The sequence below is a fragment of the Vreelandella mediterranea genome (genome assembly GCF_970647075.1).
In genome coordinates, this window is sequence record NZ_OZ310198.1 from 2552245 (window position 1) to 2609193 (window position 56949).

Sequence of the window (56949 nt, forward strand, 5' to 3'; positions counted from 1 at the left end):
AGTTGATAGCTTTCGAGCTCGCGCCAATCGCGATCGAACACGGCGTCGTCCCAGTGCATGTCGAGCCGCTTGTAATAACACATCATGTTGTGCTGAATGAGCCGTGAAGCAAACGCCTTGTCACGGGTTGGCTGAAAGAGCGGCGTCATGGGATGATTCACCCTACCCCAACTGAAACGGATACACCGAGCCGATCTCGAGAAGCTGCGTGAGCTCGTCGAGGGCGGTGAGCGACTCACGAGCAAGCTGCGGGTCGGCCAGATCTTCCGCAGCCAACCGGTCGCGATAGTGGCGTTCGACCCAAGCGGTAAGATCCTCGAACAACGCGGGCGTGAGCAGCACGCGGCCATCGATCGCGTCGCGTTCGACCTCGGAAAGCACCACACGCAAGCGCAGGCAAGCGGGGCCGCCGCCGTTTTGCATGCTCTGCTTGACGTCCCTGACGATCACCTCGCTGATGGGGTTGTAGCCCGCCAGAATCAGATCCTGAAGCGGCCGCCATACCGCCTCGTTCTCCTGGCACTCGCCGGGCACGACCAGGGTCATGGTGCCATCCGGGTTGGAAAGTAGCTGCGAGTTGAACAGATACGAGCTCACCGCGTCGTCCAGGCTTACGGCCTCCTGGGGCACGCGCACCGCAATCAACGGTGTGGTCATTTTGGCGCGTAGCGCGTCGAGCGTCGCCTCTTCGTCCAGAAACGCCATCTCGTGGTAGAGCAGCACGGGCCCGTTGCCCACGGCGATCACGTCGTTGTGGAACACGCCGGCATCGATGGCGTCCGGGTGCTGCTGGGCGAACACGGTTTGCGCCTCGCCCAGGCCGTGCTGGCGAGCCACGGCCTGGCTCGCCTCCAGCGTTTGCCGCGCCGGGTAGCGGCGAGGTTCGCGCTCGCCGCCGAACGCCTTACGCCCGTAAACGAACAGGTGCACGCCGGGTTCGCCGTACTCGCCGCAAAGCCTGGTGTGATTGGCGGCGCCCTCGTCGGAAAAGGCCGGCGTGGCGGGCAGCGCCGGGTGGTGGCTAAAGTGGCGCTCATGGGCAAAAATCGAGCGAAGCACGCGCCCGGTGGTGTCGGGCTCCAGAAAGCGGTGAAAGCTCGACTGCAGGTTGGCCGGGGTAAAGTGCGCGCGGGCGTCCGGCGAATCCATACTGGGCGTGACGGTGGCGGCGTTGGCGGTCCACATGCTGGAAGCCGAACAGACGGCGCGCAAAAGCTGGGGGGCATCCCGCCCGGCGCGCGCCAGCACCTCGCCGTCGCTTCCGCTAAAGCCCAGATCGCGCAGCGCGCCGACATCCGGGCGCTGCTGGGGCGGCAGCACCCCTTGCGCGTAGCCAGCCTCCATGAGCGACTTCATCTTCAAAAGCCCCTGCAGCGCGCCCTCTTTGGGGTTGGCCACGTGACCTTCGTGGCGCTTGGAGGCCAGATTGCCCGCCGCCAGCCCGGCGTAGTTATGGGTGGGGCCGACCAGGCCATCGAAATTGACCTCGCGAACATCCGCCTGGCCGTGGCTCATAGCGTGACTCCTGGCGGCAGGGTCTCGGGCATCTCCAGCGACTCGGCCTCCATCGAGGCCACCGGGTAGGCGCAGTAGTCCGCCGCGTAAAAGGCGCTCGGGCGGTGATTACCGCTGTCGCCCACGCCACCAAAGGGCGCATCCCCGGAGGCGCCGGTGGTCTGGCGGTTCCAGTTGACGATCCCCGCGCGAATGCGCAGCAAAAAGTCGTCCCAGTCTGCTTGGTCCCCTCCGATCAAACCGGCGGAGAGCCCAAAGCGGGTGTCGTTGGCAAGCGTGATCGCCTCGTCCCAATCACCGTAGCGGTGAATTTTCAAAAGCGGGCCGAAGTGCTCCTCGTCGGGCACATCGAGCCCGGTCACGTCGATCAACGCCGGGCTCAAAAGGCTGGTGTTGTCTTCCAGGCGCTGCATTCGGTTGATCACCCGGCCCCCCAGCGCCTCGAGTTCACTTTGGGCCTCGAGCAGGCCGTTCGCGGCGGCAACGCTTACAAGCCCCGCGTAAAACGGCGCCGGGTTCTCTTCAAAAGGCCCGGCCACGTGCAGTTTCTCGATTGCCGCGGAAAGCGCCGCTACCAGCCGGTCACCGGCCTCGCCTTGGGGCACGATCAAACGCCGGGCGCAGGTGCAGCGCTGCCCGCCGGAGAGAAACGCGGATTGCAAAATGGTCAATACGGCGGCGCGCTCGTCCTGCACATCCTTGACCACCAGCGGGTTGTTGCCGCCAAGCTCTAAAGCCAGAATTTTGTCCAACTGGCCGGCAAACTGCTGGTGCAGCAGGCCACCGACCTTGGCGCTGCCGGTAAACAGCAGCCCGTCGATATGGGCGCTGCCCGCCAGCGCTTGACCAACCTCGGCCCCGCCCTGCACCAGGTTGATGACCCCGTTGGGCAGGCCCGCCTCCAACCAGCACTGCAGGGTCAGGTCCGCGGTCAGCGGGGTCTGCTCACTGGGCTTGAAGACCACGGTGTTGCCCGCCAAAAGCGCCGGTACGATATGGCCGTTGGGCAGATGACCGGGAAAGTTATAGGGGCCGAACACCGCCATCACGCCGTGGGGGCGATGGCGCAGCACGGCTTTGGCGCTGCCGACTTCCTTCTCGCGCTCGCCGGTTCGCTCGGTGTAAGCCCGGGCGGAGAGCGCGACCTTACCGACCATCGCGCCGGCTTCGGTGCGCGCCTCCCAAAGCGGCTTGCCGGTTTCTGAAGCGATCGCCACGGCGAGCTCTTCACTGCGCGATTTGAGCACCTCGGCGAAACGCTCGGTCAGCGCGCGGCGCTCCTCGAAGGGCGTGCGCGCCCAGCCACCAAAGGCCTGGCGCGCGGCCGCGACCGCCTGGCCTACCTGGCCGGCACTTGCGCCTTCGCCCTGCCAAAGCGTTTGCCCGCCGACCGGGTCTTGTTTGGTCAAGGCCGCGCCTTCACCGGCCTGCCACTGGCCGCCGATCATCTGCTGCGCTTTGGCGTTCAAAGAAGATGAGGTCATGACGTCTCCCTGGTATCGAGTAGTCTGAGCGATTCGCCGGTGCCGACGCCAAGGCGCCGGGCCTCTTCGTCGCTGAGCACGAGCGTGCCGTTGTCGTCGGGCCCCCGGCCCACCCAGGCGGCGCGAAAATCGCCCATGGCGGTGGTCGCGGCTAGCCAGCGGCTCACGCTTTGGGGCGCGGCGTTTTTAACGACCTCTACCGGGCACACTCGCGAGGTACGCACGGCACGCACATCGTCGATATACGCTTCGACGGTGGGGCCGCCGTCGAAAATATCGATATAGCCCTCCCAGCGAAGCCCCTCTTTTTTGAGCATCTCGAGCGCCGGGCGGGTGTGGTGATGCACCTGGCCGATACAGCCGCGGGCCTGTTCGGACATGAAGGTGGTGTAGATTGGAAACTTGGGCATTAGCTCGCCGATGAAGCTCTTCTGACCCAACCCCGTCAGCCGGTCGGCTTCGTTGAAGTCCATCGGGAAGAAGTGCTTGCCCAGGCTCTCCCAGAATGGGCTTTTATTGTGCTCGTCGAACACCCCGCGCATTTCCGCCAGCACTTTATCGGGAAAACGGTCGCGGAACTGGGCGATGAATAGCCACCGCGCCTTGGAAAGAAGCGCGCCGTTGCGCAGGTGCTTGTTCGCTTCGCCGCGGTACTCCGGGCGCACGAACAGCGAACACACCTCGGCGTCGCCGGTGTGATCCGAGCTCAAAAAAAGCGTGTCGATGGTGCGGTGCAAGTCGAGCTGTATCGAGGAGTGGGCGAGCGTGCCCAGCCGGTAGTGATAAAACGGCACGTCGCGGCCGATCTGACCCACGATGGCGCAGCAACCGGCAAGCTCGCCGGTGATGTCGTCTTCGAGCACGAAAAAGTAGAGCCGGTCGTCGACCGGCGTGCGCTCTTCAAAAGCGCGCGCGGCGGATTCGATTTTCTCGGCGAGAAACTCGCGGTTGTCGGGCAGTGAGGTAAAGCCCACCCCGGCCTGCTGCGCAAGCACCTGAAGCCCTTCGATATCGTCACGGACAATGGGCCGAATGCGCATTACATCTCTCCCTCGTCAAGAACATCCTGGGCGCTGGGCAGCGCAAGCGGGGCCACCAGCACCGCCCGGCCTTCTTCCACGTTGAGCCGCTTTGCGTGCTCGGGGCTGAGCATCAGCTGGCCGGTGGGCGACAGCGCATAACGCGCGACCAGGCAGCGAAAATCCTCACCCTGATTGGCGATGAGCGCGGGCTCGGCATCCGGCAGCGTATGCGCCGGGCGGATACGCACCGGATGCCACCCCGCCTGGCGAAAGGTCTCCAGACGTTCGCGCTCGGCCTTGACGATCGGCCCGGCGTCGAAAATATCGACATGGCGCGAGCGCACGAACCCTTCATTCAGAAGCTCCTGCAAAGGCGCTTCATGGGCCGGGTGCTCGCGGCCGATCGCCGCCCGCGCCTGGGGCGTCAAAAGCGGCAAGTAGAGCGGAAACTGCGGCATCACTTCAGCGATGAAGCTCTTGGAGCGCATCCCCGCGATGTGGTTGATCTCCTGGAAACTGCGCGCGAAGAAGTGGTTGCCCACGCTCTCCCAGAACGGCGAGCGCTGCTCGCCATCCAGGTAGCCGGGAAACGCCACGGCCAGAATGCGCGAGAAGCGCTCCGGGTACTGGGCGATGAACATTAGCCTGGCCCGGCGCAGCAGGCTCTCGGCGCTGGTGCCCTGATAGCGTGGGTCGAGGGAGAACGCGCAGAGTAGCGTGGCGTCGGACACCTCGTGGGAAAGCGCCAGGGTCTGCACCTCGCGGCGCACGTTCAGCTGCTGGGAGGCGTGAATCAGTGTTTCCTGACGGTAGGTGTAGTAGGCATCCGTGGCGCCAGCCTGGGCGCGTACCGTCGCCGTGCCCAGCACCCGCGCCGCGCCTTCATCGTTTGCCTCTTCCAGCACGAACATATACTGCTCGTCGCCGGGAAACTCCGCCTGACGGGCGAACGCTTCCAGCGAGCGCTCGATGCGCTCCTCCAGGCGTTCCCGATTGGCCGGCAAGTTGGTCAGTTTGGGCACGGCGTTTTCGGCCAGCGCCATCAGGGCGTCGATGTCCGCCATCGCCACCGGCCGAACGATGCGTAATCCCACTCGCTCTGACGGCATGGTTGCGTCTGCCCGGCTCATGAAGCGTGAACGAGGCGTTTTATCGCGCGCTCCAGGCGCACCATGGCCTCTTCGATATCGGCTTCGGGGATCACCAGCGACGGCGCCAAACGCAGCACGTTGGGCCCGGCGATCAGCGCCATCAAGCCCTCTTCGATGGCCAGCGGCAGAATCTCCTTCGCCCGGCCTTCGAAGTCATCGCTCATCTGCGCGCCGATCAAGAGCCCCATACCGCGAACTTCTTTAAAAACGCCATACTTTTCGTTGATCGCTTCGAGATGGCGACGAAAAAGCTGATGGCGCGTCTCGACGCCTTCGAGCACCTCGGGGGTGTCGATCACCTTAAGTGCAGCCAATGCCACCGCCGAGCCCAAGGCGTTGCCGCCGTAGGTGGAGCCGTGGGTGCCAAAGCCCAAAGAGGTGCCGATCTTGTCCGTGGTGAGCATCGCGCCGATGGGGAAACCACCGCCCAACGACTTGGCGCTGGTGAGGATATCCGGGGTCACGCCGTAGCGCTGATAGGCGTAGAGCTTGCCGCTACGGCCGACGCCGGTTTGCACCTCATCAAAGATCAACAGCGCGTTGTGCTGATCGCAAAGCGCGCGGACTCCCTCCAAAAATTCCTGCGTGGCGGGAATAATGCCGCCCTCGCCCTGCATCGGCTCGACCATTACCGCGCAGGTGTCCTCCCCCATCAGCGCGCGCACGCTTTCCAAATCGTTGAACGTGGCGTGCTGGATACCGCCGGGGATCGGGCCAAAGCCTTGGGAGTACTTGGGCTGGCCACCGACGCTGACGGTAAACAGCGTGCGCCCGTGAAAGGACTGGCTAAAGGAGATGATCTTGTCCTTGTGCTCGCCGACGTGATCCACGGCGTAGCGGCGCGCCAGTTTCAGCGCGGCTTCGTTGGCCTCGCCCCCCGAGGAGCAGAGATACACTTTCTCGGCGAAGGTGCTATCGACGAGCTTTTTAGCAAGCTGCAAAGCCGGCTCGTTAGTATAGATGTTGGAGAGGTGCCAGAGCTTTTCGCCCTGCTCCTTGAGCGCGCCCACCAGCGCCGGATGGCAGTGGCCCAGCGAGTTCACGGCGATACCACCGGCCAGGTCGATATACTCGCGCCCGTCCTGATCCCACAAGCGGCTACCCTCGCCACGCACCGGCACCACCTGCTGGGGCGAGTAGTTGGGAGTCATGTAGGTATCGAAATCCTGACGGCTTGGCGTATGGCTCATTGAGGGTCTCCAATCGGGGCGAAAGGGTTTTAGTATACGCAGCCTGGCAGGTTTCGCACTTTCACGAATGGGACGGGTAATTATGGAAAGCGGCAGTTCGGCGGCAAAGACTGATGACCACGACCTATCAAAAAAGAAGCGCTTACGCCCCAGGAAGGCAGCTTGATTTTTGATTATCAGTCGCCATAGTTGTTATGCGTTGAAGATTAGCGTGCTAACGCGACGGTCGCATTAGGCGGCCATCCAGTTGCTTTTTCAAGGAGAGCGAGATGCACATCGACTTAAGCGGTAAACGGGCGGTAGTGACGGGCTCTACCGCGGGTATCGGCTACGCGATCGCCAAAGGGCTCGCCGCGGCGGGTGCCGAGGTAGTGATTACCGGGCGCACCAAAGAGCGCGTCGACCAAGCGCTCGAATCTTTGAGTCGTGAGGTGGATAGCGCCAACGCCACCGGCGTGGCAGCAGACCTGGCAACGGCGGATGGCTGCCAAAAGCTGATAGAGCGCGTGCCCGAGGCCGATATTTTAATCAACAACGTGGGGATCTTCGAAGGCGGCGACTTTTTTGACACCGACGACGACACCTGGCAGCGCTTTTTCGATACCAACGTGATGAGCGCAGTACGCCTGTCGCGCCATTACGCCAAGGGCATGCGCGAGCGCAACTGGGGCCGGGTCGAGTTTATTTCCAGTGAATCGGCGCTGAACATTCCCACCGAGATGGTTCACTACGGCATGACTAAATCCGCCCTGCAGGCGGTCTCTCGCGGGCTTGCCAAAACCCTGAGCGGCACCAACGTTACGGTCAACGCCATCCTGCCCGGGCCCACGCGCTCTGAAGGCGTCATGCGCCTAATGGAGGCGCAGGCCAAAGAGAAAGGCATCTCGCTTGCAGAGGCCGAAACGCAGTTCATCGACGAAAACCGCCCTTCCTCCATCATCCAGCGCCTGGCAACGTCGGACGAGGTCGCCAACCTGTGCGTTTACGTAGCGTCTGAACAGGCCAGCGCCACCACCGGAGCGGCGCTTCGCGTGGAAGGCGGCATCGTGGATACCATGGCGTAGCGTTACTCGAAAAGCGTACCGGAGGAAGAAAAGGCCGCTCGACGCGGCCTTTTTGCCGAACGCTCGGTGCGCTCAAGGCACCAGTCGTTCCTCCCGAGGCGTAAGCCCGAAGTGATTACGGTAGGCGGTGGAGAAGTGCGCCCCGGAGGAGAACCCAACCGCCAGCGCGATATTCCCCACCGGCTGGTCGCTTTCCCGCAGGCGCTTGCGCGCTTCTTGCAGGCGCAAGTCCAGGTAGTAGCGGCTGGGCACCGCCTGCAGGTACTTCTTGAAAAGCCGCTCGAGTTGGCGCCGTGAAATGCCCAGATGCTCGGCAAGCTCGAGGGTCGAAAACGGCTCTTCGATATTGGCTTCCATCAGCGCGACGGCGTCTATCAGACTTTGTGGCGCGTGGCCCAGGCGGCTACGTAGCGGCACGTGCTGGGGCTCGTCGGCCATGCGCACGCGCTCGTAGGCGAAGTGCTCCGAGACTTTTCGGGCAAGCTCCTCGCCCAGGTCCCGGCGAATCAGCGTCAGGCTCATATCGAGCGCGGCGGTGCCACTGGCGCAGCTCAGCCGATGGCGGTCGATTTCAAACAGCGTCTGAGTGAAGGTGACCGCCGGGTAGGCCTGGGAGAGCGCGGCGAAGCGCTGCCAGGGGAGGGTCGCCCGGTAGCCGTCCAGCAACCCGCAGCGCGCCAGCACCTCGCTGCCGCCGGCAACCCCTCCAAGCGCCGTTTTGCTGGCAAGCGTTCTAAGCCACTCGACAAGCCTTGGAGAAAGCGGATAGGGCAATGGCGAAGGCGCGGCTATAAAGACGCTATCAAGCGCCACGGGGGCGTTTTGCAAACCGTACTCGACCTGGGTGGTGAGCGCAGCGGCGCTGCGCACGGTGCCCTCGTCAAGGCCCAATGTGACGATCTGATAACGAAGCTTACCGCTTAGCTGGTTGGCCAGCAGCAACGGCTCGACCAAACAAGAATGAGAGAGCAGCGAAAAGCCGGGCAACAGCAGCACCCCGATACGTTGGCCGGCAAACGAACGAGCAGAATGTAGCGACGCTTGCGCCATGGGGAAACGACCGGTTAAAGACAAAGGCTCATCTTAACCAACAAAGCGTTTTAAATCAGCGTGAAATAGCAGGCAAGAAAAAGGGCAAGGGGAAACCCCTTGCCCTGCTGCCTCGATGTTTTAGCCAGGCGTTACTGGTTACGGTTGGGGTGGTTGGCCACCTCGCCTACCTGCATGTCGCCATCGACCTGGCTGTAGTTATCCTCGTTATACTCTTCAGTGGCGGACTCGATCTCGTCGCTGCCGTAGGTCGTTTGCATGACGAGCTGGTCGTCCTCGACGTTGATTTCCTGAAGCGCCAGCGCCACATCGGTGGCACCGAAGCCCCAGAAGCCGCCAATGGAGACGATTGCGTAGAGATCGCCGGAGTCGTTGTGCTCGACGACGTTATCGACGCTACCGATCTCTTCACCCTCCTGGTTGACCACGGTCATGCCTTCGACCTCGCTGATCGTCAGCGACATCAAGCCACCCTGGGTATCGTTTTCAGCCAGGCTTTCATCGGATTCACGGTTATCCGGATCTTCCATGGCGTTCGGCGTGCGACCTTCGTTGTCGCCCATCTGGCCGTCGCTGGCGCTGGTTTCGTCGTCGTCCACCGCGGTGTCGTCCGCCATGGTATCTTCGGTGTTCATGTCGTTATCGGTGGGGCTGGGCTCGCTCTCCATTTGACCTGCACTATCACCCCCGGCGGCGTCATCGCTCATGGCGTCGTCGTCGGTATCCATGCCCTGGTCATCGCTCATCTGACCCTGGTTGCCGCCCGTCGTATCGGTATCTGTACCCGAATCGGTGTCCGTATCACCGCTTTGCATCTCGCCGCTATCGTCTTCGGTGCTCGTCTGGCTTTGCGCGCCTTGGGCGCCCTGGGCGCCAGCGCCGGAGGTCTGCTGCTGCTCCGTCGAGCCGCCCGCGGCTTGGTCACCTTCGCTGGCCGACTCTTCCTGGGCCAGCGCATGGATCGACATGCCTGCACAAATCGCCGCGATGGCAACCGCCAATGTAGTCCGTTTCATGGGGTGTCTCCTTAAAGTTAAGATGCTCTATTGAAGCTAGTGAGCAAACCCGCGATACGCAATAAATATTGCACCGAGCCAGTCAACGCAGAGGCTTGCCGATACGCCAGGATGAGTTCCGCGGCGTTAGCCGCCGTTGACGATCCCCAGAATGATCACCAGTGCCAGCACGACGGCCATCACAGTGATCACGATGGGCAAAAGCTTATGCAACCCCTTGGATGAGCGCTTGGCTTCGGGCTGCAGGTGGGCGGATTTTTGGGGCTCTTTTTCGGGGACACGCTGGCCCAGTACGTGTTCTTTTTTCTCGTTGGGGGTGCTGCTTTCTTCGGTATCCATACTCGCCTTCCTCGGGCGGGCGCCCCTGCCTCACCCTCTTTTCGATAAAGGGCGCCCGCCTTTCGTTAACCGCCGGGGCTTACGGTCAAAGCGATACGACGTCGAACTCGACCTCCGGGTTAACGTCGGCGTCGTAATCGACGTCGGTGCGCTCAAAGCCAAACAATTTCAAAAAGTCATGCTTGTAACCAGCATAGTCGGTAATTTCGAAAAGGTTATCGCTGGTGACTTCCGGCCAGAGATCCTGGCAGGCTTTTTGAACATCGTCGCGAAGCTCCCAGTCGTCGAGACGGAAACGGCCCATGTCGTCGAGCCCTTTGTCGTCAGAGGAATCGGCGTAGAGGCGCTCGCCAAAGAGGCGGTTCAACTGGTCGATGGTGCCTTCGTGCAGGCCCTGCTCTTTCATGATGCGATAGACCATGGCGATGTAGAGCGGCATGACCGGGATCGCCGCGCTTGCCTGGGTGACCACGGACTTGAGCACCGCCACGTTCGCCCCGCCGCCACTTTGGCTTAGCGTGTCGTCGATAGCGGCGGCGGCGCGGTCCAAATCTTCCTTGGCCTTGCCAAGCGCGCCGTGCCAGTAAATCGGCCAAGTGATCTCGGTACCGATGTAGCTAAACGCCACGCTTTTGGCCCCCTTGGCGAGCACGCCGGCTTCATCGAGGGCGTTCATCCAAAGTTCCCAGTCTTCGCCGCCCATCACGGTGATGGTGTCGTCGATCTCGGCCTGGGTGGCGGGCTCGACTTCTGCTTCGATGATGGCGTCTTTATTGGTATCGATGGCCGTGGCGCGGTAGGTCTCACCGATCGGTTTCAAACTCGAGCGCTTGAGCTCGCCGGTATCGGGCATTTTGCGCACTGGGGATGCCAGCGAGTAGACCACCAGATCCACCTCGCCCAGGTCCTGTTTGATCAGTTCGATGGCTTTTTCGCGCGCATCAGAAGAGAAAGCATCGCCGTTGATCGCCTTGCTATAAAGGCCTTCCTGCTTGGCGAACTTGTCGAAGGCGGCGCTGTTGTACCAGCCGGCGGTGCCGGGTTTCTTTTCACTGCCCGGTTTTTCGAAGAACACGCCCAGCGTATCGGCGCCATAGCCAAAGGCGGCGGTCACCCGCGCCGCCAGGCCGTAGCCGCTGGAGGCACCGATCACCAGAACCTTTTTGGGGCCTTTGCTTTTATCCAAACCGCGCGCTTTGGTCGCTTCGATCTGCTCGAGCACGTTCTGCTCGCAGCCCTTGGGATGGGTCGTCGTACAGATAAAACCGCGTACTTTGGGTTTGATAATCACGAAGGATCTCCTTATCGAAAATGGGCGTTCATCAGCGGGCAGCGCCGCCGCGTTAGCGCCTATTCTATCCGTCTCGACCGGCGCTGTCCGCCCTTGAGCTTCGCGCCCATTAGCGTCAGGATACGCAATGAATGCGACAGCCCCGATAAGGCGGCTACAAAAGAGTGATGAACGCTTGATGAATGCACAGCAGTTAGTGGATGAGCGCGGCGATTTGTGGCTGGCGCTTGCCCCGTTATGGCTCGACCGCGAACCCGGCGAGCGCGATTACGCGAACATGGTCGAGGTCATCGAGGCGCACACGATGTCGTTCAAAGAGCTCGAGTGGATGTTTCGCCTGGAGCTTGCCCCGGTGATGGCGCGCCACCAGCTCTCCATCGCCAGCGAGTGGCGTCAGTTCGACGATCGTAAGCTGATGCAGCAGCTGGTGTCGCACAACCTGCGTTTGACTGGCTGGCGGCGCAAGAGCTGGGCGCTGTTCTCGGGCTTGACCACGATGATGGTGCGCCACCGCTGGGCAGCACTGATGAACCATTTGATGGTCGCGCGCGGCCAGGTGTAGCCCAACCCCGCTAAGCCTTGGGGCTTTTGTCCAGCGCCGCTTCAAGCGCCCGGCGCAGCGGATAGCCGTGCTCCTTGGGCCCGAACCGGGCCACCACCTGGCCGTCGCGGTCGACCAGAAACTTGGTGAAGTTCCACTTGATCATCTGAGTACCCAAAAGCCCCGGCGCCTGCCCCTTTAGCTGAACGAACAGCGGATGCGCCTCCGGGCCGTTCACCTTGACCTTCTCCATCAGCGGAAAGTGCACGCCGAAGCGCTCCTCGCCCAAGCGGCAAAACGCCTCCGCGCCTTCCGGCGATTGGCGGCCGAACTGGTTGCAGGGAAAGCCGAGCACGGTAAAGCCGCGGTCGCGGTAGCGCTGGTAGAGCGCTTCAAGCTCTTTTAACTGCGGAGTAAAGCCGCACTGACTGGCGACGTTGACCACCAAAAGCACCTGTCCTTGCAGCGCGCGCAGGTTGAAGGGTTGGCCCTGATGGGTGTAACAGTCTTGCTCAAAAATCGTCATCACAAGCCCCTGCCTATATATCTAAATCACTGTGTATCATGATCGAGGCGGGAAGACCATGTAAGCCAGAACACGGCCTCTCCCTCTTAGACCAGCGGCCCGGCCACCACGCGAAGTGCCAAGGCGATCAAAAAGATACCGGTGACGCGATTGACCCAGTGCGAGTAGCGCTGAAGCCAGGGCAGTATCGAGGAGTGGGAAAGCCCTAGCGCCACCAGCAAATACCAGCCGCCGTCGATCACCATCGCCGTGATCACGACGATCGCCTTGGCGTCAAAGCCCATCTGCGGGGTAACGAACTGGCTGAGCAGCGCGACGAAAAACAAAATGAGCTTGGGATTACAAAGCGCCACCAACAGCGCTTCTTTTACCGCCTGGCGCTGGGTCGTGGCCGCAAGCGCCGGCGACAGCACCCCGGCGCTGCCCGCCCGCAGCGCTTTGATGCCAAGCCAGGCAAGGTAGGCCGCCCCAAGCCAAGTGATCCACTGAAACACCTGAGGGTGGCTTGCGATCAGCGCGCCCAGGCCCAGCACCGTGAGCAGCGCGTAAAAGCCCACGCCCAACGCGTGGGTGAGCGCCGCGGTGACGCCTCTGATACGCCCGCCTCCCAGCGTATGACGTAGCACGAGTGCCAGGCTCGGCCCGGGCGACATCGCCCCCATCACGCATATCGCCACCAGCGAAAGCCATAATGATAGCTGCATCTTTTTTTCCGAAGAATTGTCGTCGCGCGCCGACACACGTCACGCTTGCCCTTAAATAACGCTTTTAGCATGGTACCCTGTTGGGTAAAATTTTTCCCTTTTGATAAACAGTGCTCTGATGAACCTCGTTCTGATGAACAGTATTCTGATGAACAGTGCTCTGATGAATCTTGTTTTGATGGACATAGCTCGGACGAACATAGCGCCTGACGTTCAGGCGGCTTTAGGCGACGAAAGGACGTTAACATGGGTAGGGCGTTTCAAAACCGTAAAGAGTCAATGGCCAAAACGGCCGCGGCGAAGACCAAGGTATACAGCAAGTACGGGCGCGAAATTTATGTCGTCGCCAAATCCGGCGGCACCGACCCGAACAGCAACCTCGCCCTGCGGGGGTTGATGGAGCGCGCCAAGAAAGACCAGGTGCCCTCGCACGTCATCGACAAGGCGCTGGACAAAGCCAACGGCGCCGGCGGCGAGGATTTTTCCACCTCCCGTTACGAAGGCTTCGGCCCCGGCAACGCCATGGTGATCGTGGAGTGCTTGACCGATAACGCCAACCGCACCTTCGGCGACGTGCGCGGCTGCTTCACCAAAACCAAGAGCAAGATCGGCACGCCCGGAAGCGTCAGCCATATGTTCGATCACTGCGCGATCTTCGCCTTCCAGGGCCAGGACGAGGAAGCGGTGCTGGAAGCGCTGATGGAAGCCGATGTGGATGTCACCGATATCGAGCAGGAAGAGGCGCACATTACCGTCTTCGCCCCGCACACCGAATACGCCAAGGCCAAGCAGGCACTGCTCGACGCCTTTGGCGAGATCGATTTCGAAGCGGACGAGATCCAGTTTTTGCCCCAGACCACCACCCCATTAGAAGGCGACGATGCGGTGATGTTCGAGAAGTTTCTGGATATGCTCAACGACCTGGACGACGTGCAGAACGTCTTTCACAGTGCGGAGCTACCCGAGCAGAACGCCTAAAGCGCGCTTAACCGCGCGGCTTGCTCGGCGCTCCAGCCATTTCGCCGCTGGAATCCAGCGCAGCATCCGGCGGCAGCAGCGCTGATTGGACGCCGGCCTTACTCAGCACTTTTTTGCCGCGAACGGTAAGGTCGGTGATGAACAGAAACTGCTGGCGCGGGTCGACCGGGTAGGCGCGAATGCGGTAGTGAGTCCCCCAGGGCTTCTCCTCGGCCACGATGGTGATGGGTGCTTCGAACTTGAGGTAGGCGCTGGTCAGCGCCACGTCCTTCAGCGCTTGGCGCACCCAGCCGGCCTGCTCCTCCACGTAGAGATAAAAACTCGCTACGCACTGAAGCGTCGGCCCGCCGTTATTGGCGTTATAGACCGGCGTCTCCCATAGTTTGAGGTGCGGCATGGAGACCAGATCGTCGTCCGGCGTCTGGATATGCACCGTGCGCATCCCCACATGCTTGACCTCGCCGTAGGTATCCTCGATTTGCACCCAGTCTCCGGGCCGATAGGGAAGCTCTACCGCCGACACCACCCCGGCGATCAGGCTACTCACGTAGTCCTTGAGCGCAAACCCCACCGCCAGGCCGATAGCGCCGAAAAGCGTCACCATGTTGCGAAGCGAAGGGTCGATGATGATCGGTACGATCAAGACGATGGCCGCGATCAAAACCAACAGCCTGGTCAGCGGAACCAGCGCGAAGACGCGAAAACGCAGTTGGCCGTGAAGCCGGTTCGCCAGCCAGTTGAGCCCGCGCTGGCTTAAAACGATCAACAACACCATGGCCAGCAAAATCGCCAGTACGGTGAGGATCGCGGGGGTATCGATATCGTTGAATAACCTGGCGTACTGTTTGCGCTCTTCCATGGGACTCTCCTGGAACCTCTCCTAAACACTCACTTGCGTGTACGCTATAGCGCATCCACCAGATAGTTTCGCGACACCAGCAGTTCGCGCACGCTTGCATAGCTCAAGGCGGCCACCTGCCAGCGCCCCTGGTGTTCGCCCAGCACCTTTAGGCGCGTCAGCGTGAGCCGAGCGTTGAGGGTTTCGTGGTAGGAGAACGGCAGTACCGCGGCAAGTGCCGCGTCGTTCAAGCCGCCATGAATCAAAAGCGCATGAAGGACCAGAATCGCTACGTCGCCGGTATCGTTGGTCAGTTCGGCCTCGTCGAGGGCGTCGATCAGCCAAAGTTCGTTATCGTCGCCGGTGCTTGAAACAGGCTCGCGCAGTCGCTCGCGCCAGTAATACCACGCCACGCCCAAGTGGCCCCGGCAGTAGGCGGCCAGATACTGTAGCTCGCTTTTGGCACTTCGCTTGTCGCGCCGTTGGTTGGAAACCGGCTTACCGGTGCGCGTACTGTAGACCGTCAGCGCGTTTTGGCCCTCGCCCAAAAAGTACTCGGCCAATTGCTCCCCCTCCACGGCCTGAAGCGTTAGAGCCGGTACGCTATCGAGCCCCACCACGTGTTTTAAATAGGCGTAGCTCCAGCTATCGCAACCGATTACACCCCGCCCGAGCTGCCCGGCCAGGGCGCTTTCCAGCAACGCGCGCACGCCCTGTATGCCCTGGCTTGTGCGCAAAAAACAGTGCTGTAAAGCAGGGAGTACCCAGCGGGATTTGCCGTCGAACTGCGCGATCCAGCTGCCATCGCCGTCGAGCAGGGCCTCGATACTCGGCGCCGCGCAGGTATCAATAGCGTGCAGTCGTGCCCAGTGCGCGGCCACGTCGCCGTGCCCGCCAAAAGGCGGGGTAATGAAAAACACGACCGGTTCGCTGGCATACTCGGCGGTAATGACGGCGTCCAGCGCGCGGGCGGCCCGGGACCAATCGATGGGCGGCACCAAATGCGCCAGGCGCACTTGGGGGAGTTTACGAAGCTTTTCTTCCTCGATCGCCTGACGTTCGGCGGCACGCTTGCCGGTCAGCCAGGTTTTAGCGGCGCGAACGTAGCGCTGGCGTCTCGAGTGCTGGGTTTTCTGTGGGGTGGAAAACGCTTCGAGTTTGACGACCTCGCCCAGCGGGTGAGCAGCATTTTCCGAACGCTTCGCCATATAACGTCTCAAGTGACTGTATCGACCGTAAAGAGTAGCACGGCAAAAGCGCTAAAGCGGTGCTTATCGAACTTAACCAGGGCGCAACGGTCATAGTTTGGACGTAACGTAAAAGCTCACCAACGCAGCCATCACCTCAGATTCGAGCCGCAAGCCTCAGACGACGGGGTGGGCGCTGGGGGCAGTGCTAAACGGGAGGTCGCAATGAGCGTTGTTCCGGTAAACCAAAGAGAGCTTCACGACAAGCTCACCAAGTGTATTGCGGGCGAGCGTGTGCTGATCGATCACCAGGGCAGCCGCTTTAGCGCTCGGATCCAGCATGCGGGTATCAAAGGCGTGAAAGTGATTCCCGAAGCGCTGATCAATAATACCGCCGGGGACCCTGGCGATATCGAAGGCGTGGTGCACCCCTACGAGGACATTATGGAGCTCGAGGTCAAGGGCGTGGTGTATAGCCGTACCACCGAGCCGACCGCGCACAGCGCCTGATCCCCGACATCAGCCCGCTTGGCGGGGCCTTTCCCAAAAATAATCCCTGCACGCCTTGAACGGCGTGCAGGGATTTATCGTTTTGGGAGCGGGCAAGGTTAGCCCGTGCCCAAAGGCGTTAGAACGTCAGGCAGATTTTGCCGAAGTGTTTGCCAGATTCCTGATGGCGAAACGCCTCGGCGATCTCTTCAAGACCGAACTCGCGGTCGATCACCGGGCGCATGCCCGCGGTATCGATGGCGCGAATCATCTCGATCTGATCCCGACGGCTACCCACGATCAAGCCCTTGAGCGTAGCCTGCTTGGCCATCAGCTTGGCGGTGGGAATATCACCTTCACGCCCGGTCAGAATGCCGATCAGCGCCATGTGCCCGCCAATCTTGATCGCCTCGATGGACTGCGGCAGCGTCGCCGGCCCGCCGACTTCGACGATGTGGTCCACGCCTTCACCGTTGGTCAGCGCTTGGACTTCCTTGCCCCACTCCGGCGTCTCTTTATAGTTGATGGTGTGCTCCGCCCCCATTTCCCGCAGGCGTTCGAGCTTCTCGTTGGAGGAGGACGTGGCAATCACCCGGGCACCCATCATTTTGGCAAACTGCAGCGCAAAGATGGAGACGCCACCGGTGCCCAGTACCAGCACGGTGTCACCGGCCTTGATGTTGCCATCCACTACCAGCGCGCGCCAAGCGGTCAGGCCTGCCGTGGTGAGCGTAGCGGCTTCCGCGTGGCTGTAGCCTTCGGGCTGGTGGGTGAAGCTGCTGGCCGAGCCGGTTACCTCTTCCCGCGCGTAGCCATCGGCACCGTCGCCTGGGGTAGTGGCGAAGTTATCGACCCGCGCCGGGCCCTCGAGCCAAGTCGGGAAAAAGGTGGAGACCACCCGATCCCCCACGGCGAATTCCTCGACGCCTTCGCCTACGGCTTCCACCACGCCGGCACCGTCGGACATCGGGATACGCCCGTCTTCGGTCGGGATCATCCCCGCAGCCACCGCGTAGTCATGGAAGTTGAGCGAGCTTGCGTGCAGGCGCACCTTGATTTCCCCCGCTCCAGGCGCTTTCGCAGGCGCCCCGTCAACGGCCGAGAGCTTATCCAAACCGCCGGGTGCCTGTAGCTTAATCGTTTTCATGACGATCTCCTTGATCCGTGTATGGGAATGAGGTGGGGGCATCCTGGGTCAGATCAAGGCCCTCGTCCAATTCCTGAGCCAGGAACCCGCCGGACTGACGCTGCCAGAGCCTTGCGTAGATACCGCCCTTGTCGAGCAGTTCCTGGTGGGTGCCGCTTTCCACCAACCGGCCCTGGTCGACCACGATGAGGCGGTCCAGCATGGCAATGGTGGAGAGCCGGTGGGCGATCGCGATCACGGTCTTGCCCTCCATCAGCGCGTCGAGCTGCTCCTGGATCGCCGCCTCGACCTCGGAATCCAGTGCCGAGGTCGCCTCGTCGAGCACCAGAATCGGCGCGTTTTTGAGAAGCACCCGGGCAATGGCGATACGCTGGCGCTGGCCGCCGGAGAGCTTTACGCCGCGCTCGCCCACGTGGGCATCCAGACCGCGCCGACCATGCGGGTCGACCAGATCATCGATGAAGGTATCCGCGTGGGCGCGGCAAACCGCGCGCCACACGTCGTCGTCGCTGGCCTCGGGACTGCCGTAGCGAATGTTGTCTCTGAGCGAGCGGTGCAGAAGCGAGGTGTCCTGGGTCACCATGCCGATCTGGTGGCGAAGCGAGGTCTGGGTGACCTCGTCGATATTTTGGCCATCGATACGAATGCGCCCGCCCTGCAGGTCATAAAAACGCAGCAGCAGGTTGGCAAGCGTGGACTTGCCGGCCCCGGAGCGCCCGATCAGGCCGATCTTCTCGCCGGGCTTAATGGTGAGCTCGAAGCCGTCGAACACGGTCTTGTGCTCACCCTGGGCCTGGGCGTAGTGGAAGGTGAGCGCATCGAATACGATCTCGCCGTGGGGCACCTCGAGCGGCGCAGCGTCAGGGGCGTCATTGATGCTCGGCGCCTGGGCGATGGTGTTCATGCCGTCCTGCACGGTACCGATGTTCTCGAAAAGCCCGGCGACTTCCCAGAGTATCCAGTCGGACATGAAGCGAATGCGCATCACCAGCGCGATGGCGATGGCCAGCACCCCGAGTGAGATCGCCTCCAAATACCAGGCGCTGATCGCCATACCGGCAATGCCCACCAGCAACATCGTGTTTAAAAGCGTCAAGCACACGCTCATTACCGTCACCAGGCGCATCTGGCGGTGCACCGTGGTCAGAAAGCCCTCCATGGCGTCCTTGGCGTAGCGCTGCTCGCGCACGGTATCGGCAAAGAGCTTGATGGTTTGAATGTTGCTGTAGCTGTCGACCACGCGCCCGGTCATCTCGGCACGGGCATCGGCCTGGGCCATGGAGACATCGCGAAGGCGCGGCACGAAGTAGCGCATGATGCCCAGATACCCCAGAAGCCAAAGCCCCAGCGGCAGCAAGAGCCAGGGATCAGCGCGGCCCAACAAAAAAGCCGCACCGGTGAAATAGACCAGCGCGTAGACCAGCAGGTCCATCACTTTAGTGACGGTCTCGCGAATGGCCAGTGCCGTCTGCATCACCTTTTGCGAGACGCGCCCGGCAAACTCGTCCTGGTAGAACGCCAGGCTTTGGCTGAGCATATGGCGATGCGAAAGCCAGCGTCCGATCATCGGGTAATTGCCGAAGATGCTTTGGTGAGTAATCAAGGACTGCAAGAGCACCAAAAGCGGCAGCCCCAGGATGACCAGTAGGCCCACTCCGGCAAGCCACAGGCCGTTTTCCTGCCAGAACCCGGCGCGCTCGACATTACCCAGCCAGTCCACCAGCTCGCCCATGTAGCTGAAAAAGAATACCTCGGCGGCGGAGACCGCACCGGTGACCAGCGACATCACCAAAAGCAGCGGCCAGATCGGTTTTGAGAAGTGCCAGATAAACGGCAAAAGCCCCTTCGGCGGCGTCTCGAGCTTGCCTTCCGGGTACGGGTTCACACGGCTTTCAAAGGTGTGAAAAAGCGATTTCAGCGTGCGAGCGAGCATGGAAAGTCCTTATGAATAGCCCTTATGGATAGCCCTTAAAGCCCAGAATTTAAAAGTATCAAACGTGAGTCCTGGCACGGCTTTATTAGCGGCGCATTAAAAAACGCGCCCAGAAAGGCGCCACGATCATCAGCGTGATCATGCGTAAAAGATGATGAAAGGCGACGAACACCGGGTCGATATCCAGCGCCACGGCGAGAATGGCGATTTCACCTATGCCGCCCGGCGCCAGCGCCAGAAACGCCACGTCGCGCCCTACGCCCAAAAACTGATGAATCAGTTCAGCGAAGACGGCCAGTACGGCTAACGCTGCCAGCGTCGCCACGCCGGATTGCCACAGATAGCGCCCGAGCGTACGCCCCGTCAGGCCTTTGAAGCGCGAGCCGATCGCGCTACCCAGCACCCAAAGCATCACATTCATGCCCCACTCGGGAAGCGTGAGACTTGCGATATCGAACCCCGAGAGCACCGCGGCGGCCAAAAGCGGCGCCAACAGCGCTGCGCTTGGCAGGCGCAGCCAGCGCCCCAGCGGCAACAAAAGCGGGATCAACAGCAACATCCAGCCGTCGGACAGCGCAGCATCGACGCCGCCAGGGCTTTCGCCGCCGCCACTGGAGATCCAAAACAGCGGCGGCAGAAATAGAATCACTAAAATGACCCGCAGCGATTGGGCGAGCGCAATGCGCTGCGGGTCGCCGCCGGCCTTGTCGCCGAGCAGAATCATCGCGGTCATGGCCCCGGGGGCGGCGCTGAACCAGGCGCTGGTCGAATCGAACCCGCAGCGGCGGTACCAGCGCGCCGCGACCGCCGTGGAAGCCGCCACCCCCACTAACAAAAGTACCGCCGAGACCGGCCAATCTCCCACGCGGTGAGCCAATTGCGGCGTGACCTGGCTGCCCAACACCAGCCCCATCACCGCCAAAAACAGGTTACGAAGCCCCTCGGGTACCGCCACGTGAACACCGCGGGACGAGAGCAGCAGGTTCGCGGTCAGCGGCCCCAGCATCCACGCAAGCGGAAGACCGGTGAGCTGAAAAAGCACACCGCCCACCACACCGGCACCCAGCGATATCCCCAACGCGTGTGCCATGCGCCTGCTCACTCTCATCCCTTTCACTTCGCCACCCCAAGCGCTACCGCGCCCTTCGTTAACCCGCTAAACAATGAAGCAGCTTAGCATTTTGGCGGCGAAGTAAGGTTAGTGGCGCAAGGTCAGTACGGGTAGCCGTCGTCTTCCCCATCGTCGTCGCGAAGGCGTGCCTGGCGTTCGGCCTCCTCCTCTTTGGCGTCGTCAATGACGTCCAAAAGCTCGCCCACGTCGGCCAAGTGGGTGTCGAACTCGAAGTGGCCGGTCAGTTGGCTATCCGGGGTCAGCTTGCCAGCCTCATAAAGCGCCCACATCTCTTTAGCGTAGTGGGTCTCTAAAAGCGAGGGTGCAAAGCGGCCGAAATAGGCGCGCATGTTGTTCACATCGCGTTCGAGCATGGCGGCGGCGCTATTGTTGCCCGCGGCGTCCACCGCCTGGGGCAAGTCGATGATCACCGGGCCTTCGCCATCGACCAGCACGTTGAACTCGGATAAATCGCCGTGAACGAGACCGGCGCACAGCATCAGCACCACGTCGTTGATCACCTTGGCGTGATAGGCAATCGCCTGCTCTTCACTCAGCGCTACATCGCCCAGCCGCGGGGCCACATCACCGTTGGCATCGGTGATCATTTCCATCAACAGCACGCCATCGACGAAGCCGTAGGGCTGGGGAACGCGCACGCCGGCGCCTGCAAGCCGATAAAGCGCATCGACCTCGGCGGAGAGCCAGGCCTGCTCCTGCTCTTTTTGGCCATATTTGGTCTTTTTGGCCATGGCCCGGGCGCGGCGGCTGTTGCGCTCCTTGCGCCCTTCCTGGTACTGAACGGCCTGCTTGAAGCTACGCTGCTTGGCCTCCTTGAAGACCTTGGCACAGCGTTTTTCACCGCTGGATAGAACGACATACACCTGCGCTTCCTTGCCGCTCATCAACTGCATCAGCACCTCTTCCACGAGGCCGTCGTCGACCAGAGGCTGTAATCGTTTGGGTATCTTCATAACGTGCGGCGGTCACTCCTGATGGCGGATGCGTGCGTGGTGAATACGTAAGCGTTCAATACGTTCATGCTAAAGGCGGCGTACGCGAAAGGCGCGGCCCTTGAGTTTATCGCGCTCGAGCTTGCCAAGCGCTTTATTGACCACCTCGCGGTCGATCGCCACGAAAGCACTGCGTGCCTGTACTTTGATCTTGCCAACCTGGTCCCCGCGCAGCCCCCCTTCGCCGGTCAGCGCGCCAAGGATATCGCCGGGGCGCAGCTTGTCCTTCTTGCCACCGTTTAGCTGAAGCGTCGCCATGGCGGGCTCGAAAGGGGTTTGCTGGCGGGGCTTGGGCAGTGCCTCTAACGTGAACACCTCGCTTAGATACTCACCGAGGCGCTCGAGGCGGTAGTGCTCTTCCGGGGCGACCAGGGTAGCGGCAATGCCGCTCTCTCCGGCGCGGCCGGTACGCCCGACCCGGTGGACATGCACGCCCTGCTCACGGGCAATCTGGTAGTTGAACACGGCGTCGAGCTTGGCGATGTCGAGCCCGCGCGCGGCAACGTCGGTGGCCACCAGAATCGACACGCTCTGGTTGGCGAACATCACCAAAATCCGGTCACGGTCTTTCTGCTCCAGATCACCGTGCAACGCCACGGCGCTAAAGCCCGCGTCGCTTAGCTCCCCGGCGACCTGATCGGTTTCGCGCTTGGTGTTGCAAAACACCACGCTGGTGGTCGGCCGGTAGTGAAGCAGCAGATCCACCAGCCCTTTCATGCGCGCTCGTTCGCTGTTAACGGCAAAAAAGTGCTGTTCGATGGTGGTATCGTCGTGGGTCTCGGTGACCGCCACACTGACGTGATCGCGCAGCACTCCCCGGGTCATCTCGGCAAGCTCGCCGCCGGCGTGCTCATCCGGGAAGGTTGCGCTGAACAAAAGGGTCTGCCGATCGGCAGGCGTGGCGCGAATGATGGCATCGATCGACGGACGAAAGCCCATATCGAGCATACGATCGGCTTCGTCCAGCACCAGCGTGGACAGCCCATCCAGGCTTAGCGAGCCCTTGCGCAGGTGCTCTTCGATGCGCCCAGGCGTGCCCACCACGATGTGCGCGCCGTGCTCGAGGGAGGCAAGCTGCGGGCCAAAGGGGGCGCCTCCGCAAAGCGTGAGCACCTTGACGTTGGCAAGCGTGCGGGCAAGCCCGCGAATCGCCTCGGCCACCTGGTCGGCAAGTTCGCGGGTGGGGCAAAGCACCAGGCTCTGAATGTGTGAGCGCTCGAGCCGCAATTGGGCGAGCAGCGCCAGGCCGAACGCGGCGGTTTTACCCGAGCCGGTTTTGGCCTGGCCGAGCACATCGCGACCCTCGAGCATAGGCGGCAAGCTTTGCGCCTGAATCGGCGTCATCTCGTGGTACGCCAGAGACGCCAGGTTATCGATAAGAGCGGGGGGCAGTGCCAGAGAGGCAAAAGAAGTATCGGCCACGAAAAATTCCTGAAATGGGCGAAAGCGACTTGCTCATGGGCAAGGCGGCGCCGGTAATACGCTTAACGGGCACCATACCAGAAAGCGGCCTCGTTTGCCCTCGCGCTATGCGCCGAGCGCCGCAAAGCGCGCCTGACAAAGCCTGGCAAGCGTCTCGGGCGCCAGGGCGATCTCGAGCCCGCGCCGCCCGGCGCTGACGTAGATACGCGAAAAGCGCTGGGCGGAGTCGTCGATAAAGCTCGCCAGGCGTTTTTTCTGACCCAGCGGACTCACCCCACCCAGCACGTAGCCGGTCGCGCGCTCCACCGCCTCCGGGCTTGCCATGGCCGCTTTCTTGGCCCCGGCCGCCTTGGCCACCTGCTTCAAGCCCAACTGATGGGTGACCGGCACCACCGCCACTGCCAGGGTCTTGCCATCGAGCTCCACCACCAGAGTTTTGAACACCTGCGCCGGATCGACCCCCAGCTTTTCCGCGGCTTCCAGCCCGTAGGAGGCCACCCCGCTTTCGTGGCTGTACTCATGAATGTCGAAATCGATGCCCGCTTTTTCGGCGGTGTTGATCGCTGGCGTCATGGGACTCTCGTATCGTTTCAGTAGTAACCGTTTTGGCGTTTAGCACCTTCATCTGGCGGGGCGATAAAGCGCTGCTAAACTTTAGCAAAGCGTTATCACGAAGGCACACTAATACCCTCCACTCCAAAGGAGCTTGGCATGCCGGCAAAATCGAAAGCGCAGCAAAAAGCGGCGGGCGCGGCCCTTTCGGCCAAGCGCGGTGAAACGAAACCAGGTGAGCTTGTGGGTTCGTCCAAAGAGATGTACGACTCCATGAGCGAAGAAGAGCTCGAAGACTTCGCCAGCACCCAACGTAAAGGCAAACCCGAAAAAAAGCGCGATTAAACCCAAAAAGCGGCGCCCGGCATTGAAATGCCGGGCGCCGCTTTTCGACAAGCCCAAGGCCTACTGGCAGGGCACGACCTTGCGCAGCGTGTCCTTGGCCCACAGGGTCTGGCCATCCGGGGTGCGGCCCTGCTCGTTCCAGCGCTCGGTGCTTTCTAGGCAATAAGAGCCCAGGTCTTCGGTGCGCGGGTCGGGGTTGGAGGGGCGCTCGCCGCCCACGCGCATGATATCCGGGTTGCTCGACGTATAGCGGGGCGCGACGGTGGAGCTGGCGCAGCCCGCTACCAACAGGGTAGCCAGCAGCGCGGGTAGAAAGCGGCAAAGTAGCATGTCATTGAAACCCTCGAAATTCCGATGTGATTACCGGTAGGGCTAGATACCACCGCGCTCGAAAAGCGTCAATCGTTTTAGTACCGCTTAAGTCACCAGCGTGATACTGGTGACCGGGCGCAGCTGGTGGTAATGGCAGTGCCGGGTCACGCTTTCGACGATCGCCTCGGCGTCGTCGATCTGCGCCTTTTCAAGCTGAATGTCGACCATGAGAAAATTACCGACCCGCGCCAGGCGTACGTCGCGCTCTGCCACGTCGAAATCCGCGACGTGGCGCACAAGCTCCTGGCGCATACCACCGCCGGGCTCGCCGAACATCAGTTCCTTGAGCGCACCGCGCACCATCTTCACCGGCATGGGCATGAAGTAGGCGACGATCACCAGCACCATCACCGGGTCGGCAAAGCGGGCATAACTTGCCCAGGGGGTGTAGGTGAGCCCAAAGGTGAGCATGAACCCGATCAGCACCGCGCCGCTGAGCCAAGTGTCCATCTGCCACTGCTTGAGCTCGGCGGCCATCAACGAAGAATGTCGCCCCCGGGCGTAGCGGCCAAGCCGCCACCAGGTAAAAAGACACCCCGCCACGTTGGCCAGGCCAAACAGCAGCGCCAAGTCCAGGGTCACCATACGCCCGCCTCGGTAAAGGCTCCAAAGCGCCGAGACCAGCGAGAACAGGCATACCAGCGCAATCACCACGCCCTTGAGCAGCACCGCCAGCGGCTCCACGGTCAGCCGGCCAAAGGGGTAGCGCTCATCCGCGGGCTTTTGGGCATGACCCAGCGCCACCAGCGAAAGCGAGGCCAGCACCAAACTGAGCAGCGAGTAGCCGCTGTCGAATAAAATGGTGATGGAGCCGGAAGCCAATCCGATAAAGAGCCCGACAAACGCGAAGAGCGAAGCGGAGAGCGCCGAAAATCTGAGCGCACGGCGCTCGAGCGTTGAGGAAGACACTCGAAAACCATCCAATAAGGGGGGAAAGATGCGCCATAATAGGCGCCACAAGCAGTACTTACCAATCGCTCAGCGCCAATCTATTTGGCACTCAACGGGTCATCCATGCGAATCGAACAGATCCAGGCGTTTATCGAGGTCACCGAGCAGCGCTCGTTTGCTGGCGCCGCCCGCCATACCGGTATGAAGCGCAGCACGCTTAGCGCTATGGTGAGCGCGCTGGAAGACCACCTGGGCGTGGCTCTTTTCGAGCGCTCCGGCAATAGCCTTACGCTTTCGCCCATGGGGGAAAGCATTCTGCCCGACTGCTACCGCCTGATGACCAGCGCCGGGCGGATCAACAAATATTGCCAGCAGCAACGCCTGGGCGTTGAAAGTCAGCTCTGTATCGCCCGGGACGACGCCCTACCGGAAACCTTTTGGCAAAACGTGATGCACGACATCAAGGCGCGCTACCCGCTCACCGCCATTTCTGTTTACCTGGCCCCGCCCCAGGCCCACCACGCGCTGATCGCCCGCCAAACCGTGGATATCGCCTTTGGGCTCTACGCCGCGCCCAGCGTGGTTTTAAATGCGCAGAGCCTGGCGCCGGTGGACATGCGCCTGGTCGCCGCCCCGCACCACCCGCTGAGCCGCCTGCCAAGCGTTCGCCGCGATGACCTGGCCCAGTACACCCAGATCTGTTTGAGCCACGTTCAGGATGACAAGCTGGTCAGCGAAGCGCTTTTTTCCGCCAACTACTTGAGCCTGACCATGTTCGAGCTGATTCGCGACGCCGTGATTCAGGGCACCGGCTGGGCACTGCTCCCCTCGCTGCTGGTGAGCGAGGCGTTAAGCGCCGGTACGCTCAACCGCCTGCCCCACGAACTTGCGCTGGAGAGCTACCACTACCGCACGCTCGAAGGCGAGCACCAGGGGCCGGTGGCCACGGTGTTGCTTAACAAAGTGGCGCAATTTTTGGCCATCGAAGCTTAGCGTCGGTTTCGTTGAAACGCGGGAGTGGCGAAAAGTAGCGGCGCCTTCCACTCTATAAAAAAGCCACAGAGGAGATTAATGACACCCGAAAGAGTCAACACGGGCAGTGTCATTGATGCGTAAACAAGCCCTGCCAGTGTCGATGTTGCCGTCAACTCAGGAGCGACTTCCCCGATGGTCAAACTCGATAAGAAAGCCAAACGGCTCTATGTTCTCGATACCAATGTCCTGATCCACGACCCCGCCGCCCTTTACCATTTCGATGAGCACGACGTAGTCATTCCCATGACCGTTCTCGAGGAGCTCGATAAGCACAAAAACGGCATCCGCGATATCGCCCGCACCGCCCGCCAGGTCAGCCGCACACTCTCGGAGCTCACAAGCCAGGTCACGTTCCGGGAAGTTCAAAACGGCGTTCCCATCCCGCGTATTAGCGGCCAAAGCGGCTGCTTACACTTTCTCTGTTACAACGATCTCAAGCTTTTAAACGAAGTCAGCGACACCGCCGACAACCGCATTCTGGCCGAAACCTGCCGGCTGCGCGACGAACGCCCGGACGCCTCGGTCATCCTGATCACCAAGGATATCAACCTGCGCATCAAGGCCGCCGCGCTCAAGATGCCGGTGGAGGATTACCATAACGACCGCGCCTTCTCGGACAGCGACGCCATGATCGAAGGCGCCAGCATCGTCGATCATGCGGGGCTTGAAGGTGCATCGCTTTGGGAGACGCTCAATGTCGAGGTCCAGGTCGAACGCGCGGGCCACCACACCTTTTACCATCTCAAGGGCGAGATGCCCGTCGAGTGGCACACCGGCATGCTGGTCTCGGATAGCGAAAACGGCGCCGAGTTCGAGGCGGTCGTACGCGAGCTGGGGCCCAAAAGCGCCACACTCCAGCTTCTGACCAACTACCGCCACCACGCCGGCGTGTGGGGCGTACACGCCCACGATAGCCGCCAGAACTTCACTCTGAACCTGTTGATGGACCCGGAGATCGACCTGGTCACCATCGCCGGAAGCGCCGGTACCGGCAAGACCTACATGACGCTGGCCGCCGCGTTTCAGCAAACCCTGGACGCCAAGCGCTTCGAGCGCATCGTGTTCACCCGCGCGCCGATTCCCATGGGCGAGGATATCGGCTTTCTCCCCGGCACCGAGGAGGAGAAAATGTCGCCCTGGATGGGGGCGTTTCACGACAACATGGACAACCTTCTGCGTAACGACGACGGCGAGTCGAGCTGGGATAACGGCGCCACCCGCCAACTGATCGGCTCCCGGGTCCAGATTCGCTCGCCGGGCTTCATGCGCGGGCGCACCCTAAACGACACCTTCCTAATCATCGACGAGGCGCAAAACTTCACCCCCAAACAGCTCAAGTCTTTGGTCACGCGCGCCGGGCGCAATACCAAGATCGTCTGTCTGGGTAACGTGGGCCAGATCGACACGCCCTACCTCTCCACCAACACCTGCGGCATGGCCGCCGTGGTCGAGCGCTTTCGCGACTGGCCCCACGCCGGGCACATTACCTTGAAATGCGTCGAGCGCTCGCGCCTGGCCCTCGCCGCCGAAGAGCTTTTATAAGAAAAGCTTTTATAAAAGGCCCGCCGCGCTGTCTGGATAAATCTCTTAAACGTCACCTACAAAAGCGCCGCCTAACAGGCGGCGCTATGGCTATCCAGTGACGGGTACCTACTTGCTATCCTGGTTTTTCCGGTCCTCCCCCATCGGGTTGGTCACCCCCACCGTATCCGCCGCGAAGGCTTCGCGCTCGCCCAACGGGCGCGGCTGGCCCACCGTCGTATCACTCAGGGTTTGGCGCTCGAGCTCGCAATTGAGCTCGGCACCAAACAGGACGGTAAAGGCCGATAACCAAAACCACATCATCAGCGCCACCACCGCGCCCAAAGAGCCGTAAAGCTCGCTGAAAGCGCTGAAGTTACGCACGTAGAGCGAAAGCACCGCGGAGCCAATCAGCCACGCGGCGGTCGCCAGCAGCGTACCGTAGTTGATCCACTCCCAACGGGGTTTACGCCGGTAGGGGGCAAAGCGGTAAAGCAGCGCGATCAGGACACTCATCAAAATGAGCAGCGCCGGCCAGCGCAGCCACTTCAGGACCCGGTCCACGGGGGGTTCGATAGTGAGCGAATCCACCGCCATGGGCACCAGCGCAATGAACGCAAGCGACACCAGGGTCATGACGATCAGCCCAAAGGTCAGCGTGGTCAGCAGCACCGTGCGGTGTAAAAAAGGACGTTTTTCGCTCTCGCCGTACACCACGTTGAGCCCCACCACCAGCACCGCGACCCCCTTGGAGGCGATGAACATGGCGACCGCCAGCCCAATCATCGCCGCCATGAAGTTCCCCATCTCGGTGCTCTCGATCACCTGCTCGGCCTGTTGATCCATAAGCCCCGCTGCATCCGGCGGCATGAACCGGCTAATTTCATAAAGCTGCTGGGCCGCCTCGAGCGGGTCGAACAACAACCCCCACAGTGAAATCACCGCCGCGATGGTGGGGAAAAACGCCAGTAAAGCGTAGAAGGCGGCCCCCGCCGCCAGCATGGTCAGCCGGTTGCGCCGCGCGGCGCGTATCACCCGCCAGCCGACATCCATCAACCCTACTTTCGGAATATCCTCGGGGGCGCGGGCGCGCCGGCCCCGGGACGTGCTTTTTTGGTGTGATCGGCTCATCCCAGGCCCTCCCAAATCAGTAAAAGTGCCAATAGCACGGCAAAGGCCATCATCAAACCGCTGCCGTGCCGACGCATCCATCCCTCGCCTTGCAGGGTTTCAACCAACTTTGTCATAACGCGCGCCTCCAAAGCGAGCGCGCGATCGACGCTGGCGTGTTTCGCCCGTTTCGTCTTATTACTCACGCCCTTACAAAAGGCCACGCTTTTCAAGGCGACCGGGCGGTACCCCCACCACAAATCCCCGGGCGGTAGCGGCTTCAAACCAAGCACTCGGGCAAGCCAGTACCCCACCACCACGGCCAGCACACCGGCGGGCAACGGCCAGACCAGCGACCAAAGAGAAGAGAGCCCCGGTACGTGCACACTGCCCTCGGGCAGCGGCAGCCACCAGGGCACACAAAGCGCCCCGGCAATCGCCAGCGCCCAACCGCCCAGTTGGAAGGCGTCACTGCCGCCTTCGCCGCGCTGCTGCCACTGGCGCCAAAGGCATACGCTCACTAGCGCCGTGGTGCCCACCGCCGCCAGCGTCAGCAGCATGATCACCTGGCTATGGTGCATCTCCTCTAGCGCGTGCTTGACGCTGTACTTGCTGATGATGCCCGCGCCAAAGGCGCCGGTCAGCGAAAGCCCGGGCAGCGCGAGCGCCAGCCATAAAATCACCGGAGGACGTCGCGGCAGGTGTTCGCTGATGCTGGTGCCCAAAAAGAGCGCCCCCTTGGCCAGCGCGTGGTGGCCGGCAAACAGTACGACGCCTGGCAGTAACAGCGGCCAAAGCGCGGTGTTGACCAGGCCCATGGCCACAAGCGCCGTCATCATGCCCATTTGGCTGATGCTCGAGTAGGCCAGCACTGCCTTGGGATGGTGCTGGCCCACGCCATAAAGCGCCGCGCCAAAAGCCGCGGCAAAGCCGGCGGCGAGCATCACCTCGCCAAGGGTTTCGAGCTCGGCGGAAAGGCCTTCGGCGCCCAGCGGTAAAAGCACTAGCCAGCCCAAAAGACCGGCCTTGATCATGGCCCCGCTAAGCACCGCGCTCGCCGGGGCCGGGGCCGCCGGGTGGGCCAGTGGCAACCATACATGAAGCCCCACCACACCCGCCTTGACACCAAACCCCAGCCACAGCAGAAGCGCCATCCACACCCCCTGAGGCGCATCGAGAATCCCTTCGCGCACCCCGGCAAGCGTGGTCGCCTGGGACTCCCCCGCGGCCCACAGAAGCCCTGCCAAAATCAGCCCCTCGCCGAGTACCGCCAACAGGATATAGGCGCTCGCCCCACGTTTGGCGCTCGCATCCTGGTTGTGCAGTACCAACGGGTAAGCCGCAAAGGTCATCAGTGCAAAGCCGAGGTAAAAGCTTGCGATATCCTGGGAAAGGATCAAGAACGCATTGCCCAAAAACGTCAGCGGCCAGAAAAACGTAAAGCGTAACAGCCGAGTGCCCTCTGCCGCCTCGCCCTCGCGGGCCCGCGCCATGGACCGCTTGAAATAGCCGCGGGCGTGCAGCGCCGCCAGGCTCCATAAAAGCGCAGTAAACCCAAGCCAGGCGCGGCTCAGCGCGTTGAGCTCCCAATGGCCGCCCAGCATCCAGGCCGACCAGCTCCACTGGGCCTCGCCGACAAACGCAAGCGCCAGCGCAGGCCAGCTAGCACTTAGCCACCAAACGTTAAAAAAGCCGCGCTTCGCCGCAGGCACGCGCAGCGCCTGCCAGATAACGCCCGCCGCCACGGCCACGGGCCAGCCAAGCGCGAGTAGAAAGAGCGCCGTCATGGCAGATACTCCCCGACCGCGACCCGGGTCGCCCAGTCCAGCGGACTAAACGGCAGCCCTGCCAAAAGCCCGGCGCCCAGGCTCACCACCGCGGTAAACACCGCCGGCCACAACAGCCAGCCATGGGTTTCCAGCCGCCCCAGGCGCTGCTCCTGGGGCCACTCGCCCACCCCGTGGGCGGGGCCCTCACAAAACCAGAGCCGGTACACGACGGGTAAAAAGTAAATCGCGTTCAGCACACTGCTGGCCACCAGCACCGCCACGACCCAGTACATCTGGGCCTCGATCGCGCCTATGCCTAGGTACCACTTGGTGATGAACCCGGCGGTCGGCGGTAGCCCCATCATGCCAAGCGCGCCCACGGTAAACGCGATACTGGTCAGCGGCATGCGCTTGCCGGCGCCGTTCATTTCATCGATACGGTGAATACCAAGCTCCTCGGCGTAGATACCCGCGCAGAAAAACAGCGTCACCTTCATCAACCCCTGGTGAAGCAGATGCGCCAGCGCCCCGATCGTGCCGAAGGGCCCGACCAAACACACCCCTAGCACCACGTAGGACACCTGGCTGATGGTGGAAAAGGCAAGCCTGGGCTTGAGCTCTTTTTGAGTGATCGCGCGCAGCGAACCGTAGATGATCGTAAACGAGGCCAGTACCGCCAGCACCGTGGTCACGCCGAGCTCGACGCTTAGCTCGATGCCGTAAAGATCGTAGATAATACGCAGAATGCCGAACGCCCCGGCCTTGACCACGGCCACGGCGTGGAGCAGCGCGCTGACCGGCGCCGGGGCCACCATCGCCCGGGGCAGCCAACCATGCAGCGGCACGATCGCCGCTTTGACCGAAAGCCCCCCGACCAGTAGCGCGAAGATCACGGTCAAAAGCACGCGGTGGTCGTCAAGATAACGCGCAAGCCCCCGCTCGGAGGCGAAGGATTGATCGCCGGTCAGGCTATAGAGCAGCACCACGCCCAAAAGCAGCACGACCCCGGCGCTGAGCGTATAGCGCAGATACACCCGCCCCGCCGCCAACGCCTTGGCACTGCCCGCGTGGGCCACCAAGGGGTAGGTCGAAAGCGTGAGCATTTCGTAGAAAATCAGGAAGGTGAACAGATTCCCCGCCAGCGCCACGCCCAGGGTGCTGGTCACGCAGAGGCTGAAAAAGCCGAAAAAGCGCTTACGGTTGGCCGCCCCTTCCAGGTAGCCGATCGCGTAAATGGTGGTGCAGAGCCAAAGAACCGAGGAAAGCCCGGCGAACATCACGCCCAGGGCGTCGGCCCGCAGCACGAAATCGATACCGCCGATGATCTGAAAACTGAAGGTATCCTCGTACCCGGCCGACACCCGCCCCACCATCAGCGTTACCAGCGCTACTTTACAGGCCGCTGCGCTCAGGTTGATCACGGTGCGCACGGCGCGCGCCTCTTCCGGCAGCGCAAAGATCGCCGTGGCGGCAAACAGCGACACCAGCAGCGCCGCCAGCGGTAACCAGTCCATATTCATACGCCACCCCCGTGTAATAGCGAAAGCGGCAAATGCGCCAGTAGCCCTAAAGCAAGCGCGGCCAAGGCAAGCGCCAAGGCGATGGCGTCCATGCCCGGCGCCAGGGGTTGGTAGCGATGATGCGGGGCGGTTTCATCGAAGGAGTAGCGAAACACGCGAAACACGTAGGCTGCGGTTAGCAGAGTGCCGGCCAACAGTGCCGCCACGGCCACCCACTGCTTGGAAAGCACCATGGCGTGGAGCAGCAGCCACTTGGCGGTAAACCCGGCACTCGGGGGCAGGCCCATCAGCGTGATCGAGGCGATCCCAAAGACCAACAGCGACAGCGGCAGATGCCGGCTGGTCCCCGAAAGCCCTTTGAGCGAGCTTTCGCCGGTCGCCAGTATCAAATTGCCCGCGGCCAGAAACATCGCCGCCTTGGCCAGGGCGTGGCCGATCAGCTGCAGCCAGAAGCCCTGCCAGGCAAGCGCCTGGGGGATCGGTGCGACGTCCGGGCCAAGCAGCAGGGGAAAGGCGACCATTAGATACCCAAGCTGGGCCACCGTGGACGAGGCCACCAGGGTTTTCAGCGAGTCCGCCCGCCAGGCGATCAACCCGCCCCAGACGATCGCCAGTGCCCCAAGCCAGGCGATGAGTCGCGGCGCCCAGAAGGTATCGGGCAGCAGAATGCTCCAGAGCAGAATCAGGATATAAAGCGATGCCTTGATGACAAGCCCCGCGTGCAGCGCGCTGACCGGCGTCCAGGCGTTCTCGTGCACCGGGCTCAACCAGCCGTGCAACGGAAAAAGCGCGGCTTTCAGAGCAAGCCCGGCGCCAAGAAGCGACGCCGCCACCCAAGCGACCGCGCCGGGCTCGACCACCTCGGCCAGCTTCATCAGTTCGAGCTGGCCCCACTCCCCAAGAATGAGCGCCACCCCCATCAGATAAGTGAGCGACCCCACCAGGGTGAGCAGTAAATAGCGCATCCCCGCTTCCAGGGCGGCGGACTTGTTCGATAACAGCAGCATGGCCACGGCCGACAGGCCCACGACCTCCAGAGCGAAATAGAGCGTCAACAGATCCGAGGCGAACCATAAAAGCGACAACGCACTGATCTCGGCTCCCATGAGCGGCCAGAGCCAGCGCTGATTCGGTCCCGCCTCGGTCAGTCGCAAATAGCCCGGCGCGTAGAGCGCCGCCGCGGCGCCGACGCACTGAGTGACCAACAGCAAAAGCGCGCCCAGCCCGTTCAAGCGAAGCGACAGATTCACCCCCACCACCTCGGCCTGCCAGCGCAAAGTACCCGCCGCCTGGGCATCCACCATCAGCGCCACACCGGCGCCCAACACGACAAGGCTGACGACGAGCAGCGCGCCCGCCCGCTTGGGCGGAAAAACCGCCGCCAAAAGCCCCGCCAAAAGCGGCAGTAACAGCACACACAAAAGCGCCCAGTGGCTAAGCGGCAGCGGCGTAAAGGTGCTTTCCAGTAGACCGAAGCGCCAGCTCATTGCGCGCGCTCCGGGTGTTGCAGGTCTTCCTGGTCCGCTTCGCCTTCGTGGGCGCGTAGCTTTCGAATCACAAGCGCCCCCAAAAGCGAACCGAGCCAGGCGATCATCAGCGCCACGCCGACCAGCGCCTGGGCGCCTTCAACGGTACCGGCAAGCCCGGTCATCAATAAAAAAACGCTGGAGCCCAGTACATTAAAGGCAATCAGCCGGCGCAGGCGATGCCGATGCAGGGCGAAGGCGCCCATCGCCGTGCCCACGATCAGCACCGCCACCAGCATCAGCGGATGCTCCGAAGGCGCGTAGGCCATGCCGGGCATGACGAGACGAAGCACCGCCCCGACCATGAAACACCAGGCCACGGTCAGCACCGCCCGGGCGAGACGATGGCTGACCGGGCCACGAAAGGTATCGATGTGGCGGCTTGACGAGGATACGCGGCGAAAAAAGCCAAAGCGTGGCCATAAATCGCTAACGGTGAGCTCGTGAAAGGAGAAATAGCGAGGGTGATAGCCAAAGGCGCCGAGGGCGTAAAACAGGGTAGCGCCGGTTAGTAGTACGCCCAGCACGAACTCCACCAGGGCGAGCCAGGGCGCGCCCAACCACCCCCAAACGAGCACCATGAGCAGGGCAAACACGACAAAGGCGCAGGTTGCCCGCGCCACGTGGCGATCGAACAGGCAGACAAAGGCGGAAAGGCCAAGGCAAAGAGCCAGGCCCATTTCCAAAAGGTCGATAGACGCTAGCATAGGCCTTTGCGGGTACCCCTCGGCTTGAAAAAAACGACTGTGTTTGCCTTTTATTCGCTTGTCGACGCTGGGCTAACCCAAGCGCGCCTGCAGCCATTTTCCGATATCGTTGACCTGCTGCGGGCAGAGCGCGTGCGCCATGGGATATTGGCGGTAGTTAACGCTGTAGCCCTTCTCTTTCAGGCGGTCGGCGCCGGCCCGGCCCAGGGTCTCCGGTACCACCGGGTCGAAGTTGCCGTGATGTACTTCCACCGGCACCGACTGGTTCGCTGCGGCCAGTTCGATGCTCTCGCCGGTGGCCAGGTACGTCGACATGGCCAGCAACCCACCCAACGGCTGATCGAACGTGAGCGCGGCCTGGTAGGCGACCGCCCCGCCCTGGGAGAAGCCGGCTACGATGATCCGGCGGCTATCCATCCCCTGGTCGAGCTGCTCTTGAATCAGCGTCTGGATGCGCTCGGCGGAGTGCTTGAGCTGTGTTTCATCCACCCGGCGCCCCAGGTCCATCGCCAGAATATCGTACCAGGCGGGCATCACCATGCCGCCGTTCACGGTCACCGGCAAGCGCGGTGCGTGGGGCATGATGAAGCGAATATTCAGGTTTTTGGAAAGCCCCATGGCCGGGATCAGCGGCTCGAAATCGTGACCGTCAGCGCCCAGTCCGTGGATGATGAATACACAGGCATCCGCAGGCTGCCCGTTTTTGGGCTCGACGATCAACTCACCAGGCTCTGACATAGCGTGATTTCCTCGCAATAAAAGCGACACCCTAGCGCAAAGTGAGGCGCTGGGCGAGCGGTTCGGCTAGAACGGCCACACCAGCGGAATCAACGCAACGGCAATGGCGCCGGTCAGCACGTTCAAACCGCCGCCTACCTTGAGGAAATCGGTGATGCGATAGCCGCCGGGCCCATAGACCATCAGGTTGGTTTGATAGCCAATCGGCGTCAAAAAGCTGGCCGAGGCGGCAAACATGATGGTCACCACGAACGGCATGATGCTCACGCCCAGACTCTCCGCCGCCGCCGTCACGACCGGAAAGATGATCACCGCAGCGGCGTTATTGGTGACCAGCTCGGTCAAAAGCGCCACGACACAGTAAGTGCCCAGCAGCAAAAGCCAGGGGCTGCCCGCCACCATCGAAAGCACGCCCCCGGCCAGCGCGTCCGCCGCCCCCGAGCTTGTAAGCGCCGCACCCACCCCGAACGAAGCGGCAATGGTCAAAAGCACCTGGGTGTCGAGGCCGCGCTTGGCACCGCCCACCGTGCAGCAGCCGGTCAAGAGTACCAGCGCCGCGCCCAGCATCGCCGCACCCAGCATGCTCAGCACGCCCACCGCCGCCAGCAGCACTGCGCCGAGCAGAATCGCCCAGGCCAACGGAGCTTTTTCGTGCACCGGCCGGGCGGCACCGTTGAGCTCACTGATCAGCAGAAAATCCCGGGATTCCCGGTGGCGCTCGATGAACGGCGGACGCGCCTCCAAAAGCAGCACGTCGGAGGATTGCAACTGTACCTGCCCCAGATTGCCGGTCACTCGCTCACCGCCGCGGCACACCGCTAACACCGCCGCGCCGTAAAGCGTGCGAAAGCGGCCGTCGCGAATCCGCTGGCCAATAAACTGGCACTGGCTGGAAACCACCGCCTCGACCAGGCGGCGCTCCTTGAACTCTTTCTCCAAATTCGAGGCGTGCTCGCTCGAGGGAACCAGCCCACGAATCTGCTGAAGCTCGACCGCCGCATCGCTGGTACCGGCGAACACCAGCCGGTCGCCGCCTTTCAGCCGCTCGCCGGGGCCGACGACGCTGACCACGTTGCCCGCGCGCTCGATCTCGACCAGAAACAACTCCTGAAGATGTCGAAGTCCCGCCTCCTCGACGCTGCGGTCGACCAGTACGCCGCTCGGGTCCACCTCCATCTCGATAGTGAACTCCCGCGGGTTGGCAAAAACTTTGCCCATCCCTTCCCTGTTGGGTAAAAGCCTGGGTGCCACGAAAATCAGATAGGCAAGCCCCGCCACCGCGACCGGTATGCCCACCCAGGCTAGATCAAAAAGGCCCATGGAGACATCGGGGTAGCGCTCGGTCAAAAGCCCGTAGACCACCAGGTTGGTACTGGTGCCGAAAAGCGTCACCGTACCGCCCAGAATCGACGCGAAACTCAGCGGCATTAGAAGTCGCTGGGGCGAGCGCTTGATACGCCGGCTCCAGCTCATCACCGCAGGGATGTAGGTCGCCATGACCGGCGTATTGTTCAAAAACGCGCTGAGCGAGGCGACCGGCAGGACCAGCCGCACCAGCGAACGCCGCTCGGTGGCAGGCGTTCCCAGAACAAAGCGGATGATCAGATCGATCCCGCCGGTTTCCCGAATACCCGCCACCAGCACGTACATGAAGGCCACGGTAAAAAGCCCCGCGTTGGAGAAGCCACCCAGCGCCTGGCCCGGGTCGATCACGCCCAGGGTCATCAGCACCACCACCGCGCCGAGCAGGATGATATCCGGCCCCAGCCGCGAGAGCGCCATTAACGGAAACACCGTCAATACGACCCCGATTGCAATCCAAGCATCTAGTGACATGACACGCGCCTTAAACAGAAAACGCTGCCATTGTGCCGCCTGGCAAATATTCTAAAAAGTTATTTTTAGAAACACACTAATATCATAAAAGCATAAGCAAACAAGCGACCGTGCCGGCCTAACCGCGCCGCGCGCAATCGTTTTAGTCATATCCGCCGCCTCCGGCGATTTAAAACACAGCCCCGCAGCTTATGAAAAAAGTAGCGGTATCGGTAAAAAATAACGGTACCCGTAAAAAGTAACTAAGCTAATAAACGGGTGGCCGTTACCAGAACGAAAACAATGTCACCGGGTCTTGACCCCTCTTCTTACTTCGCAGCTGTTCAATGCGCTGATCGATCGTGGTGTACGGCCAGATCTATCCGTGAATACTGGGAGTACTACATGAAAACGCGTCATATCTTCGTCGTCGGTCTCAACGACTTCAATCATGAACGCCTCAAGCGGCTTCGAGGCGCCGAGCATTTTCACTTTCACGGGGTCATCGAACCCGCTGAGGTCTACGACACCGAAATATTTCCCATCGAGTCCATGGTCGAACGCGCCACTCAAACGCTCTCGGCCTTCGAGCACGACATCGACGCAATCGTCGGCTACATGGACTTTCCGGTCTCGACCATGCTGCCACTTCTATGCAGCCGCTTCGATACCCGCACGACCACTCTGGAAAGCCTTCTGAAGTGCGAGCACAAGTACTGGAGCCGGCTGTGCCAGCGCGAGGTGATCGGCAACTACATTCCCCGCTTCACCGCTTTTGATCCCTTCGATGACCAGGCGCTGACCGAGATCGGCAAGGCGGGGCTCTACTTCCCTTTTTTCGTCAAACCGATCAAGTCCTCCGGCTCGCGCCTTGGATTTCGCATCGACAGTCCCGAGGACTTCGAGTCCGCCATCGCAAAATTGCGTAGCGACATTGGGCTCATTTCAGAGCCTTTCAACTATATCCTCGAACAGGCCGAGGTCCCCGACGAGGTGCGCAAGGTCGACGGCGGCTTCTGTATGGCCGAAGAGATCATCGGCGGCTGGCAGTGCACCGTGGAGGGCTACGTATTCGAGGGGGAGGTCGTCCCCTACGGCATCGTGGATTCGCTGCGCTACCCGCGGGTACTCAGCTTTCTTTGCTACCACTACCCCTCCACCCTGCCCGATAAAATCCAGCACAAGATGCGTGAGCTGACCACGATGCTGCTCGAGCATATCGGGTTTGATAACGCCGCCTTCAACGTAGAGTTTTTCTGGGACGAGGTGCAAAACCGTATCTGGCTTTTGGAGGTCAACACGCGTATTTCCCAGTCTCATTGCGATATCTTCGAGAAAGTCGACGGCGTCAGCCATCAACAGGTCACCGTCGATTTGGCGCTGGGTCAGAAACCGAACATGCCGCATCGCGAAGGCGACTACCCGGTGGCCGGCAAGTTTTTCTACCGAGTGTTCTTCGAGGACGCCACGGTCTCCCGGGTCCCCTCCCAGCAAGAGATCGAAGCGCTTGAAGCGGACTTTCCCGGCACCCTGATCGACCTTCAAGTCGCGCCCGGCCAGCGGCTTTCGGCATTGCCCGAGCAGGACGCCTATAGCTACGCGCTGGCCTATATCTGGATGGGCGCTCAAAGCAGCCAGGCGCTGGAACAAAACTATTTGGCGCTTGCCCAGCGGCTCACCTTCGACTTCGCCGAGGTCGTCGGGTAACCCATCGCTTGCGCTTGCAAAGGAGTGTGCTGATGCAGATCGTGGATAACTTGCCCCGCCGGGTTTTCGAAGAGGAGACCTGGATCGAAATGAGCGACGGTACGCGACTGGCCGTGCGCATCTGGCGACCAGAAGATGCCGAGAGCGATCCGGTCCCGGCGATCGTCGAGTACCTGCCCTACCGTAAACGTGACCTGACCGCCCAGCGCGATGCCGGCATGCACCGCTTCTGGGCCGGCCACGGCTACGCCGGGGTGCGAGTGGACATTCGCGGTACCGGCGAGTCCGACGGCGTACTTTATGACGAGTACCTGCCCCAGGAGCTCGATGACGGCGTGGAAATTCTGGCCTGGCTCGAGCGCCAACCCTGGTGTACCGGTAAGGCCGGCATGGTGGGTATTTCCTGGGGCGGCTTCAACGGCCTGCAGATCGCCGCGCTCCAGCCGCCCCAGCTCAAGGCGATCATTACCATCTGCTCCACCGATGACCGCTACGCCGACGACGTTCACCACATGGGCGGCTGCCTACTGGTCGATAACCTCTCCTGGGCATCGACCATGTTCGACGGCAACGCCTGCCCGCCGGACCCGGCACTGGTCGGCGAGCGCTGGCGCGAGATGTGGCATGAGCGCTTGGCGGGCAGCGGGCTTTGGCTTAAGCAGTGGCTCGAGCACCAGCGCCGCGACGACTACTGGAAGCATGGGTCGGTGTGCGAGGATTTCAGCGCGATTCGCTGCCCGGTCTACGCCATCAGCGGCTGGGCGGACGGCTATTGCAACGCGGTGTTCCGGCTCATGCAGGGCCTCGACGTGCCCCGCAAAGGACTCATTGGCCCCTGGTCGCACAAGTACCCGCACCTGGGAGTCCCGGGGCCGGCCATCGGCTTTTTGCAGGATGCGCTGCGCTGGTGGGACTACTGGCTCAAGGGCATCGACAACACCATCATGGAGGAGCCCATGCTGCGCGTATGGATGCAGGAGTCGGCGCCGCCCTCCACCCGCTACGACCACCGCCCGGGCCGCTGGGTCGCCGAACCCACGTGGCCATCCACCAATATCGTGCCCCAACACTTCATGCTGACCGCCGGCCACGACCTGGTACCGGAAACCGAGGCCAACCGGGAAGCAACAAGCGACACGCCGCTTTCGCTGCGCTCCTCGCTATCGGTGGGGCTTCACGCGGGCAAGTGGTGCTCCTACAACGCCCCGCCGGATTTGCCCCACGACCAGCGCGATGAGGACGGCGGCGCGCTGGTCTTTCAAACCGCCATGCTGGCGTCGCCGCTGGAGATTTGCGGCCAGCCGGTGCTTGAGCTCGAGCTCTCCTCGGACAAGCCGGTCGCCATGGTCGCGGTGCGCCTGATCGACATTCACCCGGACGACAAGGCCACCCGGGTCTCCTACGGGCTATTGAACCTGACCCACCGTGACAGCGACGAGCACCCCGAGCCGCTGGAGCCGGGCAAACGCTACCGGGTCAAGGTAGCGCTCAAGCATATCGCCCAGCAGTTCGTCGCCGGACACGCCATTCGCGTATCGCTTTCGACCAGCTATTGGCCGATTGCCTGGCCCGCGCCGGAGCCCGCCCGGCTCACTTTTCACCCCGAGGCCTGCCGGCTGACCCTGCCCACCCGCGAGCCGCGCACCGAAGAAGAGGCGGCACTACCGGCCTTCGAGCCGCCGGTGTCCGCACCCGGGCTCGATACCACGGTGCTTGCTCCGGGTAGCGAGAGTTGGCGGGTCATCCGCGATTTGGCGACCGACGTCAACGAGCTCGAGGTGATCAACGATGAAGGGCGCTACCGATTCGACGATATCGACCTCGAAATCGGCGGCAAGGTGACCGAGCGCTACCGTTACGCCTACGGCGACTATCGCAGTATCGAGGGAATCACCGACTGGGAACGCGTTTTTCGGCGCGGTGACTGGGAGGTGCGCACCCTCACCCATACCAGGCTTACGGCCAGCGCCGACGCGTTTCGTATTCAGGCCACGCTGGACGCTTGGGAAGGCGAAACGCGAGTGTATTCGCAAAGCTGGGACGAATTCATACCGCGCGACCTTGTATGAAAAAAGCTTTATATGAAAAAGAGCTTGTATAAAAACAAAAAACCCCGCGATTGGCGGGGTTTTTTCGTTCCGTTTACCTTAACGGCAATCGGAAAACATCAACGCTGTAAAATTACAGTACTTTGATGTTGGAAGCCTGAAGGCCTTTTTTACCCTGAGTGACGTCGAAGGAAACCTTCTGGCCGTCTTGCAGAGTTTTGAAGCCGTCAGCTTGAATTTCAGAGAAATGCGCGAACAGATCGTCGCCATTGTCGTCCGGAGAAATGAAGCCGAAGCCTTTAGTGTCGTTAAACCACTTAACGGTACCAGTTGCCATGATCGAAAATCCTCGATTTAGCTTAATCTAAAGCCGGGTAATACCCGAGTTACAGTGGGTAGAACAAGAAACTTTCACCAGACTCAACGCTAAAGCGTTTCAATGCTGCTGACAACGTTCGACTTGCTAACCTACTGCTTGAAGGATGTGCCCTACCAATGCACATGTCAAATTATATTTGAAAAAAATGTCAATACGATGACGGCCCTTTCAACGCCCCTCTAAAACCCATCGTGCGGCCTTTTCAGCGATCATCAGCGTGGGTGAATTGGTGTTCCCACTGGTGATCGTCGGCATGATGCCAGCATCCGCAATACGCAGCCCGGCTACCCCGAAAACGCGCAGTCGACTGTCGACTACCGCCATTTCATCCTCCGCTTTACCCATGCGCGTGGACCCCACCGGATGAAAGATGGTAGTGCCGATATCCCCGGCCAAGCGAGTGAGCTCTTCGTCACTTTGATACTGGGCGCCGGGCTTGACCTCTTGTGGCTTGTAATGGGCAAATGCCGGCTGCGCGGCAATGTGGCGGGTGACGCGAAGTGAATCCACGGCCACCTTTTGATCCTCTGCGGTGCTCAGGTAGTTGGGGCTGATCATGGGCGCCACTTTGGGATCGCGGCTTTTCAGTCGCACCGTACCTCGGCTTGTGGGGTTCAGGTTGCAGACGCTTGCGGTAATCGCTGGAAAAGGGTGTAGCGGTTGGCCGAAGGCCTCCAAACTCAAGGGTTGCACGTGGTACTGGATATTGGGGTGGACGTAGTCGCTGGAACTTCGCGTAAAGGCACCCAGTTGCGAAGGCGCCATGCTCATCGGCCCGGTTCGCCTGGTCAAATACTCCCAACCGATGCCCATTTTGCCCCATAGCGTGCCGGCGAGGGTGTTGAGCGTTTGGGCATTGCTGACACGATACACCGAACGGATCTGGAGGTGATCCTGCAGGTTTTCGCCCACCCCGGGGAGCTCCTTAACTACCTTTATACCGACGTTTTCCAGAGGCTTTCGCGGGCCGATGCCGGAAAGCTGTAAAAGGTGCGGCGTGCCGATCGCCCCGGCGCAGAGCACCACTTCTTTATCGGCGCTCACTCGCTGCACGCGCCCACCGCGCAGTACTTCAACCCCCGTGCAGCGCAGCGCCACCTTTGCTTGATCGAGGCAGAGCGTATTGACCTGAGTCGAATACCAAAGCGTCAAATTCGGGCGCTCGAGCGCCGGGCGCAGAAACGCCTTGGCAGTGTTCCAACGCCAGCCCGCGCGCTGGTTCACATCGAAGTACGCCACCCCTTCGTTGCAGCCGCGGTTGAAATCGTCGGTGGCCGGAATACCCGCCTGCTGGGCGGCTTTGGCGAAATCATCCAGTACCGGCCATTTGAGCCGCTGCTTTTCGACCCGCCACTCCCCGTCGCGGCCATGAAATTTACGATGCTCGGTGTCGGCGCCGCCCGCCGCGTCCATGCGGTAGTGGCTTTCGTGGCGGATAAAATCCTCGAGGCACGCCTCCCAGCGCCAGGCCGGGTCGCCGGTGACACTGGCCCAGTGGTCATAGTCGCGGGCTTGCCCGCGCATGTAGATCATGCCGTTAATGCTCGAGCAGCCCCCTAAAACCTTACCCCGAGGGTAGATGAGCGAGCGTCCATTCAAGCCCTTGGCCGGTTCGGTCTTGAAAAGCCAGTCCGTGCGCGGGTTGTTGATGCAGTAAAGGTAGCCCACCGGCACGTGAATCCAGTAGTAGTTATCGCGCCCGCCCGCCTCTATCAAAAGCACCCGGTTAGCGGGGTCGGCGCTTAGCCGGTTGGCCATCAAACACCCGGCGGTGCCGGCCCCGATGACGATGTAGTCGAACGGCTGATCGATTTGGCGTGCATCCTTGTTATTGGTCTTGGCCATAACGCCTCCCGGACGTTGATTATCTGGCATCGGGCCATATAAAACGCCACTGCCCGTTTATCTTCATCAAGGCTTAAAAGCACTAAAAACGCAAACGGCACCCGAACGCAGCGAAAGGGCCGACCCGGCCGTGTCGCCCAAGTCTGGAGCCTGGGAACCCCGCCGCCTGGAACCTTCGCGCTTGGTAAATGATCAAAACGAGCTACCTTGAAGTCGTCGCTTTAAAAAACAGGTTTTGCCAAAGCAGGATTTCTCTACTAGAGTATCAGGCGAGTCAATTAGACCAGTCGGCTAGTAACTATTTAGTTCACCGTACTGGTTGCGGTGTCTTCGCCACCGCGACATCAAACAAGCGTTGATCTATAGATAGGAGATCTTATGAGCAACAGCATCACGACAGTCAACCCGGCCACCGGCAAGAACCTTGAAAGCTATCCGTTGATGGATGAAAGCCAGGCCCTCAAGGTGGTCGAGCAGACCCATGAAGCCTTTCTACAGTGGCGCCTGAAGTCGCTCGACGAGCGTGCCAAGGTGGTCAAGGCGATCGGTAAAGCACTTGCCGACAACAAGGAAGCGTTCGTTAACCTGATGGTCGACGAAATGGGCAAGCCGCCGGAAGAAGCGCGTGGGGAAATCGATCTGTGTGTCGGTATCTGCGACTACACTGCCGAGCAAGGCCCGACCAAGCTTGCCGATGAAGAACGTAAACCCGGCAACGGCGAGCGTGGCTTCGTCACCTACTCGCCGATGGGCGTAATCTACGGCATTCAGCCGTGGAACTTCCCCGCCTACCAGGCGGTTCGTTACTCCATCGCCAACATCATGGCGGGTAACGCGGTGCTGCTCAAACACGCCGAAAACGTCACCGGCAGCGGCCTGCTACTCGAGAAAATCTACCGTGAAGCCGGCCTGCCGGAAAACGTCTTCCGCACGCTGGTCATCTCCCACGATGTCTCGGACAAGATCATCGAGCACAAATACGTGCGCGGTGTGACGCTGACCGGTAGCGACGGCGCTGGCCGCAAGGTAGCCGCCAAGGCGGCCGAGAACCTCAAGAAAACCGTTCTCGAGCTTGGCTCCAACGACGCCTACCTGGTGCTGGACGACGCGGATATGGATCTGGCCGTCGACACCTGCGTCACGGGCCGGGTGTATAACGGTGGCCAGACCTGCGTGGCCGCGAAGCGCTTCGTGGTGACCGAGAAAAACTATGAGGCCTTCAAAGAGCGTTTCGTCGAGAAGATGAAGAGCCTTAAAGTGGGTGACCCGAAAGAGAGCGGCACCAACGTCGGCCCGATGGCGCGAGTCGATCTGCGCGACGGCCTGCACGACCAGGTAGAGCAAAGCGTGAGCAAAGGCGCCAAAATCCTCTGCGGCGGTGAAAAGCCCACTGGCCCCGGTGCGTTCTACCCGATCACCGTGCTGGAAAACGTCGAGCCCGGCCAGCCGGCTTATGATGACGAGCTGTTCGGCCCGGTTGCGGCGCTGATTCGTGCAAAAGACGACGAAGACGCCATGCGCATCGCCAACGACAGCCGTTACGGCTTGGGCGGCGGTATCATCTCCAAGGACACCAAGCGTGCCGCGGAGCTTGCCAGCAAGTACTTCGATACCGGCATGGTCTTCATCAACGGCTTTGGCGTGGCCACCCCGGAAATGCCCTTCGGCGGCGTGAAGGACTCCGGCTACGGCCGCGAGCACGGCGGCTTCGGCATGCACGAATTCGTCAACGCCAAGGCGGTCATCGTCGTTAGCGAGTAATACCGCAACGCCTTTGGCTGGCCAGTTTGACTGGTTAGAAACGATAAACGCCGCAAGCGCTGCTTGCGGCGTTTTTTTATGCCCTGAAGGTGTGGTTACCTGCTTTCGCGCGCCAGACGCTCGAGCCTGGAAGCCTGCTCATCGGAGATATCCATCGCGTTGGCAAGCTGGTCGAGCCATGCGCGCCCCTTGGGATCCCCATCATCGATAACGGCCACGCTAATCAAGTACATCTCACGAGCGGCCTCGGGCGAGTCCGCCTGCTCGGCAAGTGCCTCGGCATCCAGTGAAGCATTTAGCTGCTGCTCGACCCAAGCGTGCAACTCATCATCAGCGCCCAGGGCGTGCATCTTTCCGGTCATCGAGGCGCGTATCTGCTCGTCGTTTTGAACGGCGGCGCGGGCGGCCATGATCATCGCCTGCAGCAGTGCCCGGCTGCGTTGCTCCTGACGTTCGCCGCTGAGGGAGTCGACGTGGTCGTCCTTCGCACTGGCCTGGCCGCTTTCCCACTCGGTGTCCGCTTCGCCACCACGGCCGCTGCGTAACTGGGAGTTCTGCCACGCGTTCCAGGCATATACGCCTATGCCCGCCACAATGCCATATTTAATCGCCTTGCCGGTCAGCTTGCGGCCAGGCCCGGAGCCCATCAGGATTGCCATAGCGCCGCCGCCCAGCGCACTCTTCGTATCGAAACCGCTCGAACGGGATGACGGGCCCGATGCATGACGGCCCAAGCGGTGACCCGGCTGACCATCCGACCGGTGTGCTGGATCATCCAGCACACCCTTGATACCGAATTCGCCGTCCTCTTGCTGCATCAACTGCTTAAGAATAGTACTCGCGTTCATCCGTGGACTCCTTGAGCTAATGGAGTGGCAACCCGCCACCCTACAAGCAGGTTAGACGCTTTCGCCCCCTTTTACCTCAAACCGGCTTTCTTGTCGGCGGGTACTGACCTCGAGGCAAGGCGGTATTTGCGCCTTGAGTTCACTGCCGTATAAAAACGCCGCAAGTGCTGCTTACGGCGTTTTTTGCTGTTTTGTTGCAAGGCTACGCGTTAGCTCGCGCGCCGCGCCGTCGATAAAGCGTTAGCACCGCGGCCAGGATAAGCCAGGTCAACAACGCGGCGATGACGTCATCGAGCACCACGCCCAATCCGCCCGGCGCATACTCGGCCAAATGCACCGGCGCCGGCTTGAACGCATCGAAAAACCGATACACACCAAACGCCAGCGCCATACCCCAAAGCGTTCGCGCCGCCTTGAGGCCCAGCACTGCCAGCGGGAAGGCAACGATCTCATCGAGCACGATACTGCCGTGATCAAGCCCCCCGTGATAAAGGCCCGCGTAGTGGCACACGCCACCACCGATCCCCAGTAGTACCAGAACTGCCCCTACCTGCTGGCCAAGCGGGCGCGCCAGTAACGCCCAGGCAAACGCTACGCCCAGCAGCGACCCCACGGTGCCGGGTGCGACGGGAGCGTAGCCAAGCCCCAGGCCCGAGGCGAGCCACAGGTTGAGCGTTTCGAGCATCAGCCGGCCTGAACCGCCTGGCGCTCGAGTTGAGTCACCATCTCGGCGTCCAGCTCGAGCTCGGTGGCCAACTGTTCGAGCCAGGCTTTTTCCATGGGGTTTTGCTCATCACTCACCGCCAGGCTGATCAGATACATCTCCCGAGCCGCCTGGGGCGAATCTGCCTGACGGGCCAGCGCTTTGGCATCGAGTGGGGCGTTTAACTGCTGCTCGACCCAGCCGTGCAATTCGTCATCGGCCCCCAGGGTATCGATCTGCTCGCTGATCAGCGCGCGCTCCTGCTCGTCGATATGACCATCGGCCCGGGCGGCCATGATCATCGCTTGTAAAAGCTCCAGGCTTCGCCGCTCCTGTAACTCGCCGGTGAGTGCCTCCACGCGTTCGCCTTCATCATTGCTCTGCGGCGCGGGGCTACCCCCTTTGGCGGCCTGGCTACTCTGCCACGCCTTCCAAGCAAGCATGCCGACCCCTGCAATGGCGCCGTACTTAAGCGCCTTGCCGCCCAGCTTGCGTCCGCGTTTGGAGCCGACCAGCATCCCCATGGCGCCGCCGCCCAGCAGGCTCTTCATGTCGAGACCACTGCCTTTAGTGCCGGCTTCATTACCGCCGAGCTGGCGCGATAGACCATCGAGCATCCCTTTTACATCCACACCGCTGCCCTGGCCGCCCTGGGCCGTGCCGCCGGCCTGTTGCATCAATTTTTGTAAAATGGCGTTTGCGTTCATTCGCTGCTCCTTGCTTTACGACGAGACACTTTGAAAGACGACGCTAGGTGGTCACCGCTCCCTTGATCGCCGTCGTGCTGCCGTGCCGGCTGGCCTGCACCTCTATACGAACCGGCATTTGCTCTTTAAGTTCGCTGACGTGGGAAATGATGCCGATCATGCGCCCGCTCATCTGCAGATCGCACAGCACCTCGATCGCCTGATCCAGGGCGTCCTGATCGAGGCTTCCAAAACCTTCGTCGATGAACAGCGTGTCGAGCTGAATGCCGCCGGCGTAGGCCTGGACCACGTCTGAAAGCCCCAGCGCCAACGAAAGCGCCGCCATGAAGGATTCGCCGCCGGAAAGGGTCGCCACCGAGCGCTGCTTGCCGGTGTAGGTATCGGCGACATCGAGCTCCAGGCCGGACGCCTTATTGCCTTTCGAGGGGTCTTCGCGGCGCACCAGCTGGTAGCGCCCGCGGCTCATGCGTACCAGCCGCTCGGAGGCCTGAATCAGCACGTCGTCGAGCAGCACCCCCAGCACGAAGCGCTGCAGGCTGATGCGGTGGCCGGTGCGCCCGTTGGCGACGTCACTGAGCGTGCCCCAGAGCCGGTACTCCGCCTCGAGCTTTTCCTGAGCCGCATGGGCATCCGCAAGTTTTTGGCGAATGGCGGCCAGGTTGGCAAGCCGGGCATCGAGGGAGCGCCAGGCTTCGAGCCGGGTGTTCTCCTCGTGCTGGGCGGCCTCGACCGCCGCCTCGAGCTCAGCCACATTCGGCAGCGCTTGCTCGCCCAGTTGGGCGTTGGCGCTGGCCAATGCCCCTTCCAGTTCGGCCAGGCGATGCCGGTAGCTTTCGACTTGCTCGGCAAGCGCCTGGCGCTGCTGGGCGTCGAGCCTGGCGGCCTCGAAGGCCGCGGCGTCCTCGAAGGGGCTTTGGTCCAGCGCCTCGCGCCAGGCGGCGTCCGCTTTTTCAAGGGCGATCCTACACTCCGCCAGGCGTTTGTCGGCGCCGCTTAGCCGCTCTTCACAGCGGGCTTTTTGGCTTTCGTGCTCGTTAAACGCCTGCTGGGCCTTTTGGTAGGTGCTCTCGATGTGCGCAATGTCGCTGTCAAGCCCGGCCAGGCTCGCCTTGAGTGCCTGGGGGTCGCGGGCGTCCGCGGGCAGCGCCTCGCTTAGCTGCTCGTAGTGGCTTGCCAGGCGCAGCGCCTCCTCCCGGGCGGTGTCCATCTCGGCGCGGCGGGTTTTGAGCGTTTTGTCCTGAGCCGCCCACTCCTGGCGCAGCGCGTCGCGGCTTTGCTGAAGCTGGGTAATCTCGCTTTCTACCTGGCCACGCCGCGCCGCATGTTCGCCTTGCGCCCTCACGGCGTGCTCGAGTTCGGCCAGGGGCGCGCTTGCCCACTCGCCCAGGGCCTGGCTCACCTGAGCGTGCTGCTCATCGAGGTTTTGGCGTTTCTGGCGGCTCTCTTGCAGCGCGCGCTCGGCGGCGTTGCTCGCCTGGCGGGCGTTTTCAAGCGCTACCCGGGCCTGTTCCACTTGTTCTTTGGTGACCACGTCGACCTGGCCTTCGGCGGGGGCCGGGTGGTCGGGGCTGCCGCATACCGGGCACGGCGTGTCGGCTTGTAAGGTGCGCGCCAACAGCGCCGCCTGCCCCTGGTGCCAGCGCATTTCCTGCTCGGTGGCGTAGCGCTCGGCGCGCTCGGTCTCTCGCTGACAACGCTCGAGGGTTTGTTCGCCACCGCGGCGCTGCTCGTCGAGCGCCGGGGCCTGACGGTCGAGCGCCTCCAGCTCCTGGCGCTTGGCAAGAAGCTCCCGGTGGCGGACAAGCTCCGAAGGCGCCCCTGCCAAGCGCTGGTACTCGGTTTGCAGCGCCTCCAGCTGCGTACTGAGCGCCTCGCCCCGGCGCTGGGTATCTTCGAGGGCTTTCTCGTCGCGCTGAAAATTCGCCTCGGCGGTTTGTTTGTGGGCCGCCGCCGTCTGCACGCGGGCACTTAGCGCGTGAAGCGCCTGGCCTTTCTCCAGATACTCGCCCAGCTGACGGCGGCGCTCGGTCAGCTCGCCCAGGTCCTGATGACGCCGGCGGGCCGCGTCGAACGCGGCGTTGGCGGTTTCCACGTGGGTGCGTTGCTCACTCAAGGCCTCGTTGGCCTGGCGCTGCTCCGCTTGCGCGGCCTGCAGCGCCTGATGCGCCTGACGGCGGGCATCAAAAGGGGCGCGCAGCGTTTGGGCCTGGCCGTCCTGGCTTAGCTGCGCCTGGGCGCGCTCGATGGCCTCGGCCTGCTCGATGTGCGCGGCCTTGTCGTTGGCCAGGGCGTCGCGGGCGGCGAACTGGCGCTTCAACGCGGCACCCACGTCGCGGTTTTTCTCCGCCGCACGGCGTGCCCGGCCGGCGGCTTCGCGCAGGGCGTGCGCCTGTTCGAACCGGGGCGTTAGCGCGCTCGCCTCCTCCTCCAGCGCCGCCTCGCTTTCGAGCTCGCCGCCGGCCAGGATCCCGCTAATATGCTGATGGTGGCTTTTGACCCTGGCGACGATCTCTTTCGAGCGTTCCAGCAACTGCTCTTCGATGCGCTGAAAAATATGCGTTTGAAAGAGTTTTGCGAAGATCTTCTCGCGATCCCTGGACTCTGCGACCAGCAGCTCGCGAAACCGGCCCTGGGGAAGCACCATCACCTGGCGAAACTGAACGGCGTCCAGACCCAGCAGCGTCTGCACCTGGCCGGTGGCTTCGCTTACGCTTTTGGCGACCAGGCACTTATCCTCTTGGCGGTCCTCGGTCAGGCGCCAAAGCTGGGCCTCGGTGCTTTGGGTGGTGGTGCCCTCGCCGCGGGCCTTGGGGCGCTCCTGCTGGGGCACGCGACGAATGCGGTAGAGCGCGCCGCGTAGGCGAAAATCGAGGGTGACCTCGGTCAACAGCGAAGCGTCGGCCTGGTCGCAGCGCATTTGGCTCGCCGTGCGCTCGTCCCCGGTGGTCTGGCCGTATAGCGCAAAGCAGATGGCGTCGAGAATCGAGCTTTTGCCCGCCCCGGTGGGCCCGTTGATCAAAAAGAGCGGGTGGTCGCCCAGCGCGGTGAAGTCGAGGCGCTCACACCCGGCGAAGGGGCCGAACGCCTGCATGCTCAGCGCCAGCGGGGTCATGAAGCGCCCTCCGTTTTATTGAGCTCGCCAATCAATTCGCGCATGAGTGCTTGCTGATCATCACTCATTGCCTCCCCGCTGGTCTGCTCGAAAAAGTCGCTGAACATGTCAAGGGCGCTGAAATCAAGCTTTTCTCGGTCGAGCTGCTGGGCACCGTGAGCCTCGAGCATGCCGGGTTTTTCCAGGTGCAGCACGTTGGGATACAGCGCGCGCAGCTTGCTCATGGGGTCGAGAATCGCGTGACGATCAGAAAGACGCACCAGCACATAGTCGGCGCGGCGGGCGGCGTCTTCCGCCTGGGCGGCGGCCAGAAGCGCTTCGAGTTCGCCTTCCAGTACGCGCACTTCGCGCCTGGGGGTTAACGGGCGGTGCTCGAAGTTTACCTGCCCTTGCTCGTCGATATCCACCAGGGTGACGCCCTTGCGCTGGCGGGCTTCCGAGAAGCTGTATTTCAAAAGCGAGCCACTGTAGCGGATATGTTCGCCGCCGCGATACTGCGGGCCGTGCAGATGGCCAAGGGCGACGTAATCAAAGCCCTGCATCGGCTCCCAGGCCACGCTCTCCGCGCCGCCCAGGTTCAGTGGGCGCTCGGAATCCGAGGCGCTGGCGCCGTCGACGAAGCAGTGGCTCATCAAAAACGTCGGCGTACCCCCGCGGCGGGCAGCCTCGATACGTTCGAGCAAGAAGCGGTGGGCGCCGTCGAAATCCCGCACATCGACCTTGAATTGGCTGCGTACGTGGGCAGGGTCCGCGTAAGGAATGCCGAAAACATCCACCTCGACACCACCGGCGGTGAGCGTGACCGGCGCATCACACTCCCCCAGGTCGGAGAGAATATGCAGGCCCGCCTTTTTGAGATGACGGGCGCCAAAGCGCAGCCGCTCGGCGCTGTCGTGGTTGCCAGAGATCATCACCACCGGCAAGCCACGCTTTTCGCAAAGCTCGAAAAGAATGTCGTCGAGCAGGGTGACGGCGGCGGCCGGGGGAACCGAGCGGTCGAAAACATCACCAGCGACCAGCACCGCATCCACCGCGTCCCGGTCGACGATCTCGACGAGCTGGTTCAAAACGAAGCGCTGGTCTTCAAGCAGCGAGACGTTGTGAAACAAACGCCCCAGATGCCAGTCCGCGGTGTGAAGTAGTCGCATGGCAGGCTCGCCGTTGTAAAAAGTGCCCGCATCTTAGCACTTTCCCATTGGCTCGCTCCAAAATGGCACGGGCAAAATGACACGGGCAAAACGGCGCTCAGCCTACCCTGCTAGCGGCTTTTCAAGGCAAGCCAGGGCTCGACGGGGAGGTTGCGCTTATGCGCGGTACGCGCGTACGTTTGTACGATGGTCGCTCGCACCTCGCCGCCCACATTCTCGCCCACCAAAAAGGCGTCGATATCGGCGTAGGTGACGCCCAGGGCCTCTTCGTCGGCCAGCTGCGGCTTCAGGGTTTCCAGGTCCGCGGTGGGCGCTTTTTTCACCAGCGCCTCCGGCGCCCCCAGGGTTTCGCCGATCCGGCGCACCTGGTGCTTGGTCAAACCGGCCAAGGGCACCACGTCGCAGGCGCCGTCGCCATGTTTGGTAAAAAAGCCCATAACGGCCTCGGCGGCGTGGTCGGTGCCCACCACCAGCCCGCCGTGGGTGCCGGCCACCGCGTACTGGGCCAGCATGCGCTGGCGCGCCTTGATGTTGCCCAGCACGAAATCGCGCTGGTGCTCGTCCTTGAACTCGAGCCCCGCCTCTTCGAGCGACTTGAGCGCCGCGTCGCTGGCCGGCTTGACGTTCACGGTCAGCAGGTGGTCGGGTTGGATGAACTCGAGCGCCTGCTGGGCGTCCGCCTCGTCGTGCTGGTCGGCGTAGGGCAGGCGCATGGCGTAGAACCGCGCGTCGAGATACTTCTTACGCGCTTTTTCGACCGCCATTTGGGCCAACCGCCCGGCCACGGTGGAGTCCACCCCGCCGCTGATGCCCAGCACCAGGGTATGCTGGCCGGCATCGCGCATCGCATGGTAGAGAAAATCCACCCGCCGCTCGATCTCTTTCGCCTCGTCGATAAAGGGGTTGACCCCCAGCGCCTTACGAATTCGGGCCTGCTTATTGGTGTCCTGCTTCATCCTGGTCTCCTTCGAGTCTAAGCGCTGAACGATAAATTCCTTCACAGCGTAGTGGATCGCGCACATTAGCCAAATGGGGTTACTTTAGCGCTCATTGGGGGTGAGCGAATAGCGTCGGTTCAATGACGAAAGGCGTTCGGGCAGGTCCATGGCATAAAAAAAGCCCCACACGAAGTGGGGCTTTAATAGGCGTACTTTTAGCGCTCGGTTGCCAAGCGGCTAGTTACGAAACGCGTCCGGGTAGGTGGTCAAATCGATGCCCCAAAGAACCGGCAGCAGGAAGTAGGTTGCCGCCACGATCAACAAAAGCGCGATGATGTTGAGCCAGAAACCGTTGCGCACCATTTCGACGATGGTGATCTTGCCAGTGGCGAAGATGATTGCGTTGGGCGGTGTACCGACCGGCAGCATGAAGGCGCAGTTCGCCGCCATTGCCGCGGGCACCATCAGCACGAACGGGTGTACGTTCAATGCCAGCGCCAACGAGGCCAGCACGGGCAGGATCATCGTCGCGGTGGCGGTGTTGGAGGTAATCTCGGTGAGATAGAGCACCATTGCCGTGGAGAGCAGAATGACCAGCAGGAAGTTGGCCCCTTCCAGCACGCTCATTTGATCGCCCATCCAGGCCGCCAACCCGGAGGAGTTGAAGCCGGCGGCAATGGCCAGACCACCGCCGAATAGCAGCAGAATGCCCCAGGGCACATCTCTGGCGATATCCCAATCCAGCAGGCAGCCCCCCTTGTTGGGCGAGGGGATCAAAAATAGCGCAACCGCTGCGGCAATGGCGATCATGGTATCGCTGATACCGGGGATGTTGATGATCTGGCCTTGCCAAAGAAACGAGCGGGTAATCCAGAAAAACGCGGCCATCAGAAAGACCGCCAGTACCGCCTTCTCTTCGAAGCTGGTACGGCCCAGCGCATCCATCTCTTTTTTGATCAGCGCTTTGCCGCCGGGCAGATGCCCAAGATTCATCGGGTAGATAAACCGGGTCAGCATCAGCCAGCCGATCACCAGCAGAACCACGACCACCGGGAAAGCAAACATCAGCCAGCCGGCGAAGGAGACTTCGTAGCCGAACAGCTCGCTGACCACCGCCGCCAAAATGATGTTGGGGGGCGTGCCGATCAGCGTGCCCAGGCCACCGATCGTGCCGCCGTAACCCACGCCAAAAATCAGCGCCTTGCTGAACTTTTCGATCTCGACGCTGTGATCGCCCTCGGTTTTGTTGAGCTCCTGGGTGACCTGGTAAACGATCGCGGTACCGATCGGTAGCATCATCATGACCGAGGCGGTGTTGGAAACCCACATGGACAAAAAGCCGGTCGCGGCCATGAAGCCGAACACGATGCTATTGATGCTGGTGCCCAGAATCGAAATGATCGTCAGGGCAATGCGCTTGTGCAGATCCCACTTCTCCATGGCCAGGGCGATCATGAAACCGCCCAGGAAAAGGAACACGATCGGATTGCCGTAGGCGGCAGTGACCGCTCCCCCATCGAGGGCGCCGGTAATCGGCAGCAGTATGATCGGCAACAGCGACGTCGCCGGAATCGGGATCGCTTCGGTCACCCACCAAACCGCGACCCAAAGCGTCGTTGCCAACACCATGCGGGCTTCGAAGCTCAGGTCCTCGGGCTGGAAGAACATGATCGTCAAGGCGAACAGCAAAGGCCCAAGCACGAGCCCCACGGTTTGGGCCTTGTTATAGGCGGGCGGGCGCGGCGGCTGGTTGCCCGGTTCGCCACCCTCGGGTTGCTCGGGGGCGCCTGAACCGCCGTGAGGTGCCCCGGGCGCGCTACTTGTCGGCAGCGCGCAGAGTAAAAGATTTTTGGCCTGGTGGTGATAGTGCCAAAGCTGGCCCCAGAGCGTGTAGGTGGCAGTTCTGAGCATAGAGCAGTACCGCTTGAAGTCGAGTGAGCAAAAAGGCGCGTCGCCTTAGCGAACCTTACGGGATGGTTAAAATAGCGTTGCTGATTGTAGCGGGCCCTTTATTCACTGCAAGCGCGCAATAGTCCAGTTAATTAACCGTTTTTACGACCAAAGTCTAACAACTTTAGTTGAATAGTACGCTAACGGTCTTTTTTACTCTTCGACCCGAGTGGGGGACTTCTATACCGTGCCGGGCATCGAGGACGATTGCCAGCCCCTCAAACCGAATGCCCGAACGAAAGATGAACTTTTTGTATAAGTTTTATGAACCACCCGGGTACACGTTAGTCTATACTTTCGCCAAGACCCAGAGAATGTCTGTATAAGCATCGGGTTTTGTAAGCCGTACACGTTCGAGGGGATAATGTAAGTTATAGACGCTCAAGGAGTTAAGATGATACGCCAACATCTTTTCAATGGAGCACAGCCAGGCAGTCGCGAACATCTCGAAAAATTCCTTAATGAACAAAGGATTACTCGAGAAAAAGAGAGAAAAAATGACCTTTTATGGTTAACTTTCGCTTCTTTTTTAGCCGGTAGCCTCGCGACGCTGGCCTTGCCCCTACCGCTTTAGTACCGCGTTTTTCATAACGAAAACCCCGCCTTACATGGCGGGGTTTTTTTATACAGGCAGCTTTTTGCCCGCCCAGCGAAATTGATGATTGATTCTCCTTGAAAGGTGTATTACTGTGAATTGGTACAAGACGCGTATAAATAAATACTTAAGTTAAGTAATCGCATTCACAAGGAGTGGTGGCATGCATAGATTAAAACTGGAAAACATCTCTGAAGCTGGCCTGAAGCTTGCTATTCAAGAGCTACGCGAAGAGATGTACGATACCCCGCAGTGCGATTTCACGATTGCCAAGATGCTGAGCCATTGCGGCCATTTCGAAACCGCAGAGCGTCATCTGGATGAAATGCTGCTGAAATGGGGCTCTTCGCCGGACGTCATCGAACTCACCGACAAGGGTTTTGCCATGGTCGATGCAATGAGTGCTACGGCCCACGCCCAGAAAGTCGGCGAGCGCGCTGCTAAAAAAGCGACCCAAACCGATAAAGCAGTTAAAACCGAATCGACCGCTGCGCTGGTGTAAAGAGCTCTCCTCTATAGAGTAGTTGGACGAGCCAATTTCAAAACGGCTTGCTTTCCTGATGAAAGCAAGCCGTTTTGCGTTGTAACGTTCACGTACATGAACCGCCCTGCTTTTTTTCCGTATCACGCCGCCCGGTGTACACCGTAACGTTTTTTATCATGAGCCCCCTCACTCACGCCTCAACTGCTAGAATGCTTCGCTTCTCGCGGGCGCGAGCGACTCGCTTCGGCGCCATTTCCAGTGATTGACCATGAGCTCTGCAATGATTGCGACTGCCCAAACGGTGTTTCGGCCTCTTCTACGGCTGGGCCTTATTTCCCAAATTCTCATTGGCATCGTGGCCGGGGTGCTGCTCGCCCTTTGGGCCCCGGCGGGGGCGGCCCACGTTGCGCTGCTCGGCCAGCTATTCATTAGTGCGCTGCAAGCGGTCGCGCCCATTCTGGTCTTCGTGCTGGTCATGGCGGCGATTGCCGCGCACCAACGGGGCCGACCCACCCAGATCCGCTCGGTACTGGGGCTTTATGTGGCCGGTACGTTGATCGCGGCGCTGATCGCCGTGGCCGCCAGCTTTATGTTGCCGACCGAAATCGCGCTCGATACGCCCCAGGCCGACGGGACACCGCCTGGCGATATTCTCAGCGTGCTGCGCGACTTGCTGCTCAACGCGGTGGCCAACCCGGTCAGCGCCCTGATGGAGGCCAACTTTATCGCCATTCTGGTCTGGGCCATCGCACTGGGCTTGGCACTGCGCCAGGCAAGCGACGGCACCCGCCAGGCGCTTGCCGACCTTTCCACGGCGGTCACCCGGCTGGTCACCCTGGTGATTCGTTTGGCCCCGCTGGGGATTTTCGGGTTGGTGGCAGGCACGATTGCGCAGTCCGGCGTGGAGGCGCTTCTCAACTACGCCCAGCTGTTGGCGGTCATTGTGGGCTGCATGGCCATCGTCGCGCTGATCAGCAACCCGCTATTGGTTTACTTCGTGACCCGGCAAAACCCCTACCCGCTGGTATGGGCGTGCCTTCGTGGTAGCGCCATCACCGCGTTCTTCACGCGCAGTTCCGCCGCCAATATTCCGGTCAACCTGGAGCTTTGCCGCCGCCTGGAGCTGGACGCCGACACTTACTCCATTTCGATCCCGCTGGGCGCCACCATCAACATGTGCGGCGCGGCGATCACCATTACCGTGATTACCCTGGCCACGACCCATACACTGGGTATCAGCGTCGACTTCCCCACAGCGCTTCTGCTGTGCATCGTATCGGCGCTGGCGGCCTGTGGGGTTTCCGGCGTGGCGGGCGGCTCCTTGATGCTGATCCCCATGGCCGCCAGCCTGTTCGGTATTCCCACGGAAGTGGCCATGCAGGCGGTCGCCATCGGCTTTGTTATCAGCGTGGTACAGGATGCCACCGAAACCGCGCTGAACTCCTCCACCGACGTGCTGTTTACCGCCGCCGCCTGCCGGGCACGCAGGAAAAACACCTAGCTCTCCGGGTTTATCCCATCACTTCTTGAACGCCGGGTTGACGCCCCGGCGTTCTTTGGTTAAAACGTTCCATATATAGAACGCTTGGTACAAGAACGCTTCGACCACCGTATGACGCGCCTGGAGCTTTGCCCCCCATGAACGAAAACGCCCTGCGGGTACTGGGAGAGCATTTACAGCGCCTTCGCCAGGCACGGGGGCACTCGCTTAGTCAGCTGGCAAGCGCGGCGGGCATGGCGAAGTCCAACCTTAGCCGGCTCGAACAGGGCATCGGCAACCCGACACTGGATACGATCTGGCGGCTAGCGGTG

51 protein-coding genes (2 of these 51 cut by a window edge) are annotated in these 56949 nt (G+C 61.5%); 13 read left to right on the plus strand and 38 right to left on the minus strand.

Annotation, left to right across the window (positions count from 1 at the left end):
- The 6 genes in view from ACWFVE_RS11770 to ACWFVE_RS11795 are tightly spaced (at most 17 nt apart) and all read right to left on the minus strand, a layout consistent with a single transcriptional unit that may run on beyond the window.
- Nucleotides 1-149 carry the start of a GNAT family N-acetyltransferase gene (locus ACWFVE_RS11770; RefSeq protein WP_447529460.1) on the minus strand. The gene continues 277 nt to the left of window position 1, outside the view, so the window shows 149 of its 426 coding nt (coding positions 1-149); the start codon lies at nt 147-149; its stop codon lies off the left edge, out of view.
- A gap of 13 nt (nt 150-162) precedes the next feature.
- Nucleotides 163-1515, minus strand: coding sequence for an N-succinylarginine dihydrolase (gene astB / locus ACWFVE_RS11775; RefSeq protein WP_447529461.1), 1353 nt, complete (start codon nt 1513-1515; stop codon nt 163-165).
- A complete protein-coding gene (gene astD / locus ACWFVE_RS11780) occupies nt 1512-2984 on the minus strand; it encodes a succinylglutamate-semialdehyde dehydrogenase (protein WP_447530532.1) in 1473 nt (490 codons plus the stop codon). The genes astB and astD overlap by 4 nt, the downstream gene beginning before the upstream one ends.
- Before the next feature lie 11 nt (nt 2985-2995).
- A complete protein-coding gene (astA, locus tag ACWFVE_RS11785; RefSeq protein ID WP_447529462.1) occupies nt 2996-4039 on the minus strand; it encodes an arginine N-succinyltransferase in 1044 nt (347 codons plus the stop codon).
- The gene (locus ACWFVE_RS11790; protein ID WP_447529463.1) at nt 4039-5130 is read right to left on the minus strand and encodes an arginine N-succinyltransferase; all 1092 of its coding nucleotides are present in this window, start codon (nt 5128-5130) and stop codon (nt 4039-4041) included. Before ACWFVE_RS11790 ends, astA begins: the two co-directional genes overlap by 1 nt.
- Before the next feature lie 17 nt (nt 5131-5147).
- A complete protein-coding gene (locus tag ACWFVE_RS11795) occupies nt 5148-6362 on the minus strand; it encodes an aspartate aminotransferase family protein (RefSeq protein WP_447529464.1) in 1215 nt (404 codons plus the stop codon).
- 269 nt (nt 6363-6631) lie between these two features.
- Here ACWFVE_RS11795 and ACWFVE_RS11800 point away from each other — a divergent pair, with 269 nt between their 5' ends.
- Entirely contained in the window at nt 6632-7426 is a 795-nt protein-coding gene (locus ACWFVE_RS11800) for an SDR family NAD(P)-dependent oxidoreductase (protein WP_447529465.1), read from the plus strand.
- Between the two features lie 72 nt (nt 7427-7498).
- On the opposite strand, the gene ACWFVE_RS11805 is transcribed toward ACWFVE_RS11800, so the two are convergent.
- The 4 genes from ACWFVE_RS11805 to fabV all read right to left on the minus strand — a co-directional run bounded on the left by ACWFVE_RS11805 (nt 7499) and on the right by fabV (nt 11122).
- Entirely contained in the window at nt 7499-8419 is a 921-nt protein-coding gene (locus tag ACWFVE_RS11805; protein ID WP_447530533.1) for a GlxA family transcriptional regulator, read from the minus strand.
- Between the two features lie 188 nt (nt 8420-8607).
- Nucleotides 8608-9492 (minus strand): PRC-barrel domain-containing protein, encoded by an 885-nt coding sequence (locus ACWFVE_RS11810; protein ID WP_447529466.1) that lies wholly within the window; start codon nt 9490-9492, stop codon nt 8608-8610.
- A 126-nt stretch (nt 9493-9618) separates the two neighbouring features.
- Nucleotides 9619-9831, minus strand: coding sequence for a hypothetical protein (locus ACWFVE_RS11815; RefSeq protein ID WP_447529467.1), 213 nt, complete (start codon nt 9829-9831; stop codon nt 9619-9621).
- 85 nt (nt 9832-9916) lie between these two features.
- Nucleotides 9917-11122, minus strand: a complete 1206-nt coding sequence (fabV, locus tag ACWFVE_RS11820) for an enoyl-ACP reductase FabV (RefSeq protein WP_447529468.1) — start codon at nt 11120-11122, stop codon at nt 9917-9919.
- Between the two features lie 178 nt (nt 11123-11300).
- Here fabV and ACWFVE_RS11825 point away from each other — a divergent pair, with 178 nt between their 5' ends.
- Entirely contained in the window at nt 11301-11684 is a 384-nt protein-coding gene (locus tag ACWFVE_RS11825; protein ID WP_447530534.1) for a DUF7079 family protein, read from the plus strand.
- A gap of 10 nt (nt 11685-11694) precedes the next feature.
- On the opposite strand, the gene ACWFVE_RS11830 is transcribed toward ACWFVE_RS11825, so the two are convergent.
- Both ACWFVE_RS11830 and ACWFVE_RS11835 read right to left on the minus strand, forming a co-directional pair.
- A complete protein-coding gene (locus ACWFVE_RS11830) occupies nt 11695-12189 on the minus strand; it encodes a glutathione peroxidase (RefSeq protein ID WP_447529469.1) in 495 nt (164 codons plus the stop codon).
- An 86-nt stretch (nt 12190-12275) separates the two neighbouring features.
- Entirely contained in the window at nt 12276-12893 is a 618-nt protein-coding gene (locus ACWFVE_RS11835; RefSeq protein WP_447529470.1) for a LysE family translocator, read from the minus strand.
- Nucleotides 12894-13139: 246 nt separating this feature from the next.
- Between ACWFVE_RS11835 and ACWFVE_RS11840 the strand changes: the two genes are divergently transcribed.
- Nucleotides 13140-13871: a YebC/PmpR family DNA-binding transcriptional regulator gene (locus ACWFVE_RS11840; RefSeq protein ID WP_447529471.1), complete on the plus strand. Its 732-nt coding sequence runs from the start codon at nt 13140-13142 to the stop codon at nt 13869-13871.
- 7 nt (nt 13872-13878) lie between these two features.
- Here the strand turns inward: ACWFVE_RS11840 and ACWFVE_RS11845 are convergent, their stop codons facing one another.
- Together ACWFVE_RS11845 and ACWFVE_RS11850 are read right to left on the minus strand one after the other, a co-directional pair.
- Nucleotides 13879-14730: a mechanosensitive ion channel family protein gene (locus tag ACWFVE_RS11845; RefSeq protein ID WP_447529472.1), complete on the minus strand. Its 852-nt coding sequence runs from the start codon at nt 14728-14730 to the stop codon at nt 13879-13881.
- Nucleotides 14731-14774: 44 nt separating this feature from the next.
- Nucleotides 14775-15917, minus strand: coding sequence for a hypothetical protein (locus ACWFVE_RS11850; RefSeq protein WP_447529473.1), 1143 nt, complete (start codon nt 15915-15917; stop codon nt 14775-14777).
- A 204-nt stretch (nt 15918-16121) separates the two neighbouring features.
- Between ACWFVE_RS11850 and ACWFVE_RS11855 the strand changes: the two genes are divergently transcribed.
- Entirely contained in the window at nt 16122-16406 is a 285-nt protein-coding gene (locus ACWFVE_RS11855; RefSeq protein ID WP_447529474.1) for a hypothetical protein, read from the plus strand.
- A gap of 118 nt (nt 16407-16524) precedes the next feature.
- On the opposite strand, the gene ACWFVE_RS11860 is transcribed toward ACWFVE_RS11855, so the two are convergent.
- From ACWFVE_RS11860 to ybaK, 6 genes are all read right to left on the minus strand, one after another.
- A complete protein-coding gene (locus ACWFVE_RS11860) occupies nt 16525-17532 on the minus strand; it encodes a zinc-dependent alcohol dehydrogenase family protein (RefSeq protein WP_447529475.1) in 1008 nt (335 codons plus the stop codon).
- Nucleotides 17519-19465, minus strand: a complete 1947-nt coding sequence (locus ACWFVE_RS11865) for an ABC transporter ATP-binding protein (protein ID WP_447529476.1) — start codon at nt 19463-19465, stop codon at nt 17519-17521. Before ACWFVE_RS11865 ends, ACWFVE_RS11860 begins: the two co-directional genes overlap by 14 nt.
- 85 nt (nt 19466-19550) lie before the next feature.
- On the minus strand, nt 19551-20555 hold the full coding sequence (locus ACWFVE_RS11870; protein ID WP_447529477.1) for an AbrB family transcriptional regulator: 1005 nt from the start codon (nt 20553-20555) through the stop codon (nt 19551-19553).
- Between the two features lie 122 nt (nt 20556-20677).
- Entirely contained in the window at nt 20678-21550 is an 873-nt protein-coding gene (locus ACWFVE_RS11875; protein ID WP_447529478.1) for a PA4780 family RIO1-like protein kinase, read from the minus strand.
- Between the two features lie 69 nt (nt 21551-21619).
- Nucleotides 21620-23011, minus strand: a complete 1392-nt coding sequence (gene dbpA / locus ACWFVE_RS11880) for an ATP-dependent RNA helicase DbpA (protein WP_447529479.1) — start codon at nt 23009-23011, stop codon at nt 21620-21622.
- Nucleotides 23012-23116: 105 nt separating this feature from the next.
- A complete protein-coding gene (gene ybaK, locus ACWFVE_RS11885) occupies nt 23117-23584 on the minus strand; it encodes a Cys-tRNA(Pro) deacylase (RefSeq protein ID WP_447529480.1) in 468 nt (155 codons plus the stop codon).
- A gap of 138 nt (nt 23585-23722) precedes the next feature.
- Here ybaK and ACWFVE_RS11890 point away from each other — a divergent pair, with 138 nt between their 5' ends.
- On the plus strand, nt 23723-23908 hold the full coding sequence (locus ACWFVE_RS11890; RefSeq protein ID WP_447529481.1) for a DUF3008 family protein: 186 nt from the start codon (nt 23723-23725) through the stop codon (nt 23906-23908).
- 60 nt (nt 23909-23968) lie between these two features.
- Here ACWFVE_RS11890 and ACWFVE_RS11895 read toward each other — a convergent pair whose 3' ends face one another.
- Nucleotides 23969-24238, minus strand: coding sequence for a hypothetical protein (locus ACWFVE_RS11895; protein WP_447529482.1), 270 nt, complete (start codon nt 24236-24238; stop codon nt 23969-23971).
- A gap of 87 nt (nt 24239-24325) precedes the next feature.
- Entirely contained in the window at nt 24326-25189 is an 864-nt protein-coding gene (locus ACWFVE_RS11900) for a cation diffusion facilitator family transporter (RefSeq protein WP_447529483.1), read from the minus strand.
- Nucleotides 25190-25294: 105 nt separating this feature from the next.
- Here ACWFVE_RS11900 and ACWFVE_RS11905 point away from each other — a divergent pair, with 105 nt between their 5' ends.
- Nucleotides 25295-26164 (plus strand): LysR family transcriptional regulator, encoded by an 870-nt coding sequence (locus tag ACWFVE_RS11905; RefSeq protein ID WP_447529484.1) that lies wholly within the window; start codon nt 25295-25297, stop codon nt 26162-26164.
- Nucleotides 26165-26338: 174 nt separating this feature from the next.
- Nucleotides 26339-27748, plus strand: coding sequence for a PhoH family protein (locus ACWFVE_RS11910; protein WP_447529485.1), 1410 nt, complete (start codon nt 26339-26341; stop codon nt 27746-27748).
- A gap of 108 nt (nt 27749-27856) precedes the next feature.
- On the opposite strand, the gene ACWFVE_RS11915 is transcribed toward ACWFVE_RS11910, so the two are convergent.
- From ACWFVE_RS11915 to ACWFVE_RS11945, 7 genes are all read right to left on the minus strand, one after another.
- Nucleotides 27857-28858: a YihY/virulence factor BrkB family protein gene (locus tag ACWFVE_RS11915; RefSeq protein ID WP_447529486.1), complete on the minus strand. Its 1002-nt coding sequence runs from the start codon at nt 28856-28858 to the stop codon at nt 27857-27859.
- The gene (locus ACWFVE_RS11920; RefSeq protein WP_447529487.1) at nt 28855-30624 is read right to left on the minus strand and encodes a proton-conducting transporter transmembrane domain-containing protein; all 1770 of its coding nucleotides are present in this window, start codon (nt 30622-30624) and stop codon (nt 28855-28857) included. The genes ACWFVE_RS11915 and ACWFVE_RS11920 overlap by 4 nt, the downstream gene beginning before the upstream one ends.
- Nucleotides 30621-32126, minus strand: coding sequence for a proton-conducting transporter transmembrane domain-containing protein (locus ACWFVE_RS11925; protein ID WP_447529488.1), 1506 nt, complete (start codon nt 32124-32126; stop codon nt 30621-30623). Before ACWFVE_RS11925 ends, ACWFVE_RS11920 begins: the two co-directional genes overlap by 4 nt.
- A complete protein-coding gene (locus tag ACWFVE_RS11930) occupies nt 32123-33613 on the minus strand; it encodes a complex I subunit 5 family protein (RefSeq protein ID WP_447529489.1) in 1491 nt (496 codons plus the stop codon). The genes ACWFVE_RS11925 and ACWFVE_RS11930 overlap by 4 nt, the downstream gene beginning before the upstream one ends.
- Entirely contained in the window at nt 33610-34359 is a 750-nt protein-coding gene (locus ACWFVE_RS11935; protein WP_447529490.1) for a DUF4040 domain-containing protein, read from the minus strand. Before ACWFVE_RS11935 ends, ACWFVE_RS11930 begins: the two co-directional genes overlap by 4 nt.
- 72 nt (nt 34360-34431) lie before the next feature.
- Nucleotides 34432-35097 carry an alpha/beta hydrolase gene (locus ACWFVE_RS11940; protein ID WP_447529491.1) on the minus strand — a complete coding sequence of 222 codons (666 nt, stop codon included), beginning with the start codon at nt 35095-35097 and terminating at the stop codon, nt 34432-34434.
- 66 nt (nt 35098-35163) lie between these two features.
- Complete coding sequence (locus tag ACWFVE_RS11945) at nt 35164-36933, minus strand: SLC13 family permease (RefSeq protein ID WP_447529492.1); 1770 nt, start codon at nt 36931-36933, stop codon at nt 35164-35166.
- A gap of 384 nt (nt 36934-37317) precedes the next feature.
- Between ACWFVE_RS11945 and ACWFVE_RS11950 the strand changes: the two genes are divergently transcribed.
- Complete coding sequence (locus tag ACWFVE_RS11950; protein WP_447529493.1) at nt 37318-38619, plus strand: ATP-grasp domain-containing protein; 1302 nt, start codon at nt 37318-37320, stop codon at nt 38617-38619.
- Nucleotides 38620-38651: 32 nt separating this feature from the next.
- A complete protein-coding gene (locus tag ACWFVE_RS11955) occupies nt 38652-40688 on the plus strand; it encodes a CocE/NonD family hydrolase (protein WP_447529494.1) in 2037 nt (678 codons plus the stop codon).
- 112 nt (nt 40689-40800) lie between these two features.
- On the opposite strand, the gene ACWFVE_RS11960 is transcribed toward ACWFVE_RS11955, so the two are convergent.
- Nucleotides 40801-41004 (minus strand): cold-shock protein, encoded by a 204-nt coding sequence (locus ACWFVE_RS11960; RefSeq protein WP_009101184.1) that lies wholly within the window; start codon nt 41002-41004, stop codon nt 40801-40803.
- 210 nt (nt 41005-41214) lie between these two features.
- Nucleotides 41215-42891, minus strand: a complete 1677-nt coding sequence (locus ACWFVE_RS11965) for a GMC family oxidoreductase (RefSeq protein WP_447529495.1) — start codon at nt 42889-42891, stop codon at nt 41215-41217.
- Nucleotides 42892-43269: 378 nt separating this feature from the next.
- Here ACWFVE_RS11965 and ACWFVE_RS11970 point away from each other — a divergent pair, with 378 nt between their 5' ends.
- Nucleotides 43270-44652, plus strand: a complete 1383-nt coding sequence (locus tag ACWFVE_RS11970; protein ID WP_447529496.1) for an NAD-dependent succinate-semialdehyde dehydrogenase — start codon at nt 43270-43272, stop codon at nt 44650-44652.
- A gap of 95 nt (nt 44653-44747) precedes the next feature.
- Here ACWFVE_RS11970 and ACWFVE_RS11975 read toward each other — a convergent pair whose 3' ends face one another.
- From ACWFVE_RS11975 to ACWFVE_RS12005, 7 genes are all read right to left on the minus strand, one after another.
- Nucleotides 44748-45500, minus strand: coding sequence for a tellurite resistance TerB family protein (locus ACWFVE_RS11975; RefSeq protein WP_447529497.1), 753 nt, complete (start codon nt 45498-45500; stop codon nt 44748-44750).
- Nucleotides 45501-45702: 202 nt separating this feature from the next.
- Complete coding sequence (locus tag ACWFVE_RS11980; RefSeq protein WP_447529498.1) at nt 45703-46185, minus strand: phosphatidylglycerophosphatase A family protein; 483 nt, start codon at nt 46183-46185, stop codon at nt 45703-45705.
- Nucleotides 46185-46910, minus strand: a complete 726-nt coding sequence (locus ACWFVE_RS11985; protein WP_447529499.1) for a tellurite resistance TerB family protein — start codon at nt 46908-46910, stop codon at nt 46185-46187. The genes ACWFVE_RS11980 and ACWFVE_RS11985 overlap by 1 nt, the downstream gene beginning before the upstream one ends.
- Nucleotides 46911-46953: 43 nt before the next feature.
- A complete protein-coding gene (locus ACWFVE_RS11990; RefSeq protein WP_447529500.1) occupies nt 46954-50022 on the minus strand; it encodes an AAA family ATPase in 3069 nt (1022 codons plus the stop codon).
- On the minus strand, nt 50019-51170 hold the full coding sequence (locus ACWFVE_RS11995) for an exonuclease SbcCD subunit D (protein ID WP_447529501.1): 1152 nt from the start codon (nt 51168-51170) through the stop codon (nt 50019-50021). Before ACWFVE_RS11995 ends, ACWFVE_RS11990 begins: the two co-directional genes overlap by 4 nt.
- A gap of 110 nt (nt 51171-51280) precedes the next feature.
- Nucleotides 51281-52126, minus strand: coding sequence for an ammonia-dependent NAD(+) synthetase (gene nadE / locus ACWFVE_RS12000; RefSeq protein WP_447529502.1), 846 nt, complete (start codon nt 52124-52126; stop codon nt 51281-51283).
- Between the two features lie 219 nt (nt 52127-52345).
- The gene (locus ACWFVE_RS12005; RefSeq protein WP_447529503.1) at nt 52346-54019 is read right to left on the minus strand and encodes an SLC13 family permease; all 1674 of its coding nucleotides are present in this window, start codon (nt 54017-54019) and stop codon (nt 52346-52348) included.
- A gap of 797 nt (nt 54020-54816) precedes the next feature.
- On the opposite strand from ACWFVE_RS12005, the gene ACWFVE_RS12010 reads away from it, so the two are divergent.
- The 3 genes from ACWFVE_RS12010 to ACWFVE_RS12020 form a co-directional block, all read left to right on the plus strand.
- Entirely contained in the window at nt 54817-55155 is a 339-nt protein-coding gene (locus ACWFVE_RS12010) for a hypothetical protein (protein WP_447529504.1), read from the plus strand.
- A gap of 262 nt (nt 55156-55417) precedes the next feature.
- On the plus strand, nt 55418-56638 hold the full coding sequence (gene sstT, locus ACWFVE_RS12015; protein WP_447529505.1) for a serine/threonine transporter SstT: 1221 nt from the start codon (nt 55418-55420) through the stop codon (nt 56636-56638).
- 137 nt (nt 56639-56775) lie between these two features.
- Nucleotides 56776-56949, plus strand: partial view of a helix-turn-helix domain-containing protein gene (locus tag ACWFVE_RS12020; RefSeq protein WP_447529506.1) — the beginning only. It continues 339 nt past the right edge of the window; 174 of the gene's 513 nt are visible here — the first part of the coding sequence; it begins with the start codon at nt 56776-56778; its stop codon lies off the right edge, out of view.

Excerpts from the sequence above, each read along its gene's own strand:
- astB (WP_447529461.1), bottom strand. The coding sequence starts at position 1,515 with ATGAGCCACGGCCAGGCGGATGTTCGCGAGGTCAATTTCGATGGCCTG.
- astA (WP_447529462.1), bottom strand. The coding sequence starts at position 4,039 with ATGCGCATTCGGCCCATTGTCCGTGACGATATCGAAGGGCTTCAGGTG.
- ACWFVE_RS11790 (WP_447529463.1), bottom strand. The coding sequence starts at position 5,130 with ATGCCGTCAGAGCGAGTGGGATTACGCATCGTTCGGCCGGTGGCGATG.
- ACWFVE_RS11795 (WP_447529464.1), bottom strand. The coding sequence starts at position 6,362 with ATGAGCCATACGCCAAGCCGTCAGGATTTCGATACCTACATGACTCCC.
- ACWFVE_RS11800 (WP_447529465.1), top strand. The coding sequence starts at position 6,632 with ATGCACATCGACTTAAGCGGTAAACGGGCGGTAGTGACGGGCTCTACC.
- ACWFVE_RS11810 (WP_447529466.1), bottom strand. The coding sequence starts at position 9,492 with ATGAAACGGACTACATTGGCGGTTGCCATCGCGGCGATTTGTGCAGGC.
- ACWFVE_RS11815 (WP_447529467.1), bottom strand. The coding sequence starts at position 9,831 with ATGGATACCGAAGAAAGCAGCACCCCCAACGAGAAAAAAGAACACGTA.
- ACWFVE_RS11825 (WP_447530534.1), top strand. The coding sequence starts at position 11,301 with ATGAATGCACAGCAGTTAGTGGATGAGCGCGGCGATTTGTGGCTGGCG.
- ACWFVE_RS11830 (WP_447529469.1), bottom strand. The coding sequence starts at position 12,189 with ATGACGATTTTTGAGCAAGACTGTTACACCCATCAGGGCCAACCCTTC.
- ACWFVE_RS11835 (WP_447529470.1), bottom strand. The coding sequence starts at position 12,893 with ATGCAGCTATCATTATGGCTTTCGCTGGTGGCGATATGCGTGATGGGG.
- ACWFVE_RS11840 (WP_447529471.1), top strand. The coding sequence starts at position 13,140 with ATGGGTAGGGCGTTTCAAAACCGTAAAGAGTCAATGGCCAAAACGGCC.
- ACWFVE_RS11845 (WP_447529472.1), bottom strand. The coding sequence starts at position 14,730 with ATGGAAGAGCGCAAACAGTACGCCAGGTTATTCAACGATATCGATACC.
- ACWFVE_RS11850 (WP_447529473.1), bottom strand. The coding sequence starts at position 15,917 with ATGGCGAAGCGTTCGGAAAATGCTGCTCACCCGCTGGGCGAGGTCGTC.
- ACWFVE_RS11855 (WP_447529474.1), top strand. The coding sequence starts at position 16,122 with ATGAGCGTTGTTCCGGTAAACCAAAGAGAGCTTCACGACAAGCTCACC.
- ACWFVE_RS11860 (WP_447529475.1), bottom strand. The coding sequence starts at position 17,532 with ATGAAAACGATTAAGCTACAGGCACCCGGCGGTTTGGATAAGCTCTCG.
- ACWFVE_RS11865 (WP_447529476.1), bottom strand. The coding sequence starts at position 19,465 with ATGCTCGCTCGCACGCTGAAATCGCTTTTTCACACCTTTGAAAGCCGT.
- ACWFVE_RS11870 (WP_447529477.1), bottom strand. The coding sequence starts at position 20,555 with ATGGCACACGCGTTGGGGATATCGCTGGGTGCCGGTGTGGTGGGCGGT.
- ACWFVE_RS11875 (WP_447529478.1), bottom strand. The coding sequence starts at position 21,550 with ATGAAGATACCCAAACGATTACAGCCTCTGGTCGACGACGGCCTCGTG.
- ybaK (WP_447529480.1), bottom strand. The coding sequence starts at position 23,584 with ATGACGCCAGCGATCAACACCGCCGAAAAAGCGGGCATCGATTTCGAC.
- ACWFVE_RS11890 (WP_447529481.1), top strand. The coding sequence starts at position 23,723 with ATGCCGGCAAAATCGAAAGCGCAGCAAAAAGCGGCGGGCGCGGCCCTT.
- ACWFVE_RS11895 (WP_447529482.1), bottom strand. The coding sequence starts at position 24,238 with ATGCTACTTTGCCGCTTTCTACCCGCGCTGCTGGCTACCCTGTTGGTA.
- ACWFVE_RS11905 (WP_447529484.1), top strand. The coding sequence starts at position 25,295 with ATGCGAATCGAACAGATCCAGGCGTTTATCGAGGTCACCGAGCAGCGC.
- ACWFVE_RS11910 (WP_447529485.1), top strand. The coding sequence starts at position 26,339 with ATGGTCAAACTCGATAAGAAAGCCAAACGGCTCTATGTTCTCGATACC.
- ACWFVE_RS11915 (WP_447529486.1), bottom strand. The coding sequence starts at position 28,858 with ATGAGCCGATCACACCAAAAAAGCACGTCCCGGGGCCGGCGCGCCCGC.
- ACWFVE_RS11920 (WP_447529487.1), bottom strand. The coding sequence starts at position 30,624 with ATGACGGCGCTCTTTCTACTCGCGCTTGGCTGGCCCGTGGCCGTGGCG.
- ACWFVE_RS11925 (WP_447529488.1), bottom strand. The coding sequence starts at position 32,126 with ATGAATATGGACTGGTTACCGCTGGCGGCGCTGCTGGTGTCGCTGTTT.
- ACWFVE_RS11930 (WP_447529489.1), bottom strand. The coding sequence starts at position 33,613 with ATGAGCTGGCGCTTCGGTCTACTGGAAAGCACCTTTACGCCGCTGCCG.
- ACWFVE_RS11935 (WP_447529490.1), bottom strand. The coding sequence starts at position 34,359 with ATGCTAGCGTCTATCGACCTTTTGGAAATGGGCCTGGCTCTTTGCCTT.
- ACWFVE_RS11940 (WP_447529491.1), bottom strand. The coding sequence starts at position 35,097 with ATGTCAGAGCCTGGTGAGTTGATCGTCGAGCCCAAAAACGGGCAGCCT.
- ACWFVE_RS11945 (WP_447529492.1), bottom strand. The coding sequence starts at position 36,933 with ATGTCACTAGATGCTTGGATTGCAATCGGGGTCGTATTGACGGTGTTT.
- ACWFVE_RS11950 (WP_447529493.1), top strand. The coding sequence starts at position 37,318 with ATGAAAACGCGTCATATCTTCGTCGTCGGTCTCAACGACTTCAATCAT.
- ACWFVE_RS11955 (WP_447529494.1), top strand. The coding sequence starts at position 38,652 with ATGCAGATCGTGGATAACTTGCCCCGCCGGGTTTTCGAAGAGGAGACC.
- ACWFVE_RS11960 (WP_009101184.1), bottom strand. The coding sequence starts at position 41,004 with ATGGCAACTGGTACCGTTAAGTGGTTTAACGACACTAAAGGCTTCGGC.
- ACWFVE_RS11965 (WP_447529495.1), bottom strand. The coding sequence starts at position 42,891 with ATGGCCAAGACCAATAACAAGGATGCACGCCAAATCGATCAGCCGTTC.
- ACWFVE_RS11970 (WP_447529496.1), top strand. The coding sequence starts at position 43,270 with ATGAGCAACAGCATCACGACAGTCAACCCGGCCACCGGCAAGAACCTT.
- ACWFVE_RS11975 (WP_447529497.1), bottom strand. The coding sequence starts at position 45,500 with ATGAACGCGAGTACTATTCTTAAGCAGTTGATGCAGCAAGAGGACGGC.
- ACWFVE_RS11980 (WP_447529498.1), bottom strand. The coding sequence starts at position 46,185 with ATGCTCGAAACGCTCAACCTGTGGCTCGCCTCGGGCCTGGGGCTTGGC.
- ACWFVE_RS11985 (WP_447529499.1), bottom strand. The coding sequence starts at position 46,910 with ATGAACGCAAACGCCATTTTACAAAAATTGATGCAACAGGCCGGCGGC.
- ACWFVE_RS11990 (WP_447529500.1), bottom strand. The coding sequence starts at position 50,022 with ATGACCCCGCTGGCGCTGAGCATGCAGGCGTTCGGCCCCTTCGCCGGG.
- ACWFVE_RS11995 (WP_447529501.1), bottom strand. The coding sequence starts at position 51,170 with ATGCGACTACTTCACACCGCGGACTGGCATCTGGGGCGTTTGTTTCAC.
- nadE (WP_447529502.1), bottom strand. The coding sequence starts at position 52,126 with ATGAAGCAGGACACCAATAAGCAGGCCCGAATTCGTAAGGCGCTGGGG.
- ACWFVE_RS12005 (WP_447529503.1), bottom strand. The coding sequence starts at position 54,019 with ATGCTCAGAACTGCCACCTACACGCTCTGGGGCCAGCTTTGGCACTAT.
- ACWFVE_RS12010 (WP_447529504.1), top strand. The coding sequence starts at position 54,817 with ATGCATAGATTAAAACTGGAAAACATCTCTGAAGCTGGCCTGAAGCTT.
- sstT (WP_447529505.1), top strand. The coding sequence starts at position 55,418 with ATGATTGCGACTGCCCAAACGGTGTTTCGGCCTCTTCTACGGCTGGGC.